The organism is Pseudomonas sp. H26/SER47-MNA-CIBAN-0231 (assembly GCF_040310465.1).
In the GTDB taxonomy this organism is placed as follows: domain Bacteria; phylum Pseudomonadota; class Gammaproteobacteria; order Pseudomonadales; family Pseudomonadaceae; genus Aquipseudomonas; species Aquipseudomonas atacamensis.
On record NZ_JBEOPW010000023.1, the window covers coordinates 1 to 56,764 of the forward strand.

50 protein-coding genes (1 of these 50 cut by a window edge) are annotated in these 56,764 nt (G+C 60.7%); 26 read left to right on the forward strand and 24 right to left on the reverse strand.

Annotated elements, in window-relative coordinates; translation table 11 throughout:
* Positions 1-166 precede the first annotated feature (166 nt).
* On the forward strand, positions 167-1,849 hold the full coding sequence (gene ctpM / locus AAEZ10_RS24890; RefSeq protein WP_016775408.1) for a methyl-accepting chemotaxis protein CtpM: 1,683 nt from the start codon (positions 167-169) through the stop codon (positions 1,847-1,849).
* Between the two features lie 201 nt (positions 1,850-2,050).
* On the opposite strand, the gene AAEZ10_RS24895 is transcribed toward ctpM, so the two are convergent.
* Complete coding sequence (locus tag AAEZ10_RS24895; RefSeq protein ID WP_258706965.1) at positions 2,051-2,986, reverse strand: LysR family transcriptional regulator; 936 nt, start codon at positions 2,984-2,986, stop codon at positions 2,051-2,053.
* 113 nt (positions 2,987-3,099) lie between these two features.
* On the opposite strand from AAEZ10_RS24895, the gene AAEZ10_RS24900 reads away from it, so the two are divergent.
* The 3 genes from AAEZ10_RS24900 (at position 3,100) to AAEZ10_RS24910 (ending at position 4,482) form a co-directional block, all read left to right on the forward strand.
* A complete protein-coding gene (locus AAEZ10_RS24900; protein ID WP_016775407.1) occupies positions 3,100-3,585 on the forward strand; it encodes a DMT family transporter in 486 nt (161 codons plus the stop codon).
* A gap of 3 nt (positions 3,586-3,588) precedes the next feature.
* The gene (locus AAEZ10_RS24905) at positions 3,589-4,041 is read left to right on the forward strand and encodes a DMT family transporter (RefSeq protein WP_350571413.1); all 453 of its coding nucleotides are present in this window, start codon (positions 3,589-3,591) and stop codon (positions 4,039-4,041) included.
* Between the two features lie 273 nt (positions 4,042-4,314).
* Positions 4,315-4,482: a metallothionein gene (locus tag AAEZ10_RS24910; RefSeq protein ID WP_016775405.1), complete on the forward strand. Its 168-nt coding sequence runs from the start codon at positions 4,315-4,317 to the stop codon at positions 4,480-4,482.
* Between the two features lie 22 nt (positions 4,483-4,504).
* Here AAEZ10_RS24910 and AAEZ10_RS24915 read toward each other — a convergent pair whose 3' ends face one another.
* Complete coding sequence (locus tag AAEZ10_RS24915; RefSeq protein WP_071172989.1) at positions 4,505-4,777, reverse strand: hypothetical protein; 273 nt, start codon at positions 4,775-4,777, stop codon at positions 4,505-4,507.
* A 49-nt stretch (positions 4,778-4,826) separates the two neighbouring features.
* Positions 4,827-5,054: a DUF6555 family protein gene (locus AAEZ10_RS24920; RefSeq protein ID WP_016775403.1), complete on the reverse strand. Its 228-nt coding sequence runs from the start codon at positions 5,052-5,054 to the stop codon at positions 4,827-4,829.
* A gap of 146 nt (positions 5,055-5,200) precedes the next feature.
* On the opposite strand from AAEZ10_RS24920, the gene AAEZ10_RS24925 reads away from it, so the two are divergent.
* The 11 genes from AAEZ10_RS24925 (at position 5,201) to mnmH (ending at position 20,073) form a co-directional block, all read left to right on the forward strand.
* Entirely contained in the window at positions 5,201-5,965 is a 765-nt protein-coding gene (locus AAEZ10_RS24925; protein WP_348969874.1) for an AraC family transcriptional regulator, read from the forward strand.
* A gap of 227 nt (positions 5,966-6,192) precedes the next feature.
* Positions 6,193-6,366, forward strand: a complete 174-nt coding sequence (locus AAEZ10_RS24930) for a DUF1427 family protein (RefSeq protein ID WP_081932387.1) — start codon at positions 6,193-6,195, stop codon at positions 6,364-6,366.
* A 30-nt stretch (positions 6,367-6,396) separates the two neighbouring features.
* Positions 6,397-7,353: a quinone oxidoreductase family protein gene (locus AAEZ10_RS24935; RefSeq protein WP_350571417.1), complete on the forward strand. Its 957-nt coding sequence runs from the start codon at positions 6,397-6,399 to the stop codon at positions 7,351-7,353.
* A 169-nt stretch (positions 7,354-7,522) separates the two neighbouring features.
* Positions 7,523-9,526, forward strand: coding sequence for a type VI secretion system tip protein TssI/VgrG (tssI, locus tag AAEZ10_RS24940; protein ID WP_350571419.1), 2,004 nt, complete (start codon positions 7,523-7,525; stop codon positions 9,524-9,526).
* On the forward strand, positions 9,523-10,389 hold the full coding sequence (locus AAEZ10_RS24945; protein ID WP_350571421.1) for a DUF4123 domain-containing protein: 867 nt from the start codon (positions 9,523-9,525) through the stop codon (positions 10,387-10,389). Before tssI ends, AAEZ10_RS24945 begins: the two co-directional genes overlap by 4 nt.
* Positions 10,386-13,970, forward strand: coding sequence for a toxin VasX (locus tag AAEZ10_RS24950; RefSeq protein ID WP_350571423.1), 3,585 nt, complete (start codon positions 10,386-10,388; stop codon positions 13,968-13,970). The genes AAEZ10_RS24945 and AAEZ10_RS24950 overlap by 4 nt, the downstream gene beginning before the upstream one ends.
* A complete protein-coding gene (locus AAEZ10_RS24955; RefSeq protein ID WP_073471379.1) occupies positions 13,960-15,075 on the forward strand; it encodes a hypothetical protein in 1,116 nt (371 codons plus the stop codon). The genes AAEZ10_RS24950 and AAEZ10_RS24955 overlap by 11 nt, the downstream gene beginning before the upstream one ends.
* A gap of 201 nt (positions 15,076-15,276) precedes the next feature.
* On the forward strand, positions 15,277-16,422 hold the full coding sequence (locus AAEZ10_RS24960) for a hypothetical protein (RefSeq protein WP_256674672.1): 1,146 nt from the start codon (positions 15,277-15,279) through the stop codon (positions 16,420-16,422).
* A 231-nt stretch (positions 16,423-16,653) separates the two neighbouring features.
* Entirely contained in the window at positions 16,654-17,763 is a 1,110-nt protein-coding gene (locus AAEZ10_RS24965) for a hypothetical protein (RefSeq protein WP_073471376.1), read from the forward strand.
* Positions 17,764-17,935: 172 nt separating this feature from the next.
* Positions 17,936-18,970, forward strand: coding sequence for a selenide, water dikinase SelD (gene selD, locus AAEZ10_RS24970; protein WP_073471375.1), 1,035 nt, complete (start codon positions 17,936-17,938; stop codon positions 18,968-18,970).
* Positions 18,970-20,073 (forward strand): tRNA 2-selenouridine(34) synthase MnmH, encoded by a 1,104-nt coding sequence (gene mnmH / locus AAEZ10_RS24975; protein WP_350571426.1) that lies wholly within the window; start codon positions 18,970-18,972, stop codon positions 20,071-20,073. Before selD ends, mnmH begins: the two co-directional genes overlap by 1 nt.
* A gap of 109 nt (positions 20,074-20,182) precedes the next feature.
* On the opposite strand, the gene AAEZ10_RS24980 is transcribed toward mnmH, so the two are convergent.
* Positions 20,183-20,857 (reverse strand): hypothetical protein, encoded by a 675-nt coding sequence (locus AAEZ10_RS24980; RefSeq protein ID WP_041477219.1) that lies wholly within the window; start codon positions 20,855-20,857, stop codon positions 20,183-20,185.
* Between the two features lie 281 nt (positions 20,858-21,138).
* On the opposite strand from AAEZ10_RS24980, the gene AAEZ10_RS24985 reads away from it, so the two are divergent.
* Entirely contained in the window at positions 21,139-21,837 is a 699-nt protein-coding gene (locus AAEZ10_RS24985) for a glutathione binding-like protein (RefSeq protein WP_125927235.1), read from the forward strand.
* A 255-nt stretch (positions 21,838-22,092) separates the two neighbouring features.
* Positions 22,093-23,067, forward strand: coding sequence for a porphobilinogen synthase (gene hemB, locus AAEZ10_RS24990; protein ID WP_016775388.1), 975 nt, complete (start codon positions 22,093-22,095; stop codon positions 23,065-23,067).
* 121 nt (positions 23,068-23,188) lie between these two features.
* Here hemB and AAEZ10_RS24995 read toward each other — a convergent pair whose 3' ends face one another.
* Positions 23,189-25,393, reverse strand: a complete 2,205-nt coding sequence (locus AAEZ10_RS24995) for a TonB-dependent receptor (RefSeq protein ID WP_350571429.1) — start codon at positions 25,391-25,393, stop codon at positions 23,189-23,191.
* Positions 25,394-25,675: 282 nt separating this feature from the next.
* Here AAEZ10_RS24995 and AAEZ10_RS25000 point away from each other — a divergent pair, with 282 nt between their 5' ends.
* Complete coding sequence (locus AAEZ10_RS25000) at positions 25,676-26,758, forward strand: DUF1615 domain-containing protein (RefSeq protein ID WP_130929624.1); 1,083 nt, start codon at positions 25,676-25,678, stop codon at positions 26,756-26,758.
* 70 nt (positions 26,759-26,828) lie between these two features.
* Here the strand turns inward: AAEZ10_RS25000 and AAEZ10_RS25005 are convergent, their stop codons facing one another.
* The 12 genes from AAEZ10_RS25005 to AAEZ10_RS25060 all read right to left on the reverse strand — a co-directional run bounded on the left by AAEZ10_RS25005 (position 26,829) and on the right by AAEZ10_RS25060 (position 40,204).
* Positions 26,829-27,269 (reverse strand): phage infection protein, encoded by a 441-nt coding sequence (locus AAEZ10_RS25005; protein WP_339101341.1) that lies wholly within the window; start codon positions 27,267-27,269, stop codon positions 26,829-26,831.
* A gap of 132 nt (positions 27,270-27,401) precedes the next feature.
* Positions 27,402-28,094, reverse strand: a complete 693-nt coding sequence (locus tag AAEZ10_RS25010; protein ID WP_150741205.1) for an anti-sigma factor — start codon at positions 28,092-28,094, stop codon at positions 27,402-27,404.
* Positions 28,091-28,618: a sigma-70 family RNA polymerase sigma factor gene (locus AAEZ10_RS25015; RefSeq protein WP_350571432.1), complete on the reverse strand. Its 528-nt coding sequence runs from the start codon at positions 28,616-28,618 to the stop codon at positions 28,091-28,093. Before AAEZ10_RS25015 ends, AAEZ10_RS25010 begins: the two co-directional genes overlap by 4 nt.
* Positions 28,619-28,779: 161 nt before the next feature.
* Entirely contained in the window at positions 28,780-29,301 is a 522-nt protein-coding gene (locus AAEZ10_RS25020; RefSeq protein WP_071172974.1) for a DUF3455 domain-containing protein, read from the reverse strand.
* Between the two features lie 183 nt (positions 29,302-29,484).
* Complete coding sequence (locus tag AAEZ10_RS25025; protein ID WP_241089651.1) at positions 29,485-31,119, reverse strand: ABC transporter ATP-binding protein; 1,635 nt, start codon at positions 31,117-31,119, stop codon at positions 29,485-29,487.
* A gap of 1 nt (position 31,120) precedes the next feature.
* Positions 31,121-32,143, reverse strand: a complete 1,023-nt coding sequence (locus AAEZ10_RS25030) for an ABC transporter permease (RefSeq protein WP_122703664.1) — start codon at positions 32,141-32,143, stop codon at positions 31,121-31,123.
* A complete protein-coding gene (locus AAEZ10_RS25035) occupies positions 32,143-33,207 on the reverse strand; it encodes a microcin C ABC transporter permease YejB (protein ID WP_217852010.1) in 1,065 nt (354 codons plus the stop codon). The genes AAEZ10_RS25030 and AAEZ10_RS25035 overlap by 1 nt, the downstream gene beginning before the upstream one ends.
* A 1-nt stretch (position 33,208) precedes the next feature.
* Positions 33,209-35,074 carry an extracellular solute-binding protein gene (locus AAEZ10_RS25040; RefSeq protein ID WP_350571435.1) on the reverse strand — a complete coding sequence of 622 codons (1,866 nt, stop codon included), beginning with the start codon at positions 35,072-35,074 and terminating at the stop codon, positions 33,209-33,211.
* Between the two features lie 228 nt (positions 35,075-35,302).
* Positions 35,303-38,014, reverse strand: a complete 2,712-nt coding sequence (locus AAEZ10_RS25045; protein ID WP_350571437.1) for a TonB-dependent receptor — start codon at positions 38,012-38,014, stop codon at positions 35,303-35,305.
* A gap of 211 nt (positions 38,015-38,225) precedes the next feature.
* The gene (locus tag AAEZ10_RS25050; protein ID WP_016775377.1) at positions 38,226-38,627 is read right to left on the reverse strand and encodes an ExbD/TolR family protein; all 402 of its coding nucleotides are present in this window, start codon (positions 38,625-38,627) and stop codon (positions 38,226-38,228) included.
* Complete coding sequence (locus tag AAEZ10_RS25055; RefSeq protein ID WP_122703670.1) at positions 38,627-39,334, reverse strand: MotA/TolQ/ExbB proton channel family protein; 708 nt, start codon at positions 39,332-39,334, stop codon at positions 38,627-38,629. Before AAEZ10_RS25055 ends, AAEZ10_RS25050 begins: the two co-directional genes overlap by 1 nt.
* Before the next feature lie 45 nt (positions 39,335-39,379).
* Positions 39,380-40,204, reverse strand: a complete 825-nt coding sequence (locus AAEZ10_RS25060; protein WP_350571439.1) for an energy transducer TonB — start codon at positions 40,202-40,204, stop codon at positions 39,380-39,382.
* Between the two features lie 1,072 nt (positions 40,205-41,276).
* Between AAEZ10_RS25060 and AAEZ10_RS25065 the strand changes: the two genes are divergently transcribed.
* Entirely contained in the window at positions 41,277-41,900 is a 624-nt protein-coding gene (locus tag AAEZ10_RS25065; RefSeq protein ID WP_122703677.1) for a glutathione S-transferase N-terminal domain-containing protein, read from the forward strand.
* Between the two features lie 178 nt (positions 41,901-42,078).
* On the opposite strand, the gene AAEZ10_RS25070 is transcribed toward AAEZ10_RS25065, so the two are convergent.
* A complete protein-coding gene (locus tag AAEZ10_RS25070) occupies positions 42,079-42,519 on the reverse strand; it encodes a CBS domain-containing protein (RefSeq protein WP_071172968.1) in 441 nt (146 codons plus the stop codon).
* On the opposite strand from AAEZ10_RS25070, the gene AAEZ10_RS25075 reads away from it, so the two are divergent.
* Both AAEZ10_RS25075 and AAEZ10_RS25080 read left to right on the forward strand, forming a co-directional pair.
* The gene (locus tag AAEZ10_RS25075; RefSeq protein ID WP_143170064.1) at positions 42,518-42,739 is read left to right on the forward strand and encodes a hypothetical protein; all 222 of its coding nucleotides are present in this window, start codon (positions 42,518-42,520) and stop codon (positions 42,737-42,739) included. The genes AAEZ10_RS25070 and AAEZ10_RS25075 overlap by 2 nt on opposite strands.
* A gap of 175 nt (positions 42,740-42,914) precedes the next feature.
* The gene (locus AAEZ10_RS25080) at positions 42,915-45,275 is read left to right on the forward strand and encodes a DNA polymerase II (RefSeq protein ID WP_350571442.1); all 2,361 of its coding nucleotides are present in this window, start codon (positions 42,915-42,917) and stop codon (positions 45,273-45,275) included.
* Here AAEZ10_RS25080 and AAEZ10_RS25085 read toward each other — a convergent pair.
* From AAEZ10_RS25085 to AAEZ10_RS25095, 3 genes are all read right to left on the reverse strand, one after another.
* Positions 45,240-45,710 carry a DUF1810 domain-containing protein gene (locus tag AAEZ10_RS25085; RefSeq protein ID WP_350571444.1) on the reverse strand — a complete coding sequence of 157 codons (471 nt, stop codon included), beginning with the start codon at positions 45,708-45,710 and terminating at the stop codon, positions 45,240-45,242. The two genes, AAEZ10_RS25080 and AAEZ10_RS25085, sit on opposite strands and share 36 nt — an antisense overlap.
* Positions 45,711-45,734: 24 nt before the next feature.
* A complete protein-coding gene (locus AAEZ10_RS25090) occupies positions 45,735-46,556 on the reverse strand; it encodes an aldo/keto reductase (protein WP_350571446.1) in 822 nt (273 codons plus the stop codon).
* 281 nt (positions 46,557-46,837) lie between these two features.
* Complete coding sequence (locus tag AAEZ10_RS25095; protein ID WP_073471356.1) at positions 46,838-47,986, reverse strand: aldose epimerase family protein; 1,149 nt, start codon at positions 47,984-47,986, stop codon at positions 46,838-46,840.
* Positions 47,987-48,231: 245 nt separating this feature from the next.
* On the opposite strand from AAEZ10_RS25095, the gene AAEZ10_RS25100 reads away from it, so the two are divergent.
* From AAEZ10_RS25100 to AAEZ10_RS25110, 3 genes are all read left to right on the forward strand, one after another.
* Positions 48,232-48,981 carry a hypothetical protein gene (locus AAEZ10_RS25100; RefSeq protein WP_056788708.1) on the forward strand — a complete coding sequence of 250 codons (750 nt, stop codon included), beginning with the start codon at positions 48,232-48,234 and terminating at the stop codon, positions 48,979-48,981.
* A 150-nt stretch (positions 48,982-49,131) separates the two neighbouring features.
* The gene (locus AAEZ10_RS25105) at positions 49,132-49,917 is read left to right on the forward strand and encodes a sulfite exporter TauE/SafE family protein (RefSeq protein ID WP_350571449.1); all 786 of its coding nucleotides are present in this window, start codon (positions 49,132-49,134) and stop codon (positions 49,915-49,917) included.
* Between the two features lie 186 nt (positions 49,918-50,103).
* Positions 50,104-50,667, forward strand: coding sequence for a DUF4174 domain-containing protein (locus AAEZ10_RS25110; RefSeq protein ID WP_016775365.1), 564 nt, complete (start codon positions 50,104-50,106; stop codon positions 50,665-50,667).
* Positions 50,668-50,957: 290 nt separating this feature from the next.
* Here the strand turns inward: AAEZ10_RS25110 and ampC are convergent, their stop codons facing one another.
* Positions 50,958-52,124: a class C beta-lactamase gene (ampC, locus tag AAEZ10_RS25115; RefSeq protein WP_350571451.1), complete on the reverse strand. Its 1,167-nt coding sequence runs from the start codon at positions 52,122-52,124 to the stop codon at positions 50,958-50,960.
* Positions 52,125-52,283: 159 nt separating this feature from the next.
* Between ampC and AAEZ10_RS25120 the strand changes: the two genes are divergently transcribed.
* Positions 52,284-53,156: a LysR family transcriptional regulator gene (locus AAEZ10_RS25120; RefSeq protein ID WP_071172962.1), complete on the forward strand. Its 873-nt coding sequence runs from the start codon at positions 52,284-52,286 to the stop codon at positions 53,154-53,156.
* Between the two features lie 151 nt (positions 53,157-53,307).
* Here the strand turns inward: AAEZ10_RS25120 and gudD are convergent, their stop codons facing one another.
* Both gudD and AAEZ10_RS25130 read right to left on the reverse strand, forming a co-directional pair.
* Positions 53,308-54,651 (reverse strand): glucarate dehydratase, encoded by a 1,344-nt coding sequence (gene gudD / locus AAEZ10_RS25125; protein ID WP_024013479.1) that lies wholly within the window; start codon positions 54,649-54,651, stop codon positions 53,308-53,310.
* A 25-nt stretch (positions 54,652-54,676) separates the two neighbouring features.
* Entirely contained in the window at positions 54,677-56,023 is a 1,347-nt protein-coding gene (locus AAEZ10_RS25130; RefSeq protein WP_024013478.1) for an MFS transporter, read from the reverse strand.
* Between the two features lie 355 nt (positions 56,024-56,378).
* Here AAEZ10_RS25130 and AAEZ10_RS25135 point away from each other — a divergent pair, with 355 nt between their 5' ends.
* Positions 56,379-56,764 carry the 5' portion of a FadR/GntR family transcriptional regulator gene (locus AAEZ10_RS25135; RefSeq protein WP_056788733.1) on the forward strand. The gene runs 328 nt beyond the window's last position, so only the first 386 of its 714 coding nucleotides appear in the window; it begins with the start codon at positions 56,379-56,381; its stop codon lies beyond the right edge, outside the window.

Below are 56,764 nucleotides of genomic sequence, written 5' to 3' on the forward strand. Positions count from 1 at the left end.
TCTATTGAAAAACCAGAGCGAATACTCACCCAAAGGCGTTTAGGGGCTAGGCATGAACCATAGAATCTCCCACAGGGGCCTGGGTATTTCCCGGACTCAACTTTTGCTCCGGCGTGCCGTTAAAGCCTTTAACCACGCCAACAAAATCAAAAGAGTGAGTCCCCCGATGCGCCTGAGTCTCAAGGCTAAAGTCCTGTCCCTTGCCGTTCTGCCGGTGCTGCTCTTTGCGCTGGTCATCAGCGTGACCACGCTGTTCATCCTCCAGGAACAGGCGCGCAAGGAGGTCGAACAGACCCGCGAGCGGCTGCTCAGCGACGCCAAGGCCACCCTGCAAAGTTACGTCGCCGTGGCCATGACCACGATCAAACCGCTGTACGACGCCGCCGCACCGGGCGACGACGCGGCGCGGGCGCAGGCGATCAAATTGCTCTCGGGCATCCGCTACGGCAAGGACGGCTACTTCTTCGGCTACGACTCCGAGACCGTGCGCCTGTTCAAGGCCAACGACCCCGACGGCGTGGGCAAAAGCTTCAAGGACAACCGCGATCCGAACGGCGTCTACGTCAACCTCGGCCTGGTCAAAGTGGCCAAGGACGGCACTCACTATCTGCAATACAGCTCGCCGCTGCCGGGCAACGCCAAGGTGCTGGTGCCGAAACTCGGCTACACCGAATACCTGCCGAAGTGGGACATGGCGGTCGGTACTTCGGTGAACCTCGACGGCATCGAAGCACAAGTGGCGCAGGTCGAGGCGCAAGTGCAGGAGCGCGTGCAAGGCGTGGTGCTGAGCATTGTCGGCGTCGCGGTGCTGGTGCTGCTGGTGATCGCGGCAGCGGGCATGCTGCTGGCCAACACCATTCTGCGTCCGCTGACCCTGATGAAAGCCAACCTCGACGACATCGCGGCAGGCGAGGGCGACCTGACCCGGCGCCTGAACATTACCAGCCAGGACGAACTTGGCGAACTGGCCGGCTCGTTCAACCGTTTCGTCGACAAGATCCACGGCCTGGTGCGGCAGATCACCGAGATGACCACGCAACTGACCGGGCTGGTCACCCAGGTCTCGGAACAGGCGCAGCGTTCCGATCAGGCTATGGAGCGTCAGCGCCACGAAACCGATCAGGTCGCCACGGCGATCAACGAAATGTCCGCCGCCGCCCAGGAAGTGGCGAAGAGCGCGCAAAACGCCGCCGTCGCCGCTCAGCAGACCGACGAAGAAGGCCAGAGCGCCAAGCGTGTGGTGGCGGGCAGCATCAAACAGATTCATGCGCTGGTCGACGACATCCGCAACAGCGGCGTGTCGCTGGACAGCTTGCAGCAGGACGTCAGTTCGATTGTCGGCGTGCTTGGGGTGATCCGTTCGATTGCCGAGCAGACCAACTTGCTGGCGCTCAATGCCGCGATCGAAGCGGCGCGCGCCGGTGAGGCCGGGCGTGGCTTTGCGGTGGTTGCGGACGAAGTACGCGCACTGGCCAGCCGCACGCAGATCAGCACCCAGGAAATCCAGGGCATGATCGACCGCTTGCAAGCGGGCACGCAGCAGGCGGTCGAAGCGATGCGGCGTTCCAGCGAGGCCGGCGACGGTACTTCGCAGCAAGCCAATCAGGCCGGTGCATCGCTGGATGCCATGGCGCAGTTGATCGCCACGATCAACTCGATGAACGCGCAGATCGCCAGCGCAGCGGAAGAGCAGACGGCCGTGGCCGAAGAGATCAACCGCAGCGTGCATCAGATTGCCGTGGCGGTGGACAGCGTCGCCGATGAAACGCAACTGGGCGCGCAAACGTCGCGCAGTCTGGCGGAGCTCGGGCAGCGGTTGGGCAAGCTGGTGGGGCAGTTCCGTATCTGATGGCCTGAAAAGCCCCTCACCCTAGCCCTCTCCCAGAGGGAGAGGGAACCGATTGGGGAATATTGGGGGATTACGCCGACCTGAAAGTCCTGCTTTGAATCCATAGTCGACGCGGTTTTTCAGGTCGATGCAGTAGGTGGGACACCTCGGTCGGTTCCCTCTCCCTCAGGGAGAGGGCTAGGGTGAGGGGGCTCTTGATCTTCAGGCTCTGTCCCAATAGGGAATCTCGCCAAAGCACTCGACAAAAAAATCAATTACCGTCCTCACCTTCACCGACAGCCGTCGGCTCCCCGGCCACAGCACGGCGATCTGCTGCGGTTCCAGGCTGTTCGACACCTGATATTCCCCCAGCACCGGCACCAGTGTGCCCTCGCGCACCGCTTCGCCAATCAGCCACGACGGAAACATCACCAGCCCGAGGCCTTGCTGAGCGGCCTGGGTCAGGGTGTCGGCGTGGTTGCCGGTGATCGGGCCTCTGACCGTGTACGGCGTCCAGTCCTCGCCATCACGGCGGAAAAACCAACGCTGCTGACCGGCCGCGCCTTTATAGGCCAGGCACTGATGCTGCGCGAGTTCGTCCGGGTGCTGCGGCGTGCCGTGGCGTTTGAGGTAGGCCGGGCTGGCGGCGACCTGAAAACGGTGCGGCGCCACAATGCGTGCCTGCATGCTCGAATCGTGCAGCGCGCCGATGCGAAACAGCAGGTCGGCGCCTTCCTGTAGCGGGTCGACGTAATGGTCGGTTTGCTGGATATCCAGTTGCAGCTTCGGATAGCGCGCGCAGAGCTCGCCCAGCCAGGGCGTCAGATGGCGCTGGCCGAACACCACTGGCGCGTTGATGCGCACCAGTCCCGTGGGTTCGCTTTGCTGTTCCTGCAACGCCTGCTCGGCTTCTTCCAATTGCACCAGCAGCAACCGCGCATGGTGACCGAGCGTGCGCCCGGCTTCGGTCGGCGTGACGGCGCGGGTGTGGCGGTAGAGCAATTGCTGGTTCAGCGCCTGTTCCATCAACTGGATCTGCCGCGAAATCGAGGAGGGCGCGACCCCTTCGCGGCGGGCGACTTCGGAAAAACTGCCGTGGTCGAGGACCGCCACAAACAGCCTTAACGCTTTGAATCCGAGTTCGTTGAGCCCGTGCATGCCATGTCTCGCTGTGCGTGATGCGCAAAAGTGTTGTCCGGATGCTCCCATTTATCGCACAGCTGCGCCAGCCGATAATCCGCGCCATTGTTTTTGAGCGTGGAAGGTTATGTATGCAGACGTTGGATGAAGGGGTGGTTGCTGCACCGGTGAAAAGATCGGTGTTGCGTCTGCTGTTGCTGCCGCTGGTGATTCTCGCTGGCATGGGCTTGTCGGTAGAAGCCGGATTGCTCGGGCCGCTGGGTGAGCAGGTCGGGCATCTGTGGGCGACGTTAAGCATCTTCGGCGTGGGTTCGGCGATCCTGTTTTTGCTCCTGCTGTTTGCCGGTCCGCAAAAAGGTCCGGCGCTGACCGAGTTGCCGCGCTGGCAGTTGATCGGCGGTTTTCTCGGGCCGATCTACGTGGTCGTGCTGACGCTGGCGACGCCGCATATCGGTATTGCCATGACGATGATTGCGATTTTGTCCGGTCAGGTCGGCAAGAGTGTGCTGATCGACCATTTCGGCTGGTTCGGTGCTACGCGCAAGAAGGTCAACGGCGAGCGCTGGCTGGCGTTGGGCTTGATTGTGGTGGCTTTGGTTCTGATTGCGCGGGGGTGAGTGATGGGTCTGGTGATTTTGTTGGCGGCGGTGGTGTTGGCCGGTGCGGTGTTGAGTGTGCAGGCTGCGATCAATGGGCGTCTGGGTGAAACGGTGGGGGTGCTGCGTAGCAGTCTGCTGACCTTTGCGGTGGGCGCGGTGGTGACCGGGTTGTTGATTCTGTTTTTCGAGCCGGCGCAGGCGGTGAGTCTGCTTGAGGTGCCGAAATGGCAGTTGACCGGGGCGCTGTTCGGCGTGGTGTACATGATGGTGATGGTGGGTGCGGTGCCGGTGGTCGGGACGGCTGTGGCGACCGTGGCGGTGATTGTCGGGCAGTTGGGGATGGGGATGTTGATCGACAATTTTGGCTGGTTGGGGAATCCGGCGATCGGCTTGTCTCCGAGCCGGATGCTGGCCATGGTGTGTCTGGCGGTGGCTTTGGTGTTTATGTATCGGAGTTCGCGGCAGGCGCAGTGATTTTATTTGTTTGACTGTGTACATATCCGGTGCTGCGGGTGTTGCCCTCCGCTCAGCCTGCCGACGGGCTCTGAGAACAAGATCAAAAGCTACTTGAGCTAACGCTCATTGCTTTGTGCGGTGAACCCCTGTGGGAGCGAGCCTGCTCGCGAAAGCCATCTCTGCGTCGCCCAATCTCTCAACAGTTGGTCAGCCTGCAGCACCACCTTCTACACTGTCCCTTACGGCTTACCACTCAAGCCTCAGACAACCACTACGCAAGGAGTCTGTCCCATGTCCGATAAAAAATGCGACTGCCCGGGCTGCAACTGCACGATCAAAGAAGGCGAACATTCCTACGCTGTGCACGGCAAACACTATTGCTGCGAGGCTTGCGCTCATCACCACAAACACGGTGAAGAGTGTGCGATGAAGGGTTGCGGTTGCGCTCATCCGAAATAAGCGCGGCAAAAAAAAGTGGAGCCTAATCAGGCTCCACTTCCATTTTCAGACTGTCGTCTTCCTGTCGCTCAAAGTGCCTCACCGTGCCTTGCAGTGTTCGCCCTTCGACCTTGACCACCACAACCTTGGCTTGGTGGAGGTCTTCCGGTACCGGTGCCTGGACGCACAGGGTGAAGCGGTAAGGGTCGTCCGCAACCGTCTCCAGTGCGACTGCGCAATTCACCGTTTTGGTGATCTGGCCGAAGAAGGTGGTCAGGCCGTAGTCCAGTCGGGCCGGGTGATAAGTGTCGGTCATCGGTCGATTCCCCCTGTCGATTGCCAAGCCTGCGGTGAAGGCGGTGGGGTCAGTTGGTCTGGCGCCAGGTGACGTTTTCCAGACCGAATTTTTCTGCCATCGGTTTGCTGGTCTTTTGCACTTTCTCGCGGCCGAAGCGCGGGATGCGACCCACGCCCGCGTCGCAGCTTGCCCAATGCCAGGCTTCGGCGTTGTCCATTTTGTCCGAGCGGATAATGAACGACTTGGGGGTGCCATGCAGTGTGTAGTCGATGACGTAAAGTTTTGCGTTGTTCATAAAGCCCGAATTCCTCCCTGTGGTATTAAACGGATCGCGCTGTGCCGGGAAAATTCATTCGGATTGTCCGACGGTATCTATCGTTGGCGAGTGCGCGGCGTGCTGGTTACCATGGCGGCTTCGCCAACCCCCTGTGAACGCTCGCCATGGCCCTCGCCGCGCCCCCTGATCTGACCGACACCGATGTGCCCGTGCAACCGCTGGCGCGAACCTATCCGCGTGGTTTGTTCATTGAGCCGCACGAGCATGTCTGGGGGCAGTTGCTGTATGCGATGAGCGGGGTGATGTGGGTCGAAACCCCGCACGAAGCGCTGGTGGTGCCGCCGCAGCGGGCGGTGTGGTTGCCGCCGGGAGTGCCGCACGGGATTCGTGTGGTGTCGGATTTGCAGATGCGCAATATCTACTTGCGCCCGGCGCTGGCGGCGACCCTGGATGCGACGGTGCAGGTGATCGAAGTCGGTGGTCTGCTGCGCGAGTTGATCGTCGGACTGGTGGCGCAGGGCGATGACGGCGAGGCTGAGTATTACGAGGCGCTGGTCGGGCTGGCGTTGCTGGAGCTGCGCCGGGCCAGGCGTTCGCAGTTGAAGATTCCGCTGCCGGATGAGTCCGACCGGCGTCTGATGAATCTGTGTCAGGCCGTGATGGCCGCGCCATCGCTGGAGATCCCGTTCGAGCAGCATGCGGAAAACGCCGGGGCCAGCGTGCGTACGCTGGCGCGGTTGTTCAAGGACAGCCTCGGCATGGGCTTCGCCGAATGGCGGCGCCAGGTGCAGTTGGCGACGGCGGTGGCAGCGTTGATTCAGGGCGTGGCGGTGAGCGTCATTGCTCGCGAACTGGGTTATTCACCGAGCAGCTTCAGCGACATGTTTCGCCGGGAGCTGGGGGTGGCGCCTTCGCAATTTGCCGTGTAGGACAAATGTCTGATTTGTGAGATCCCTGTGGGAGCTGGCTTGCCAGCGATGGCGGCTTGGCATTCAACGGATATGTTGACTGACCCACCGCTATCGCTGGCAAGCCAGCTCCCACAAGGTTCTTTGTGAATTGGGGTTTTTGTCCGAAATTCAGAAGTCCTTGGCCGATACCGCTCCGCCCGTTTCCCTAGACTCTGCCAATCACTTTTCGCGGCGGAGTTCCCCCCATGAACTACCTCATTTCTCTAGCCATCGGCCTGGGCGTCGGCCTGCTCTACGGCGCGCTCGATTTCCGTTCTCCCGCACCACCGGCCATCGCGCTGGTCGGTCTGCTCGGCATGTTGGCCGGTGAGCAGTTGTGGCCGCTGGGCCGGCAACTGGTCGCTGGCTGGGTGTCCTGAATTTCCTTTTTCTTTTCGGTGGATGTGCCCATGAAAGCGTTGCAATTCGATCAGACCGGCGACCTGTCTTCCCTGCGTTTCGTCGACGTTCCGACCCCGGTGCCCGGCGCCGATGAAGTGCTGGTGCAGATCAAGGCTGCCGGCCTCAACCCCAGCGATGTGAAAAACGTCCTTGGGCGTTTTCCTTACACCACACTGCCACGGGTTCCGGGGCGGGATTTTGCCGGGGTGGTGGTCGAGGGGCCGCAAGCGTTGATCGGTCAGGAAGTCTGGGGTACCGGGCGCGAGCTGGGCTTCTTCGCCGACGGCGCACATGCGCAATTCGTCAAATTGCCGGCCCGTGGCGTGTCGCACAAACCGGCGCATTTGAGTTTCGCTCAGGCGGCCAGCCTTGGCGTGCCGTACACCACGGCGTGGGATGCGCTGGAACGCAGCCTGGTCAGCGCCGACACGCGCTTGCTGGTGATCGGCGGCGGGGCAGTGGCAACTGCGGCTTTGGCCCTGGCAAAAGTGCGCGGCGCGCAATTGCTGGCGGCGGCGCGCCGGCCCGAGCAGGTAGCCGATCTGCAGCAGCAGGGCTATCAGACGATTCAACTGAATAAGCCAGAAGACCTCGGTGCCCAGGTCAACGCGGTGTATCGCGGTGGCGCCGATGTGATCTTCGACACCACCGGTTTCTGGCTGCCCGCCTCGGTGGCGGCACTGGCGACCTTCGGCCGCATCGCCATCATCGCCGCGCCGGTCGACGGCCACGTGCAATTGCCGGCGCTGGCGCTGTATCGCAAGGGCGGCTCGGTGGTCGGGATCAACTCGTTGTTGTACGGCGTTGAGGCGTGCGCGGCGATGCTCGAGCAGTTCGGGCGGTTCTTCGATGAGGATCGCTTGCCGCTGCCGCAGGGCTTGGTGGAGGTGCCGCTGGCTGAAGGGCTGGCGCGCTATGACGAGGTCAATCAGGGCGGCGGCGACAAGATCATTTTGCTGCCCTGACAGGGGAAAGACATAGGATCCGGGATCATTTCCGTAGGATCCTGGCCGTTTCTCTGTGGGCCACGTCCTTTTCGCTCGCAGACCGGCAAAACAGGGAAAGGTCTGACTTCACCCATTGCAGTGCACCGTTGCACAGTCCCGTCTTTCACTCAGACACAGGGACAGGTGGATGCGCATCGCTGGCAGGCCCGTTGTTTTCACTCTCGAGATAGAAGGCGTTTCCCACGATCTTCAAGTGTTCGGTTTTCGCACCCGGGAAGTGCTCAACCAGACCTACGAACTGGATCTCGAGCTGGTCAGCGAGCGCCCCGATGTGGATCTGGAAGGCTTGCTGCATCGGCCGGCCTTTCTCTGTTTCGGTGCCGACGGTAGCGGCATGCACGGGCTGGTCTATCGGGTCGGCCAGGGTGATTGCGGTGTTCGGCTGAGCCGTTACCAGATCACCCTTGCGCCGCATCTTGCTTACCTCGCGCATCGGCGCAATCAGCGGATTTTCCAGAACCTGAGCGTGCCGCAGATCATCGCCAATGTCTTGGGCGATCACGGCATGCAGGCCGATGCCTGGCATTTTCAGCTCAGCGCCGAGTGCCCGGCGCGGGTGTATTGCGTGCAATACCAGGAAACCGATCTGCACTTCATCCAGCGGCTGTGCGAAGAGGAGGGCCTGCACTTTCACTTCCGCCACCGCCGTGAGGCGCACCTGTTGGTGTTCGGCGACGATCAAACGGCGTTCCTCAAACACGACGTGACGACGCGCTATGTGCAGGGCAACGGCCTGGTTGCCGATGCGCCGGTTATCGACCAGTTCACTGTGCGCCTGGAGCCACGCTCCAACCGCGTCGAGCGCCGCGACTATCACTTCGAAAAGCCTGCGGTGCAGTTGGACGCCAAGGCCAGTGCAGCGCGGGTTCCGCTGCTGGAAGATTACGAGTTTCCCGGGCAGTTCACCCATCGCGAGCGCGGCAAGCACCTTAGCCAGCGTGCGCTGGAGCGCCATGGTGCCGACTATCGTCTGGCTAACGGGCGCAGCAATCAGGCGCTGATGCGCGGCGGCAGTTTCATGACCATGGCGGATTACTCGCGCGCCGATTGCAACGATTTATGGTTGCTGACCGAGGTCGAGCACATCGGCAAGCAGCCGCAAGTGCTCGAAGAAGCGTTCACCGAGCAGGCTGACGCAGATGGTTTCAGTCAGGGCTATCGCAACCATTTCGTCGCAACTCCGTGGGACGTGTTGTTTCGCCCGCAGCTCAAGCATCTCAAACCGCGCGTCAGCGGCAGTCAGTTGGCGGTGGTGACCGGCCCGCCCGGCGAAGAAATCTACAGCGATGCCTACGGCCGCGTGAAAGTGCAAATGCTCTGGGATCGCGACGGCCAGCGCGATGAACAGTCAAGTTGCTGGCTGCGCGTGGCCACTGCCTGGGCACATGACCGCTACGGCAGCGTGCAGATTCCTCGCGTCGGTATGGAAGTGCTGGTGGGGTTCACCGATGGCGATCCGGACAAACCGTATGTGCAGGCCTGCCTGCCCAACGCCGAAACCCCGGTGCCACTGGACCTGCCGGCGCAACAGACGCGCAGTATCTGGCGCAGCCAGAGCAGCCCCGGCGGCGGTGGTTACAACGAACTGCGCATCGAGGACCGACAAGGCGCGGAAGAAATCTCCATCAGGGCGCAGCGCGACTTGGTGCAGCACGTGCTCAACGACTTGCGTGTGCAGATCGACAACCTGCATAGCCAAGTGATTGGCGGCGTCTCCAGCCTTGAGTTGCGCGACGAAGAACATCACCTGACCCACGGCAATCGCCTGACTGAACTCAAGCAGGACGATCATCTGTGGGTGCAGGGCGAGCAGCATGTGCGGGTCGCCAGCCAGCGCGTCAGTGCGGCGCAGCAGCTGCATTTCGGCGCGGGCGAGCAGGTGGTTTTCAACAGCGGCCTGCAGATCACTCTGGCTGCTGGTGGGCATTGGCTGACGGTCGGCGCGGCCGGCATTTTCAGCAGTGTGCCGGTGGTGCAGGGCGGGGCGCCAACGGTGTGTCTGCCAGCGGAACCCTTGCTGCCGGGCGCCGCGCCGTTGCTCAAGGCGACGTTCGATGCCGTGCAGCAACGGCATGCGCTGCTGACCACGCGGACCTCGCGTTGCCTGATCTGCGAGGCGGCCCAGGCATGAGCCTTTTGACGGATTGGCCTGAAGGTTTGCCGTGGGCTGAGCAGCAGGCGTTTGTGCTGCTCGACGGTGCGACGATCGCCGATTTACCGGCGCAACTGCGACGTCTCGACGCCGCCGCCAACGCTTTTGCGCTGTACGACCAGCCACCGTTTTCGGCCCTGCGTGACATCTCGCCGCTGCTGGTGGCGCTCGCTGACGCCGACGATCCGGTGGCGCGGTTTTATCGCCAGCATGCCCAACAGGAATGGGGCGTGCTGTTGTTCAGCGCCGCGCCGGCGCATGAAATCGTCGCGCACTTGCGCCAGTTGCTGATCGTCGAGTTGCCGGTCGGCTCGCCGGTGTTGTTGCGGCTGGCGGATGCCGCCGTGGCGCAGGCGCTGTTTGCCAGTGGCGATGCGAGTCTGTTCGGGCCTCTGGGGTGCGTGGTCACGGCGGATGGCGCGCGGGGAGTCTGGCACTGTCAGCGACCTCGGCAAGGGCAGGGTGGGGCGCTGGTGGCGCCGTATCGGTTGAGTGCCGAGCAGGATGCCGCGCTGGATCGGGTGGATCGGCGGCGGGTGTTGCTCGACATCGATACCCACCTGCTCAAGCACTTTCCTGACTTTCATGTCGGGGACACGGCAGTTGAACGTTGGCAATTGCTGGAACGCATCCACGCCCATGCCAGCGAGCTTGCCTTGAGCAGCCCGTCCGAGATTCTGCTGTACGCCAACGTGGTGGCATGGCTGGACGATGCAGCGTGCAGTCGGCATCCGCAGATCCATCAGCTGATGCACACACCTTCGCTGCAATCCCCCGGCGAGCGCGTTGCGATTGCCGCTGCAATAGCCTTTCGATGGGCCTCTGAGAGACATCAATCATGAACCACCCCGCCAACCTCGATGCGTTAGCCGCCTCGAAAGCGCCCATTGGTGCGCCAGCCGCCTGCCCCTTGCGCAACACCCACGTGCAACTATTGCCCCTCGCGTACGGCCTTGTCGAAAAACCCTTCGACCCCAGCACCGAAATCACGCTGCCGTACACCCCGACCACGCGCCCCATGGGCATCCGCCGCCTGCGCGACGGTTGGCTGTACATCGTCGACAGTCTCAACGGTGAGCTGTACGAATATCGCGTGCTCGACGGCGTCATCAGCGCATTGCTGCATCGCGGCAAAAGCGTCAGCGAGGAGCAGCGCAGCGCCATCGAAGAACGTCCGGCTTTGATCTTCTCGCGTAAAAGCACCCTCTACGTGACCTTCGCCGACGTGCAGTTGAGCGCGGCGAAGTGCCGACAGGTGCTGGACAGCGCGGAGGAGCGCGAGCACTTCATGCAGGCGGTCGATCTCGGCCCGGTGCATTGTCTGATCGGCGGCGAGCATCTGCTCACCGTGGCCCAGGCCAAACAGTGGCTGGCGGAAGTGGCCTGCACAGCGAAACCGCTGGCCGAGGCGGACGCCACGCGGATGCCGGCGGTGCAGGTCAGCGACGCGCCGGAGCACGAGCGTGAGCCCTATCTGTGGGAAAACCCGCGACGTTTTCGCGAGGCGCATATCGGCGAATTTCTCGGGCGGGTGCGCGGACCATATCAGGACGACACGCTGTTTCTGCTGGTCAACGACGACCTCGGGGTGATGCGCGATCTGGCTGATTATCAGGACCTGGTGGTCGGCTGGATCGAGCAGTGGAGCAACACCGACAACAACGAGCGCGACTATCTGCTGGCCAGTTACATCGAGTCGCTGAGCCAGCTCGGATCTCAGGACTTCGACACTTCGGCCAAGGCCAGCGACGATCCGCGCGCCCAGGCATTGTTTGCTGAACTGGAGCAATTGCCCGAACCGGATCGGGAAAATACCCGGCAGGCGCTGCTCGACTATTTGAACAAGGGTGGTGAGGTTGTCCCGACCGATACTCAGGCTCGACCTGAACTGCAACAACAGCGCGAAAAGGCTTTGGACGAGTCACTGGCGCTGAATCGCTTCGACGGCGTTGCCCCGGATTTCACCGCGCACGCTCGCGTCACCGCCGAGGCGGATCGACGCTTTTACACCCGTGAATATTTTCTCGAAGTCGCCCCCGCCGACTTCGTCGAGCGTCACCTGAGCACACTGGTCGACCTCGGCAAGGATCAGAGCCGGCGCATGAAAGACGTGCTCGACGGCCCGCTGCTCAGCGGCAAACGCGGCATCAACGACCTGATCGACCGCCCGGCCATGGACGAGGTGCTGAACAGTCATCGCGACAATCTCGGACGCTGGAATCGCCTGCTCGAACGCATCACCGCCGATCGCGCGCAACTACTGTGCGCCGGGCGTTTCCATCGCTCGGCGTGGTATTTCGACGGGCAAGTGCAGATCGATCAGGCGCTCGCCAGCGAATACGCCTGTCTCAAGGACATCGGCCGCAGCGACGCGGCCAATGAGCAAATGCTCGGTTACCTCGAGCAACACCCGCAACTGACCCGCCCGCTGTTCTACACCTTGCCGCTGCGCTTGCAGACCGAACAGGCCGGGCAATATTCAACGCTGTTCAACGCCGGCATGGCGATGTTCAACAACCTGCCGGACTGGCTGGCCAAATTGCAGAGCATCGAGCAGCCGCAGCTGCCAGCACTGGACGACCTGCCCGCACACAGTCGCGTCTTGGCGGACGCGGTGCAAGACACCTACAGCCCGGCGCTGAACCTCGGCCTGAGCCGGGCGCTGGAAGGCTTTGATCTTGCCGGCGAGAAAATCCCCGACCTCGACGAACTGTTCCAGCGCCTGCCCAAAGCCCTGCGCCTGCGCGTCTTCGACGCCGCGCGAACCAGCGGCGTGACCTTCACTGTGTCCACTCCGGCGGAACAAGCGGCGCTGCAAGCCACGATCAAGGAAGTGCTGCGCGAACGCGACTACCTGAAAACCCTCAACCGCGAACGCAACCAGCTCACCCACAATAAAAACCGCCAAGGCCACAAAACCGCCCGGGCGATGGAATTGCAGGAAGAAATCGTCCGCGTGCGCACGCAACTGGCCTTGTTCGAAGGCCGCCTTGCGGCAGCGCTAAGCCCGATTGACGAACTGCCGGATCGCTCGGCACGGCTGTATGGCGCCACCCCGGCGAAAGCGGGCGTGACGGTGGTGTTTCCGCCGGCGCAGCACGGGGAATTGCGAGGGTTGCTGGAGAATATTCGCGCGGGGGTGGCGGGGGTTTCGAAGGCGAGTCTGGTGCGGACGGAGGGGATGGGGTTGTTGGTGGTGATGGTGCAGGTGGTGAATTTGGTGGGGGCTTATCGAGAGGTGATGAAGCAGACGAGGGACAGGAAGAAGCGGGCGGAGTTTTCCGCGGCCCTTGCCGCGACAGGCGCGGCGGGTTTTACCGCTGCGCAGGGGCTTGCTGATACAGCTTTGAAGGCTCGCAGCACGAGTCTAGTTGGGAGTTTGCAGCTTGAAGCGTTGCAACAGGTTCGTGTGCAAATGGGTAAGTTGCATGTTGGTTTGGGCTTTTTTACTTATTTTTTTGGTTTAAGAACTTCTATTACCAGCCTCGGAAACCAGGATCGAAAATGGCAAGACGCGATCCGCAGTGGCACTCCATCTGAGCAAAGGGCGGCTGCGCTGGCAACGTTGGGCGCTGCAGGTATGGTTGCAGCTAACGGATATGGAGCGAGTAACACTGTCTACGCTTCTTTCAAAGTGTTCACTGCACCTAATAGCTCGGCACGCACGGCCGCTTGGGCTGCAGCTGGTACACGTCTTTCTTTAGTGTTCTTTCGCTTCAATTTGGCCGGTGCGTTGTTCACCGTGCTGGAGTTCGTCGGTACTTGGCTGTTCAATCGTTACAACCTTTCTGCCCATGAGAAGTGGCTGAAAATTACGCCTTGGAGCCGTGATGATGAGATGCGCGGAGACCACTCTCTGGATGACTATCAAAATTATCTGGCGTTTTTGATACACGCTCCTTACGCCCAATCAGGACCTGATCCCAGTGACTCCTGGCTGAAGACTTTATTATTTGGCGCCAAACCCAGTGATATCCATTTGGTTCTGCCGAGGCTGGCACTAAATGATCTTCTGCCACCGTTAAACGGTAAACCGAGTCAACGCTTGGGAATCGGTGGCCATAGACTTGTTGCACCGCTGCATGGTCGCGGTGTGCCGCAAGTACGCAAGGAAGTCATTAGTGAGGAGATATTGAGCAGTCTGCGAATCGTGAAGTCATCGACAGATGGTTTGGTGCTTTGTCTTCAGTACCCCATCCGTCACGATTCTGACTATACGCCTGCAAAGGAAACGCTCGAACTTGCCATATGTATCCAGACCGTCAATGGCAAAGGTGGGGCGGAGTCAAGAACGCGCGTGATTCATATTGACCCTCTGGATAGCGGTCATTTTGCTGTAGTAACTCCTGGCTCGGTTAAAGACAATCCTCCGGTTTTGCTGGTAGAAACTCAATACCTCGAATGGGCTGACCATGCTGAATAATCGCAGTAATCCTCTTTCCAGTTCGGAATATGAGGGGGTTAAAAAAGCGGGCGATATTGAGCCGTTTCCTAGCGGGAAGATTACCTATCTCGCACCGTTGCCATTACCTACATCAATGCCGCCTTACGGACCTCATATCGGAGCGTTCAATGACGGATACATGGATTTTGGTCTCGGCTCACTGGAGGTATTCCCATGGCAGCTAATTTTCGGCGGAACGACCGCAGGCACTTTTATGGTGCTCGTTTTATTTCCTTTGTTCACGGGCTTGCTAGGAATTCTTTTTGGCTATGGGAACGAGGCAATTTGGGAATCAATGGTAGGTGTATTCGAAGTGGCATTGGAAAATGAGTTAATTTGCGGCCCCTTGACCCTGTTCATCGGCCTCGGCGTCTGGCACCACGTCCACAAAAAGCGCCTCTCCCTCATCCCAACCCGCTTCAACCGCCAACGCCGCGAAGTCTGCTTCATGCCCGAAGGCGCCATCGAGCCAGTCTTCGTCCCATGGGAATCGCTGTCCGCCTGGATCATCGAAGCCAAGGGCGCCACCCAGTTCGGGATCCATCGCCAATACGGCATGGGCATCGGTTTCTACCAAGGTGAAACCCTCATAAGCCAGGAATTCCAATGCGCCGGCCTGGAGCTCGCGATCAGCCATTGGGAGGCGATTCGCGGTTACATGGAGTACGAAGTCAACGACCTCAAATCAATTCAGGATTTGCAGGATCTGCAAGGCCCGGACGACCCGCCCTACGAAGGCCTGCACACTTTCCGTAACGCCCGCGCGCGGATGCACCAGCAGATTCGTGAAGGCCGCCGCTCGCGGCTGTCGGGGTTCTTTTGGTACCTGTATCACGTCATGACTTTATGGACGATTCCAAACCGTTTGGTCGAATGGGAAGTGCGCCGACTCGAAAGAATCGGCAAGCAGGCGCTGCCGGAAGTCATGCGCGCCTGGTCCGAGCCGCTGCCGAAAGAGCAATGGGCCAAGCCCAGTGAAGAGTTGTTGCGACTGGGTGAACAAGTGCGGCGGATGCACAAGCGCCAGCCGCATCGGCCGATTACACAGATTTTTGCTGAGGTTTGCAGGCGGGCTGAGTGCTGATGTTGAGCAGTTTTGTGACCAGAGGGAGGGAGGTTTTTTGCCTGTTTGAGCGCCTTCGCGAGCAGGCTCGCTCCCACAGGGGACCGCGCTGGATGCGGATGTTTCGGTTGATCTTGGCCGAGGTGGGAGACCCTCGGGGTGGCGGCCATTTCTCAGTTGTTGCTACCGGGTCGGTCAAGCAAAACCCGATGGTTCTGCTGGTTGAAACTCAATACCTCGGAAGGGCTGACCATGCTGAATAATCACAATGAGCCTCTTGTTGATGCGCAATGTGAGGTGATCAGAAAAGCGGGCGATGTAGAGCCGTTTCCAAGCGGAAAGATCACCTATCTCGCACCGTTGCCACTGCCCACACCGATGCCCCCTTATGGTCCACATATCGGTGAGCTCAATGATGTTTACATGGACTTCGGATTAGGCCAGCCGCAAGTTTTTATGTGGCAAATGACGTTGGGGGGGCCGGTCAGTTTAGCGGTTATGGTCATTTTCATATTCCCCTTGATTACGGGAATGCTGGGTGTCGTATTCGGCTATGGTCCAACACTCATTTGGGAATCAATAGTGGGTATATTCCAAGCAGGATATGAAAGCGCTTTACTGACCGAGCCTTTGATTCTACTGATCGGCCTGGGCGTCTGGCATCACTTCCACAAAAAACGCCTCTCCCTCATTCCAACCCGCTTTAACCGCCAACGCCGCGAAGTGTGCTTCATGCCCGAAGGCGCCATCGAGCCGGTCTTTGTCCCGTGGGAATCGCTGTCCGCGTGGATCATCGAAGCCAAAGGCACCACCCAATTCGGCATCCATCGTCAATATGGCATGGGCATCGGTTTTCATCACGGCGATACCCTCACCAGCCTTGAATTCCAATGCGCCGGCCTGGAGCTCGCGATCAGCCATTGGGAGGCGATTCGCGGTTACATGGAGTACGAAGTCAACGACCTCAAATCGATTCAGGACCTGCAAGACCTGCAAGGCCCGGACGACCCGCCCCACGAAGGCCTGCACACTTTCCGCAATGCCCGCGCGCGGATGCATCAGCAGATCCGTGAAGGCCACCGCTCGCGGCTGTCGGGGTTCTTTTGGTACCTGTATCACGTCATGACTTTATGGACGATTCCCAACCGTTTGGTCGAATGGGAAGTGCGCCGTCTGGAAAGAATCGGCAAGCAGGCGCTGCCGGAAGTCATGCGTGCCTGGTCCGAGCCGCTGCCGAAAGAGCAATGGGCCAAGCCCAGTGAAGAGTTGTTGCGACTGAGTGAACAAGTGCGGCGGATGCACAAGCGCCAGCCGCATCGGCCGATTACGCAGATTTTCGCTGAGGTTTGCAGGCGAGCTGAGTGCTGATGTTGAGCAGTTTTGTGGCCAGAGGGTGGGAGGTTTTTTGCCTGTTTGAGCGCCTTCGCGAGCAGGCTCGCTCCCACAGAGGACCGCGTTGGATGCGGATGTTTCGGTTGATGTTGGCCAAAGTGGGAGACCCTCGGGGTGGTGGCCATTTTTCAGTTGTTGCTGCCGGGTCGGTCAAGGAAAACCCTCCGGTACTGCTGGTAGAAACTCAATACCTCGAATGGGCTGACCATGCTGAATAATCACAATGAGCCTCTTGTTGATGCGCAATTTGAGGTGATTAGAAGAGCGGGTGATGTAGAGCCGTTCCCAAGCGGAAAAACTACCTATCTCGCACCGTTGCCACTGCCCACACCGATGCCCCCTTATGGCCCACATATCGGTGAGCTCAATGATGTTTACATGGACTTCGGATTAGGCCAGCCGCAAGTTTTCATGTGGCAAATGACGTTGGGAGGACCATTTGCTACGTCGTTCTCGGTGCTTTTTTTATTCCCAGTTATTACTGGGTTTTTGGGGATTATTTTCGGCTTTGGTCAAGAAGCCATTTGGGCGTCAATGCTTGCCATCTTCGAAGAGGCTTGCGAGAACACTGTATTTACCGGGCCTTTTACGCTGTTCATCGGCCTAGGCGTCTGGCACCACGTCCACAAAAAACGCCTCTCCCTCATCCCAACCCGCTTCAACCGCCAACGCCGCGAAGTCTGCTTCATGCCCCGGGGCGCGACCGAATCGGTATTTGTCCCGTGGGAGTCGCTCAGCGCCTGGATCATCGAAGCCCAAGGCGCCACCCAGTTTGGCATCCACCGCCAATACGGCATGGGCATCGGTTTTCACCACGGCGAAACCCTCACCAGCCTCGAATTCCAATGCGCCGGCCTGGAGCTCGCGATCAGTCATTGGGAAGCGATTCGCGGTTACATGGAGTACGAAGTCAACGACCTCAAATCGATTCAGGATTTGCAAGACCTTCAAGGCCCAGACGACCCACCCCACGAAGGCCTGCACACTTTTCGTAACGCCCGCGCGCGGATGCATCAGCAGATCCGTGACGGCCGCCGCTCGCGGTTGTCGGGATTTTTTTGGTACCTGTATCACGTCATGACTTTATGGACGATTCCCAATCGTCTGGTCGAATGGGAAGTGCGCCGTCTGGAAAGAATCGGCAAGCAGGCGCTGCCGGAAGTCATGCGTGCCTGGTCCGAGCCGCTGCCGAAAGAGCAATGGGCCAAGCCCAGTGAAGAGTTGTTGCGACTGAGTGAACAAGTGCGGCGGATGCACAAGCGCCAGCCGCATCGGCCGATTACGCAGATTTTCGCTGAGGTTTGCAGGCGGGGCTGACTGGGCGGTGCAGGCAGGTTCGATAGCTTTCGCGAGCGGGCTAGCTCCCACAGGAGACCACCGTACAAATGTGGGAGCGAGCCTGCTCGCGAAGGGGCCGCTCGGTCAGCACAAAAATCTGCGCTCTCGCGCTCTGCTAGAATCCGCCCCATTCATTGCCAGAGACTCTCCCATGAGCGAGCCGATTCGTCTGACCCAATACAGCCATGGCGCCGGTTGTGGCTGCAAGATTTCCCCACAGGTGCTGGAAGTGATCCTCGCCGGCAGCGGCGCACAGAACCTTGATCCAAAACTCTGGGTCGGCAACGCATCGCGCGATGACGCGGCGGTGTATGCGATCGATGCCGAGCGCGGTGTGGTGTCGACCACCGATTTCTTCATGCCGATTGTCGATGACCCGTTCGATTTCGGCCGCATCGCCGCAACCAACGCGATCAGCGACATCTACGCGATGGGTGGCGATCCGTTGATGGCGATCGCGATTCTCGGTTGGCCGGTGAATGTGCTGGCGCCGGAAGTGGCGCGGGAAGTGATTCGTGGCGGTCGCTCGGTGTGCGACGCGGCGGGCATTCCGCTGGCGGGCGGGCATTCGATCGATGCGCCGGAGCCGATCTTCGGCCTCGCCGTCACCGGGCTTGTGGAAAAGCGCCACATGAAGCGCAACGACACCGCTACCGCCGGTTGCCTGTTGTACCTGACCAAACCGTTGGGCATCGGCATCCTCACCACCGCCGAAAAGAAGGGCAAGTTGCGCGCCGCCGACGTCGGTGTCGCCCGCGACTGGATGTGCACCCTGAACAAGCCTGGCAGCCGCTTCGGCAAACTCGCCGGCGTTACGGCGATGACCGACGTCACCGGTTTCGGCCTGCTCGGGCACTTGGTGGAAATGGCCGACGGCAGCCAGTTGACCGCGCGCATCGCCTATGACCGCGTGCCGCGTCTGGACAGCGTCGAGTACTACCTCGATCAGGGCTGCGTGCCGGGCGGTACGCTGCGCAACTTCGACAGCTATTCGAGCAAGGTTGGCCGCGTGCAGGAGTTGCACAAACGCGTGCTGTGCGATCCGCAGACCAGCGGCGGTCTGCTGATTGCGGTCACGCCTGAAGGTAATGCCGAGTTCCTCGGCGTCGCCGCCGAACTGGGCCTGAGCCTTGCGCCGATCGGCGAACTGGTTGAGCGACAGACGAACGCGGTCGAGGTGATTTGATGCTCCGCGACTGCACCGACTACCGCGACATTTTCCTCAACGACCGGCCAATGATGGATGTCCGCGCGCCGGTCGAGTTTCACAAAGGCGCGTTCCCCGGCGTGGTCAATCTGCCGCTGATGAATGATCTGGAGCGGCAGAAGATCGGCACCTGCTACAAGCAGCATGGCCAGCAGGCGGCAATCGAGCTGGGCCATCAAATAGTGTCCGGCGCAGTCAAAGCCGAGCGCATCCAGGCCTGGGCCGACTTCGCCCGGGCTCATCCCGATGGTTATCTGTACTGTTTTCGCGGTGGTTTGCGCTCGCAGATCACCCAGCAGTGGCTGCGCGACGAGGCGGGCATCGACTATCCGCGCGTCGGCGGCGGCTACAAGGCAATGCGCAGTTTTTTGATCGACACCCTTGAGCAAGCCATCGCGCAGTGTGATTTTGTTTTGCTCGGCGGCATGACCGGCACCGGCAAGACCGAAGTGCTGGTGCAGTTGCGCAACGGTGTGGATCTGGAAGGCCACGCCAACCATCGCGGCTCCAGTTTCGGCAAACGTGCCACCGGGCAGCCGTCGAATATCGATTTCGAGAATCGCCTGGCCATCGACTTCATGAAGAAGCGCGATGCCGGGATCGAGCAGTTTGTGCTCGAAGACGAGAGCCGTGTGGTCGGCAGTTGCGCCTTGCCGTTGCCGCTGTATCAGGGCATGCAGCAGTACCCGATGGTATGGCTGGAAGATCGTTTCGAGCACCGTGTCGAGCGGATCCTGCGTGATTACGTCATTGATCTGTCGGCGGAGTTTGCCTCCCTCCACGGCGACACCGGGTTTGCGCTGTTTTCCGAACGTCTGCTGGAGAGTCTCAACAACGTACAGAAACGCCTCGGCGGTGAGCGCCATTCGCGGATGCTGGCATTGATGGAACAGGCGCTGGCCGAGCAGGGCCGCAGCGGTGCTGTGGACCTGCATCGCGGCTGGATCGAGGGTTTGCTGCGTGAGTATTACGACCCGATGTATGTCTTCCAGCGCGAGAAGAAGGGCGGGCGGATCGAGTTTGCCGGAGAGCGGGGGGCGGTGATCGAGTATGTGCGTGCGAGGGTGAATCAGAAGGCTTGAGGCGCAAGCCACTGGCCTCTTCGCGAGCAGGCTCGCTCCCACAGTTGAAATGCGGTTCCCTGTGGGAGCGAGCCTGCTCGCGAAGACGTAAGGTCAGGCGCTGCAAAACTCAGGTCGGGCAAGTGTCCTTGCCGTTATCCAGCCCCTGCTTGTAGATATGGCTCTGCAAACTGGCCTTGCCGTTGTGCCACTTCAGGGTCAGTACATACAGCGAGTCGAAGTCATCGCCGGCCCAGTCATCGGTGATCTTCTGCCGCTCGCCTACAGCGTTGCCAGCGACCTTGTTGATCAGATCCGGCAGATAACCGTGGGACCAGGCGGTGTAGATCGTCGAGTTGTGGTACTTCTCGTCCAGCAGCTCGCGGGCCAGATCGCTGGTGTCGTTGGCGGAGAACTCGATGTTCACCGGCAGGCCGAGCTTGATCGCGGCCGGGCTGATGGTCATCAGCGGACGAATGTAGCTGTAGGAATTGTCCAGTTCGCCTTCCTCGACGTTGCGCGTCGGGTTGGCGGCGAACACGTAGTCGGCCTTGCCGAATTTTTCCGGCAGCAGCGTCGACAGGTCGATGGCGCGGTTCAGGCCCTGGCAGTTGAGCTGGCCGAGGCCGCCTTCGGGCTTTTCCGCGTGGCGCAGGAACACCAGCGTCTGCGTGCCGTCCGCCGGTTGTGCGCGGCTTTCGCTGGATTCGAGGGACAGAAACAGCGCGCTGACTGCCAGCAGGGAGGGCAGGGCCACGTACGCGCGATGTTTGAAACGTTTGGCGAAACTCATCAGATTCGTCATCAATTTGAAGGTTCTTCAGCAAATCGGTTAAGGCTGACAAACCTTGGCACCGCGGGCTCCCAGCACCGGGTGTTTCCCTGTCATGAACAGCTTCCTCTGCGAGAAAGGCATAACTCAGAGTCCTGTAACGCCGTTTGGTTCGTTCCAGGCCAGTGCGCAGCACTCTAGCGGCAACCTTTGCGGGCATGCAGGCAGGTTAGCGACAGGATGTTACGGTTCGTGTAGGCGCAGCGGCAGGCCTACTTTATGATCGGTTTTCAATTTGTGACTGGATGCTTCCAATGACCGATCTGTCTGCATTCCCGATTACTCAGAAATGGCCGGCGCAGTACCCGGACTGGATTCAGCTCTACTCCCTGCCGACCCCCAACGGCGTCAAAGTGTCGATCATGCTCGAAGAGATCGGCCTGCCCTATGAGCCGCACCGCGTCGGTTTCGACACCAACGACCAGACCTCGGCGGAATTTCTCTCGCTGAACCCGAACAACAAGATCCCGGCGATCCTCGACCCGCATGGCCCGGAAGATAAACCGCTGCCGCTGTTCGAATCCGGCGCGATCCTGATTTATCTGGCCGACAAGAGCGGCCAGTTGCTCGCTCAGGAAGGCGCGCTGCGCTACGAGACCATCCAATGGCTGATGTGGCAGATGGGCGGCATCGGCCCGATGTTCGGCCAGCTCGGTTTCTTCAACAAATTTGCCGGCAAGGATTACGAGGACAAGCGCCCGCGTGATCGTTATGTCGAAGAGAGCAAACGCCTGCTGAACGTGCTCAACACCCGCCTCGAGGGTCGCGACTGGATCATGGGCGAGCGTTACACCATCGCCGATATCGCCACGTTCCCGTGGGTGCGCAATCTGCTTGGCTTCTATGAGGCCGGGGATCTGGTCGGGATTCAAAGTTTCCCCAATGTCACACGGGTGCTGGAGCGGTTTCTGGCTCGCCCGGCGGTTATTCGTGGCCTGACCATCCCGTCCTGACTTTCAGTTGTACACATGCCCCCTGTGGGAGCTGGCTTGCCAGCGATGAAGCCAGCACAGTCAACATCATTGGTGACTGACCTGCCGCCATCGCTGGCAAGCCAGCTCCCACAGGAATTTGAAATGTACATGCAAGATTATTACAAGCCCGGTAACGCTCTCTTGATTGATCCAGGTTTGTCCCGCACCCGCCGCAAGGCATAAGCTTCGCCCCCTACGACTTTCGTCTCATCCGCTGTTTTCAGGAAAGGCCCCATGTCCAGTCAGTTCCCCGAAGCACGTCCCCGCCGTCTGCGCCGCAATGCGAGCCTGCGCAGTCTGTTCCAGGAAACCGAGTTCAGCCTGAACGATCTGGTCCTGCCGATCTTCGTCGAGGAAGACATCGACGACTTCGTGCCGATCACCAGCATGCCCGGCGTGCAGCGCATTCCCGAGCGCAAACTGGCCAGCGAAATCGAGCGCTATGCCCGTGCCGGCATCAAGTCGGTGATGACTTTTGGCGTGTCCCATCATCTCGATGCCAACGGCAGCGACACCTGGCGCGAAGACGGTCTGGTGTCGCGCATGTCGCGCATTGCCAAGGACGCCGTGCCGGAAATGATCGTGATGTCCGACACCTGCTTCTGCGAATACACCGATCACGGCCATTGCGGCGTGATGCACAACCACGAAGTCGACAACGACCAGACTCTGATCAACCTTGGCAAACAAGCCGTAGCGGCCGCCCGCGCCGGGGCTGACGTGATCGCACCGTCGGCAGCAATGGACGGCCAGGTGCGCGCGATTCGCCAGGCGCTCGACGCTGCCGGCTTCACGCAGATTCCGATCATGGCCTACTCGACCAAATTCGCTTCGGCACTCTACGGCCCGTTCCGCGAGGCCGGCGGCAGCGCGCTCAAGGGCGATCGCAAAAGCTATCAGATGAACCCGATGAACCGCCGCGAAGCCCTGCGCGAATCGCTGCTCGATGAGCAGGAAGGTGCCGATGCGCTGATGGTCAAACCGGCCGGCGCCTACCTCGACATCATCCGCGACATCCGCCAGGCCTCGAACCTGCCACTGGCGGCGTATCAGGTCAGCGGCGAATACGCGATGATCAAGTTCGGCGCCCAGGCCGGCGCGATCGATGAAGATCGCGTGGTCCGCGAAAGCCTTGGCGCAATCAAGCGTGCGGGGGCGGATCTGATCTTCACTTACTTTGCGATGGATCTGGCACTCGCCGGGATCTAAGCCGCACGTCGTACCCTGTGGGAGCGAGCCTGCTCGCGAAGAAGCCGGATCAAGCACCACAAAAACCAGAAAGGCCCCGCAACCGTGAAGCTGCGGGGCCTTTTTTACGACGCGATGACGCTTAGAAGTCGATCGTCCCCGACAACTTCGCCACTCGCGGTTCGCCCTGGGTCAGGTAGCCGCCCTGAGCCGATTCCCAGTACTTCTTGTTCGCCACGTTCTCGACGCCGAACCGCACGGTCACGTCCTTCTCCGACACCTTGAACGCATAACGCGCGCCGGCATCGAAGCGGTTCCACGTCGGCAGGCTGAGGTTGTTCGCTGCGTCGGCGTATTGCCCGCCGGTGCGCAGCATCCGCGCGTTCAGCGCAACGCCTTGCAGGCCTGGCACGTCCCAATCCACGCCAGCGTTGAACTGGAAGGTCGGTACGCCGATGGCGTGGTTACCGTCGTTGGCGCCGTTGAGGGTTTTTTTCAGTTCGGTATCCATCAGGGTCAGGCCGCTGATCAGACGCAGGCCGTCGATCGGCTCGCCGAACACGTTCATCTCCACGCCTTTGTTGATCTGCTCGCCTTCGCGCACGTAGGTGCAAGTGGTAGCGCTGTTGATTTCGCAGTAGCCGTCGCTCGGCTGTTCGATGCGATAAACGCCCAGGCTCGCGCCGTAGGTGCTGATGTCGACCTTAACGCCCAGCTCGGTCTGCTTGGAGCGCTTCGGTGCGTAAACCTCGTTGCCGTTGGTGACGCGGAAACCGCCGGAGCTGGTCGGCGAGGTCGGTCCCTGGGCCAGGCCTTCGATATGGTTGGCGTAGAACGACACATGCTCCCACGGCTTGAACACGATGCCGTACACCGGCGTGGTGATCGATTCGTCGTAGCTCGACGAGCGCGGGCCGCTGCCGTAGCTGGCGTAGCTGTAACCCTGCACCACCAGTTGCTGACGACGCAGACCGGCGGTGACCAGCAGGCGATCGTCGAAGAACCCGAGGGTGTCGGAAATCGCTACGCTGCGGTTGAAGGTCTTGCCGACGATGCCCGGATCGTTGAGATCGCCACCGGCGAAGTTGCCGACCGGCGCTGGGGTAGTGATCGGATGGTAGATGTTGTTCGAGTAGCGGGTCAGGTCGAAGTCATAAGCACTGCGCTGCTCGGCCCAGATCCCGGTCAGGCCGAAATTCAGCTTGTGGCTGACCGGGCCGGTGTTGAATTTGCCGTTGAGGCCGGCCATGACGCTGGTGTTGTCCTCATCGTGCGGGACGAACGAGCCGGTGGTGAACGAGGCGCCGCTGTTGCCGACCAGCGTGGTCGAGTTGTACCGGCCAACTTCACGGGTGTGCTTGGCGCCACCGGCGGCGTAAGCGGTCCAGTTGTCGTTGAGGTCGTACTCGGCGCGGAGCATGCCGAAGGTGTCTTCGATGTCGGTGTAACCCCACTTCGGCGCGTAGTTGGTGTCCGCCGATGGCGCGTCCGGGATGTGCGTGGTGGTGCCGAGGTTGACCGAGCTGCGGCCGCCGTTGACGCGTTCCTTCTGATAGGCAAAGTCGCCGGACACCCGCAGCGCATCGCCGCGATAATCCAGGCCGATGGCGAACAGTTTCGAGCGCTGGTTCTCGTGATCGATGCCGGTGTCGCCTTCGCGCTGCGACAGGTTGACCCGCGCGCCGAAGCGGTTGTCTTCACCGAAACGCTGGCCGATATCGAAGTGATGACCGATGCGGCCTTCGCTGTTGATGTCGGTGGTGTAACGACGCAGCGGCACGTCGCCGGCGCGCTTGGGTTGCAGGTTGACGCCGCCGCCGATGCCGGAACCGGTCGGGGTCACGCCGTTGATGAAAGCGTTGGGGCCTTTGAACACTTCCACGCGCTCCAGCGCATCGGTGGAAATGATCTGCCGGGGCAATACGCCGTACAGGCCGTTATAGGAAATATCATCGCCATTGAGCGGCAGGCCGCGAATCATGAAGACCTGCGCCTGGTTGGAGAAGCCCGAGGCCTGGCGCACCGAGGAATCGTTGAGCAGCACATCGGCGACGTTTTCCGCCTGCTGATCCTGGATCAGCTGCTCGGTGTAGGACGCCGCGCTGAACGGCACGTCCATCATGTCCTGATTGCCGAGCACGCCCAACTGGCCGCCGCGCGCAACCTGACCGCCAGCGTAGACCGGGGGCAGGGCGTTGGGCGCAGGCGCCTGGGCATTGACGTTGACGTCGTCGAGCATCAGCGCTTTGCTGTTTTGTTCAGCAGCGTGAGCGGTGACGGTCAGGGAGCACAGCAGGGCAAGCAAAGTCGGGCGAAATGGAGCGCCGAGTCGAGCTGAAGCGGGCATGTCGGATACCTGGAGGCGAACGGCCAATGAAAAAATAAGGGCGGCGCGGAACTCCTTGCGCTAATGCGACTCCAGGCGCGAATGATAGGGTTTCGCAGTAACGTTTTGCAATCAGTTTGTCATCAGCGTGTAGGAGCTGCCGAAGGCTGCGATCTTTTGATCTTGATCTTGATCTTGATCTTGATCTGATCTGCAAAAAGCAAGATCAAAAGATCGCAGCCTGCGGCAGCTCCTACGGGGGTTGTGTATGGTGTTGTGGCTAATTTGATTGGATGGAGCAACATGCGATTACTCATTACTCTCGGCGCCGTGCTGCTGCTCGCCGGTTGCGCCAGCCAGCGCAGCAACGAACCGGCGCCGCGTCCGCCGGCCGAAGTGAAGGCTGAAATTGTTCGGCTGTTGCCGGCGAAAACTGCCGACCGTCAGGGCTGGGCCACGGACATCTACGCCGCGTTCGCCGCACAGGGCATCAACACCACCACGCAGAATCTGTGTTCGGTACTGGCCGTGGCCGAGCAGGAATCGACGTTCCAGGCCGACCCGACAGTGCCCGGCCTGGGCAAGATCGCCCGCGACGAAATCGACCGCCGCGCCGCCAAGGTGCACATCCCCAGCCTGCTGGTCAGCGGCGCTCTGCAAGTGCGCTCGCCCAACGGCAAGAGCTACAGCGAACGTCTGAATGCGGCGCGCAGTGAGAAAGAGCTGAGCGCGATTTTCGATGACTTCATCGGCATGGTGCCGATGGGCCGCACGCTGTTCGGCGGCTTCAACCCGGTGCACACCGGCGGGCCGATGCAGGTCAGCATCGAATTCGCCGAGGAGCACGCCAAGGATTACCCGTACCCGGTGGACGGCACGATTCGTCGTGAAGTGTTCAGCCGGCGCGGCGGCATGTATTTCGGCATCGCCCATTTGCTCGGCTATCCGGTGAATTACCGCGAGCCGCTGTATCGCTTCGCCGATTTCAACGCCGGCTGGTACGCCAGTCGCAATGCCGCGTTTCAGAATGCGGTCAGCCGCGCGTCCGGCATCCCCCTGACCCTGGACGGCGACTTGATTCGCTACGACTCGATCATGCCCGGCAGTACCGAACTGGCGGTGCGCACCCTCGGCAAGTCGCTGGGCATGCGCAACCCGACGATTCGCGATCAACTGGAGAAAGGCAAAACCCTGGAATTCGAAGAGACCAAACTCTATCAGCGCGTGTTCGAACTGGCGGAGCGGGCCGAAGGCAAGGCGTTACCGCGCGCGGTATTGCCGGGGATTGTGCTGCAGAGTCCGAAGATCACCCGCAAACTCACCACAGCCTGGTTCGCCAAGCGCGTGGACGAGCGTTACAAGCGCTGCATGGCCAAGGCCGGATAAAACACGCAGACATAAAAAACCCGGCTGCGGGAGCCGGGTTTCTCTGCGGTGTTGCGCTTGCAGTCATGCATCAGGCAACACGGCGTTCGATCAGACGATCCGAACCACCTTCAGCAACACGGCGTTCGATCAGACGATCCGAACCACCTTCAGCAACACGGCGTTCGATCAGACGATCCGAGCCACCTTCAGCAACACGGCGTTCAATCAGACGATCCGAACCACCTTCGGCAACACGGCGTTCGAGCAGACGATCCGAGCCACCTTCAGCAACACGGCGTTCGATCAGACGATCCGAGCCACCTTCAGCAACACGGCGTTCGATCAGACGATCCGAACCACCTTCGGCAACGCGGCGTTCGATCAGACGATCGGAACCACCTTCGGCCAGACGGCTTTCGATCAGCTTGTCCGAACCGCCTTCGGCGATCATGGTGTGCGCCGGGGTGGCGGCGAAAGCGTTAACTGCGAAAACCGAGAAAGCGATGCTGAGAAGAGTCTGGCGTTTCATGATGGTGTGCTCCGGGGTGTTGTTGGTTGGTATGGAGCTGATGTTACGCCCGGAATTTTTTATGAGAACTTCATTGCCGTGATGGTGAACATCGACGTCGATGATGGTTGCGGACAACCGCGTAGCAGAGCCTCAGAGCACCTTCACCGCACGCCCGATCGCCTGAATCGGCCCGGTCGGTTTGCCGATCGGTGAGCCGTTGGCGCCTTCCAGCGTCAGCTCAAACAGCTGGTTCGGCTGCAACGGCGGCAGTTTGTCCAGCGGCACCGACAACGCCTGCCCCGGCTTGACCAAGCCCAATGACACCGGCCCCGACCAGCCGTCAGCCTTGGTCCAGAACTCCAGCGCCTTGTCCGCCGGCACCTCGACCACTCCTAACGGGATCAACTGGATCTCCCGCGCATTGCTCGCCTGAATCACCCAGCCCGGCGCTTTGTCCTGCGGCGCCACCAGTACCACCAGATAACTCGGTTTCGGCGCAGTCTGGGTCAGTAGCATCGCGCCCAGAATCAGCGTCGCAGCCAGGCCCGCCGCACTCAAACCGCGCCACAGCGGCAGCAGATTCCACCACGAGGTCAGCGGCTTCTTCACCGTAAGCCGTTCGAGACTGCGCTCGATGCGTGGCCACAGCTGCGCCGAGGGTTGCTGAGGTTCGGCCAGATCGGTCAGCTCCAGCAGACGTCGCTCCCATGCGTCGACTGCCGCCCGCAATTCGGGATCGTTCGGCAGGCGCCGTTGCACCTCGATGCGCTGCTCGAACGACAAGGTGCCGAGCACGTATTCGCCGGCCAGTTCATCCCGTTCCTGCGCTGATTCGCCGGTCATCCCATGCACTCCCGCAAAGCATTGAGGCTGCGCTTGATCCACGCTTTGACCGTGCCCAGCGGCGTGCCGAGGCGCGCGGAAATCTGCGCGTGGCTGTAACCGTCGACGTAGGCATGGAGGATGCAGCTGCGGCGCTGCGGTTCCAGTTGTTCGAGGCAGCGATGAATGCGCGCCGAGTGAACATCGACCGCCTCATCAGGCGCCGCTGCCTCATGTTCTTCGCTGAACGGCGTTTCCCGACTTTGCTTGCGCAGCTGATTCAAGGCCAGATGCCGGGTCACGCTGAACATCCAGCCCCGCGCCGAACCCCGCGCCGGATCGAACCCGGCGGCGCCGTTCCAGATCTTGATAAATGCCTCATGCACAATGTCCTCCGCCAGCGCCGTATCGCGCACCAGCCGCTTGGCCACGCCGAGCAGGCGCGGGCCTTCCTGCACATACAAATCGCGCAAAGCCGCGCGCTCGCCCCGGGCACAGGCGGCGAGGCGGGCTTCGTAATCGAAAACGGATTCGGCTAAAGGCATGGGGTGCAATCTAGCTCACATTTCCCAAACATCCAGAGGCATGGTTCCCTGTGGGAGCGAGCTTGCTCGCGAATGCGGTGGGTCAGAAAGTAATAAGGCGACTGACACTCCGTCTTCGCGAGCAGGCTCGCTCCCACAGGATTGTGCACTGCTTCCGAATATCAGTTCGCCGCCCAGAAAATATAATCCGCCTGGTACTTCACCACTTCCTGCTTGCCCTTGTTCGCCATGGTGCACTCACTGCCCGGCGCGACGCCGCCCTTGAGCGCGACACGCTGGATATAGCTGACCCCGCTCATCGCGCCTTTGCCCTCAGCCGGATTGGCCTTGACCAGTTGATAGGGCAGGTTGCCCGGGCTCGACGGTGCCACGGCCAGTTGTGTGCCGGTGACTTTCGAACCGTCCTTGGCTTGCCACGTCGCTGGCGGGCCGAAATAGGTGCCGACCTGTTTGCCGCTGCGATCATTGAGCACCGCTTTCGGGCCGACAAAGGTCCATTCGGTCTGCCCGGCCATATTGGGTTTGTCGCGGCATTCGTAGGTGATCTCGCCAACCCCGGTGGTCTCCAGGGCAATCTTGTGCCCGTCCGGCACCTTGATCGCGTCGGGATAACTGCTCTGGGCGAAGGTGGTCGCGGTGAAAGCGAGCAAACCGGTGAAGCCAATCAGCTGGGTGATGTTCATCCGATGATTCTCCGAAAAGGTAGTGCGCTGACAGCACCAGAGTGGGCTGTTACAGGGACTACCCGTGGCGGAGGCGATTGGATGCAGTGCCGGAAAAATAAATTTCAAACACCACCGATCAAACCTGTGGGAGCGAGCCTGCTCCGGGCGGCGTTCCGACGAAAGCGTCGGGTCAGTCAGCACTTATGTGACTGACGCACCGCATTCGCGAGCAGGCTCGCTCCCACAAGGCTCTCTGTAAGGCTTGAGGCCCGAGGCTTTCAGTAACTCTTGGGTGTACGGATGTTTCGGCGCAGCGAAGATCTCCCGCGACGAGCCTTGTTCAACCACCTTGCCGTCCTTGATCACCATCAAGTCATGCGCCAGCGCATGCACCACTGCCAGATCATGGCTGATGAACAGATAGGTCAGCCCATGCCTGATCTGCAACTGGCGCAACAATTCCACCACTTGCTTCTGCACCGTGCGATCCAGCGCCGACGTCGGTTCATCGAGCAGTATCAGCGCCGGTTCCAGCACCAGTGCGCGGGCGATGGAGATGCGCTGGCGCTGGCCGCCGGAAAACTCGTGGGGGTAACGATGGCGGCTTTGCGGATCGAGGCCGACTTCCTCCAGCACGCGAATCACCGCTGCCTCGCGCTCGGCCTCGCTGCCGATGCCATGGGTCAGCAAGCCTTCGGCAATGATCTGCTGCACCGACATGCGCGGGCTGAGGCTGCCGAACGGGTCCTGAAACACCACCTGAATCTGCCGGCGCAGCGGGCGCATCAGGCGCTGATTGAGCAGGCTCAACTGCTTGTTGCCAAAACGGATATTGCCCTCTGATTCGACCAGTCGCAGGATCGCCTGACCCAGCGTCGACTTGCCCGAACCCGACTCGCCGACGATGCCCAACGTCTTGCCGCGTTGCAGGGTGAAACTGACCCCGTCCACCGCTTTGATGTAATCCTGCTGGCGGCTGAAGAGTTTTTTCGGCAGGGGAAACCACACCTTCAAATCATCGACTTCCAGCAGGTTGTGCTCGTACTCACTGGGCACTGGCGCGCCGCTCGGTTCAGCCTCGATCAATAAGCGGCTGTAAGGATGTTGCGGCGCCTGGAACAGCGTCTCGCAATCGGCCTGTTCAACGATCTCGCCTTGACGCATTACGCACACACGCTGAGCGATCCGGCGCACCAGATTGAGGTCATGGCTGATCAGCAACAGCGACATGCCGAGGCGCTGCTGCAACTCGATCAGCAGCTCAAGAATCTTCTGCTGTACGGTTACGTCCAGCGCCGTGGTCGGCTCATCGGCAATCAACAGTTCCGGCTCGTTGGCCAGCGCCATGGCGATCATCACCCGTTGCCGCTGCCCGCCAGAGAGTTGATGCGGATAGGCTTTGAGTCGCTGCAACGGCTGGCGAATACCGACCAGCTCCAGCAACTCCAGGGTCCGCGCGCGAGCGGCGCGGCCCTTGAGGCCCTTGTGGATTTCCAGCACTTCGCTGATCTGTTTTTCCACCGTGTGCAACGGGTTCAGCGAGGTCATTGGCTCCTGGAAAATCATCGCAATGCGATTGCCGCGCAGACCACGCATCTGCTGTTCGCTGGCGTGCAGCAAATCCACGCCGTTGTAGCGAATCGCGCCGCTGCTGGTGACGCTCTGGCCCGGCAGCAGACGCAGAATCGAATGCGCCGTCACCGACTTGCCCGAGCCGGACTCGCCGACCAGCGCCAGACACTCGCCACGGCGTATATCGAGGTTCACACCGTGCACCACTTCTTGCCCTGCGAAGGCGACGCGCAGGTCGCGGATCTCGATTAAATGGTCTTGCATGTCAGCTCCTCGGATCAAAGGCATCTCGGCACGCTTCACCGATGAAAACCAATAAAGACAGGATCAACGCCAAGGCAAAAAACGCCGTCAGCCCCAGCCACGGTGCCTGCAGATTGCGTTTGGCCTGGCCAATCAACTCGCCCAGCGACGCGGTGCCGGCGGGCATGCCGAAGCCAAGAAAATCCAGCGCAGTCAGCGTCGCAATCGCACCAGTCAGAATGAATGGCAGATAGGTGAGGGTGGAGGTCATGGCGTTGGGCAGAATGTGCCGGCGCATCAGTTCGCTGTCGGTCAGGCCCAGCGCGCGCGCGGCTTTCACGTATTCGAGATTGCGTCCACGGAGGAACTCGGCGCGCACCACGTCGACCAGCGCCAACCAGGAAAACAGCGCCATGATCCCCAGCAGCCACCAGAAACTCGGCGAGACGAAGCCGGACAGGATGATCAGCAGGTACAGCACCGGCAGCCCCGACCAGATTTCCAGGACGCGCTGCCCGAGCAAGTCGACCCAGCCGCCGTAGTAACCCTGCAAGGCCCCGGCGAGAATGCCGATCAACGCGCTGATCGCGGTGAGGATCAGCGCAAACAGAATCGAAATCCGTGTGCCGAAAATCACCCGCGCCAAAACATCGCGAGCCTGATCATCGGTGCCCAGCCAATTGCTCGATGACGGCGGGCTGGGCGCCGGTTCGGTGAGGTCGTAGTTGACCGTGTCGTAGCTGAACGGGATCGGCGGAAACAGCATCCAGCCGCCCTGATCCTCGACCAGCTTGTGTACGTAGTTGCTGGCGTAATCCGGCTGAAACGGTAGCTCGCCGCCGAAATCGGTTTCCAGGTAATCGCTGAGGATCGGAAAGTAAAAGGCGTCGTGGTAGCGGATCACCAGCGGCTTGTCATTGGCGATCAACTCGCCACCGAGGCAGATCAGGCACAGGCCGATAAACAGCCACAGTGACCAGCGCCCACGGCGGTTGGCCTTGAATTGCGCGACGCGGCGCTGGCCCAGAGGCGACAGTGTGAACATCAGGCAGTCCTCGCCGAGAAATCGATGCGCGGGTCGAGCAGGGTGTAGCAGAGGTCGCCAATCAGCTTGATCAGCAGGCCGAACAGGGTGAACAGAAACAGCGCGCCAAACACCACCGGATAGTCGCGCGACACTGCCGCTTCGTAGCTCATGCGCCCGAGGCCGTCGAGATTGAAAATGGTTTCAATCAGCAGGGAGCCAGCGAAAAACACTTCGATCAGCGCCGACGGCACGCCGGCGACCACCAGCAGCATGGCGTTGCGAAACACGTGGCCGTAAAGCACGCGCCGCTCGGTCAGGCCCTTGGCTCGTGCGGTGATCACGTACTGCCGGCTGATCTCGTTGAGAAAGCTGTTCTTGGTCAGGATCGTCAGCGTGGCAAAGCCGCCGATCACCAGCGCCGTGACTGGCAGTACGAGGTGCCAGAGGTAGTCGCCGACCTTGCCCAATGTGCTGAGGCTGTCGAAGTTGTCCGACACCAGCCCCTGCACCGGAAACCAGTTGACGTAGCTGCCCCCGGCGAACACCACGATCAACAGAATGGCGAAGAGAAACGCCGGCATCGCGTAGCCAACGATGATCGCCGTGCTGCTCCAGACATCGAAGGCGCTGCCGTTCCTGATTGCCTTGCGAATGCCCAGCGGGATTGAAATCAGGTAGGTGATCAGCGTCGCCCACAAGCCCAGCGACAACGACACCGGCAGCTTCTGCACGATCAGGTCGGTGACCTTGGCGCCGCGAAAGAAGCTGTTGCCCAGATCCAGTTGTGCGTAGTTTTTCAGCAGCAGCCACAGGCGTTGGTGCAGCGGTTTGTCGAAGCCGTAATGGTGTTTGATTTCCTCGATCAGCGCCGGGTCCAGCCCACGGCTGCTGCGCCCGGCACCGCCGACCGCCGCGACTTCGCCGCCACCGCCCATGCTGTGCCCGCCAAAGCCTTGCAGGCGAGCGATGGCTTGTTCCACCGGGCCACCGGGTGCGGCCTGCACGATAAGAAAATTCACCACCAGAATGCACAACAGCGTGGGGATGATCAGCAGCAATCGGCGACTCAGATAACGCAGCATGTCACTGGCCTCCCGCAAGCTGAGCGCTCATTTGCTGAGTCGTCAGCGGCCTGGCCGAGACTTCCCACCAGGTGTTGAGACCTTCGTCATACGAAGGTTGCACGGCGGGTATGCCGAAGCGGTTCTGATACACCGTCGGCGTGCCTTTGGAGTAGTAGTTGGGAATCATGTAGTAACCCCATTGCAGCACCCGGTCGAGGGCGCGGGCGTAATGCACCATGGCTTCGCGGCTGTTGGCCTGGACCAGCCCGTCGAGCAGTTGATCGACCGCCGGATCGGCCAGCACCATCGCGTTCGAGCTGCCGACTTGCGTGGCACTTTGCGAGCCGTACAGGCTGTACAATTCGCGGCCTGGTGACACGATCGGATCGCCACTGCGCGGGAAAGCGCAGACGATCATGTCGTAATCGCGGGCGTTGAGACGGTTGATGTATTGCGCTGAATCGATGCGGCGCAGATTGAGCGTGATGCCGATCTGCGCGAGGGTGCGTTTGAACGGCAGCAGCATGCGATCGAAGCCGCCCTGGCCATCGAGAAAGGTGAATTCCAGCGGCTCGCCGGCGGCGTTGACCAGACGATTGTTTTTCGCCGTCCAACCGGCTTCGGCGAGCAGCTTCAGCGCTTGCAATTGCTTGTCGCGGATGTAGCCGCTGCCATCGGTTTTCGGCGCTTCATAGACCGTGGTGAACACCTCGTCAGGGACCTTGCCGCGCAACGGTTCGAGGATCTTCAATTCCTCGGCATCGGGCAGGGCGCTGGCGGCCATTTCACTCTTGGGCCAGAAGCTGTTCTGACGCACGTAGAAGCCGCGCATCATCTGTTTGTTGGTCCACTCGAAATCCCAGAGCAGGCTGATCGCCTGACGCACGCGGCGATCCTTGAAGAACGGGTTCTGCAGGTTGAACACGAAGCCCTGAGCGGCGGTGGGTTTGTCCGGCGCGAGGATCGACTGCTGCAAACGACCGTCGCGCAATGCCGGGCTGTCATAGCCGACCACATAACCGGACGAGGAGAACTCGCGGTTGTAGTCGAACGCGCCGGCCTGCAACAGCTGGCGGGCGACGTCGGTGTCGCCGTAGAAATTCACCGTCAGGCTGTCGAAGTTGTACATGCCGCGACTGACCGGCAGGTCCTTGCCCCACCAGTCCGGGTCACGCTGGAAACTGATGCTGCGCCCGGCGTCGACCTTGCTCACCCGGTACGGCCCGCTGCCCAGCGGTGGCTCGAAGCCGCCGCCGTTGGCGAAGTCGCGGGTTTTCCACCAGTGCTCGGGCAGCACGCGCAGCGTCGCCAGATCCAGTGCAAGGGTGCGATTGAGGTTGTTCTTGAAGGTGAAACGGACCTGGCGTGGACCTTCGACCAGCACGTCTTGCACGTCGGCATATTGCTGGCGATAACTCAGGCTGCCCTTGGTCATCAGCAGGTTGAAGGTGTAGCGCACGTCTTCGGCGGTGATGGGCTTGCCGTCGGCAAAGCGTGCCTTGGGGTTGAGGGTGAAGCGCACCCACAGACCTTCGGGATCGCGCTCGATCTGCTGCGCAACCAGAGCGTAAACCGTGTAGGGCTCATCCAGCGAACGGAACGCCAGCGGCGCGTATACCCAGTCATTGACCTGCACCACCGAAATGCCCTGATCGGCATACGGCGTGATGTAGTTGTACTGACCGATCTCCATCGACGCACGGCTGAGCGAACCGCCCTTGGGCGCGTCGGGGTTAACAAAATCGAAATGCTTGAAGCCGGCCGGATACTTCGGCGCCTCGCCGTACACCGTCAGCGCGTGACTGCCGCTGGCCAGTGCCGAAGTGCCAGTGCACAGCAGCGCACTGCCGAGCAGCAGGCCAGCCATGTTGCGCAAAAAACTCATGAAGTCACCCTTGAAATCCCTGAAGGAACCCGGACCGCCGGTGGGAGCGAGCCCTTGTGGCGAGGGGATTTATCCCCGATCAGCTGCGCAGCAGTCGCAAGATCAACGCATGCGGTACTTCTGATGCTCCGCGTTGGCAGGTCTTGGGGGCGCTTCGCACCCCATCGGGGATAAATCCCCTCACCACAAAGGCTCGCTCCCACAGGGGGACATGTGTTCTGTTTCCGGTTAGAAGTGGTAAGTCATGCGCGCAAACAATGTCCGGCCCAGCGGGTCGGTGTAGCGCGGGTCATAGCCGCTCTGGAAGTTGTAAGCCTGGTTGGAGAACGGCGGGTTGCGGTCGAACACGTTCTTCATCCCGGCATCGACGTCGAGCACCTTGTTGAAGGTGTAACCGGCCGACAGATCCCACACCGAATACGACGCCACCCGCGCGTGCGTCTCGCGGTCGTAATCGTTGTAACCGGTGGTGAAGCGGTTGGTCAGCGCTGCTCGCGCCGCGCCCAGGCTCCAGCTGCCGGTGAGGTTGTGCTTCCAGCGCGCGATCACGCCGTCACCCTGAAAGTCGCCGACCTTGTCGGTGAACGGGCCTTTGATGGTGCTCTGGAAGTCGTACTCGTCGACATAGGTGCCTTGCAGGCCGAGACCAAACTGACCGTACGGCGTGTTCGGGAAGCGATAGTCGAGCGACACGTCGACACCGTTGGTCTCGACGATGCCGAGGTTGGCGTTGCCGGTGACGATGTAGTTGAGCGTGCCGTCGGCGTTGCGCACGAAGCGGTCCGGGTAGGATCCGGCCTGATCGAACACGGTGGATTCCGGGAACGGCTGGATCTGGTTGGAGATGTGAATCCACCAGAAATCCAGACCCACCGACAGATTGCTGATCGGCTGGTAGACGAAGCCCAACGTCACGTTGCGCGCCTTCTCCGGTGCCAGATCCTCGTTGCCGCCAATCTGGTTGAGGAATTGCTGACCGCAATCACGCCCGCCGTTACCGCCCGGTTGCACCACGCCGCCGGTACACAGCACGGGATCGTTGTAGAAACCCTGGGTGAAGGTGATGCTGCGCGGCGAATACAGTTCATACAGCGACGGCGCGCGGAAACCTTCGCTGTAGGCGCCGCGCACTACCAGCTCTTTCAACGGCTGATAACGGAACGAGTATTTCGGGTTGGTGGTGCTGCCGAAGTCGCTGTATTTGTCGTGGCGCACAGCGGCGGACAATTCAAGGCTGTCGAGCACCGGCACGTTGAGTTCGGCATAGGCGGCCTTGACGCTGCGGTCGCCCTCGACGCTGCCGGCCGGGTCGATACCGAGGCTCTGGATGTCGCCGGCAAACTCTTCGAAGTCCTGATGAAATTTCTCCTTGCGGTACTCGCCGCCCAGCGCCAGACCGGACGGACCTGCGCCGAACCAGTCGCCGATTTCACGGCTGACGCGGCCATCGAAACCGGCAACGCGGCCCACGGCGGTGGAGTAAGCGCCGTGGTACGCGGCGGCATCGATGTACTGCTGGCCGGCAGCGGTCTGCGGGCCGAACGGGTTGAGCAAACCGCTGGCCAGCCCGTCAATCATCGCCTGATCGCTGACATAGCCACTGGTGACGCTGGAGACGATTTTGCTCTGGTTGTACGAGGCGCCGACGTTGTAATCCCAGCCGCCAACCAGACCATCGAAGCTCAGCAGAAAGCGCTGGCTGGTGTTCTGGTCTTTCGATTCACGCGGGCCGGCAGCGGTTTCACGCCAGTTGACATCGACCGGCTGCGTCGGGTCGAGGGCGAAATCGGTCGGCGCCGGGGTGATGCCGTTGCCGGGGTAGTAGGGCGACGATGAATCCAGGCTCAGACCAGTCAGTGGCGCCGGGCCGACGGCGACGGCGTTGTTGTTGCGCGACCAGAAATATTCAAGGTTGGCATTGTGATCATCGCCGAGCTTGGCAGTGGTCTTGCCGAAGAACGAGGTCTTCTCGGTTTGCGGCACCAGGTCGATGAATTCACGGGTGCTGAAGCGGCACAAGCCGTCGCGGGCGATCAGGTTGGGGCCGTTGCAGTTGCTGTTGGCCAACGGGTTGGTGGCGTTGCCGTTCTGGCTGTAGTTGCCGGGGAACGCGGTGCCGGAGGTCTGATCGAGACCGCGACCGGGCGCGTAGTCGGTGGCGAAGGAGCGGTCGTTGGCGTCGAGGTTCTGCTGCTTGTTGTAGTTGAACACGCCGAGGACGTTGAAGCGGTCTTCTTCCAGATCGCCGTAGCCCCAACTGGCGCTCATGTCCTTGGTCGCGCCGCCACCGCTGTGGGTCGGCGTTTCGCCTCCGAGGGTCAACGCGCCGTCGGTAAGGGATTTCTTGGTGATGAAGTTGATCACGCCGCCGATGGCGTCGGTGCCGTACAGGGCCGAGGCGCCGTCGCGCAGCACTTCCACGCGCTCGATGGCGGCGAACGGGATCATGTTCAGGTCCACCGCGCCGCCGGCCGAGTTGGTCCCCGACAGGGCATTGTTGGCCAGGCGTCGACCGTTGAGCAGCACCAGCGTCTTGTTCGCGCCGATGCCGCGCATGTCGGCAAACGACGCACCGCCAGTGGCCGCGCCGACGGAGCCGGCGCTGTTGTTGATCGACTGACTGCCAGTGATGCGCTGGACCAGTTCGGCAGTGGTGGTCACGCCCTGTTTGCGCAGCTCGTCAGCCTTGAGGATGGTGATCGGCACCGCCGTTTCCGCATCGACCCGGCGAATCGCCGAACCGGTCACTTCGACCCGTTGCAGTTGCGTGGTCGGCGCCGCCACGACAGCGGCTGCCGGCGTGGCGCTGCTGTCGTCCTCGGCCGCTTGCACGGTCCCGGCGCCCATCCCCATGGCCACCAGATACAGCGGAACGAAACGGTGGCGAGACATCGTTGCCACCAAAGGTTTGAGCGTGAAGCGTGGAGTGTTCATCAGCATGGTTGTTTCCGATTTTCAGACGTTATCGAATTGGCCTTGTGAGCCGCTCATTGCTCCGCTTCCGGTGATACCGCGCGCGGAAAACCACTTTCTTCAAGCAAGCCGATCCCCTCCGAAGACGCGTAGCGTTTTTTCGGTCGGCCGGGTGCGACGGGATTTCTTTTTTCAGCGGTGCCGGGCGGATGCTTTCAACAGCCGCCCGGCACCGTCGTCAGTGGGTGGTCATCACCGAAATCTTGCTGATGCCGGAGCGTTCGATCGATGCCATCGCCTTGGCCACCTGGCCGTAATTGACGGCGGCATCGGCCTGCAATTGCACACGGACTTCGGCGTCTTTGGCCTTGACCTCCTTGAGACTGGCCTCGAGGGATTCCGGGGCCAGCTCGGTCTTGGCCAGATAGAACTTGCCGTCCTGATCGACGCTGACCACCACCGGATCCTTCTTTTCGGCGGGGGCGACGGCGTCGGTTTTCGGCAGGTTGACCTTGATCGCGTTGGTCATCAGCGGCGCGGTGACAATGAACACCACCAGCAGCACGAGCATCACGTCGACCAGCGGCGTGACGTTCATTTCGCTGAGCACTTCATCGCTGTCTTGAGTGGAGAATGACATCAGCTGGCCTCCCGCACGGCGTTGGTGCTTTTGCTGGCAATGGCCTGGCGGCTGATGGAAAAGGCACTGCGCGAGGCGAGGGCGTCGAAGTCGTGGGCGAAGTCGTCCATGTCCGCCGAGGCGAGTTTCAGCCGGCGCAGGAAGAAGTTGTAGATCAGCACCGCCGGCACGGCGACGGCGATGCCCACGCCGGTGGCGATCAGCGCGTGGCCGATAGGCCCGGCGACCGCTTCAAGGCTGGCCGAGCCGGTTTCGCCGATGCTTTGCAGGGCTTCCATGATTCCCCACACGGTGCCGAACAGGCCAATGAACGGCGCGGTGCTGCCGATACTGGCGAGAATCGCCTGGCCGTTTTCCAGGGAGCGACGTTCTTTCTGGATCTGCTGGCGCAGGTTGCGTTCCAGGCGATCGGAACGGTTGATGGTGTGCGCCAGTTGTTGCGTGGTGCGCGGCGAATCTTCCACCAGCAGGGCTTCGAAACCGCTGCTGGCGATGCGCGCCAGCGAGCCCGGATACTGGCTGGCGTGTTCGGCGGCGGTGAGCAGGTCCGGCGCGCTCCAGAAGGCTTTGGTGAACTGTTTGTTCTGCGCTTTCTGGCGCAGGTACTGGGCCGACTTGACCAGCAGGATCGCCCAACTGACCACGGAAAACAGCACCAGGCCCCAGAGCACACCGGGGACAATCATCGAAGACAGTGAATCGTTCATGGCTACACCTCGCTTGCGTTAATCAGTAATGAGTCGGTTGCGCCGTCATTGCGGCAATTTGAAATCGATGGTCTGGGTGGCGAAGCCGTCGATCGGCGTGTCGCCGCGCTTGGCCGGAATGAACTTCCAGTTCTTCACCGCCGCGACGGCCGCCTCATCCAGTTGCGCCTTGCCGCTAGACTTGGTCACCGTCACGCTGCCGGCACGGCCGTTGGCCAGCACCTGAATGCGCAGCACCACGCTGCCTTCCCAATTGCGTCGCAGCGCCAGCGACGGGTATTCCGGCGGCGGGTTGCCAAGGCTGGCCAGGCCGGAAATCGCCGCCGATTCCTTGACCGGAGCGGGCGCAGCAGGGGGTGCCGGTGGTGCGCTCGGTGTCGTCGGCGCCGCAGGTGCGGAGGGTTGCGCCGGGGCGGGCGGCGCTTTCGGTGGCTCGACTTTTTTCGCCGGTTTTGGCTTCTCGACCGGTTTTGGTTTTTCGATTGGCTTGGGCTTCTCCACCGGTTTGGGCGGCGGCTTGACCGCGTCCTCGTCCTCCACCGGCTGCTCGGGTTCCGGCGGCGGTGGAGGCGGGGGCGGCGGTGGCGGTTCCGGTGTCGGTGGGGCCGGAGGCGTAGGGCTGGTCAGCTCGACGGTCATTTCCGGGATTTCCGGCGGCGTCGGCAGTGGCTCCGGACGCGCCTGATGGAAGAACCACCACGCGCCGCCGTGTATCAGCGCCGACACGGCGATCAGCAAGAGCATCTGTGGTTTGTTCAACCCGCCGGGTCGTGACGTATTGGCTGTAAACGCCGGCCTGCCCGTTGCCGGCGGGACCGGCGCTTGCTGCAACGGCCCCGGCAGGGTTTTGTGCTTTACCGCATCGTTCATTAAAGCTCCCTCGGGTCAGATGAAGGGCAATAAGGTGCCGTCCGAACATATGGCTGATGTTCGAGTGAGTGGGTGCAACTTTCTTCAAGGTGTAGGCGAGCCGATAGTTGGACTATCTGTTTAAGCGGCCTTGAACAAACTTAGTGGCTTAAGAGTATCTATATCGATTGCTCATTATCCATTCCGTGGCTTGTTGTTGTGTGGAGACGTGAGCTGTCTCAGGTTTGTTACAGTTTGCAACAGGTGTGCCAGATATTGCTGAGACGGGTTGAACGCATATCTTCGGTGTTACTGATGTCGCATTTATATAAGTTTCAAGTTCGCATACGGTTTATTCGGCGCGAAGCGGTCCCCAAGTCCTCGCAGAAGGGCTTTTTCCAGAGCGAGTCAGAGGGAACGCTGTATCACGCCAATCGGCGGGATAGAGCGGCTGCTCGGTGATCAGGCTCAGCACCTATCGGTGCGTAGCGAATCGATTTGGTGCAGGTCAGTCATTCAGCGGTTCACAGGACATGTTCCTTATTTTGATTCTGGAGTATTGGTTAACTGCATCACATTCGGGCGTGCGCTTTTGGTGCAACTTCAATGACGGAAAGTCATTGTTCGACAATCTTGTTGTTGTGCCTTTTATTAATTGCCGTATTTAAAAAATAAATAACACTCGGCGCCCGGCGATTGCTCGATCGCCAGGCACGCAGAGTGTGCATTGGGTTTCAGGTAATAAAGGAGAAACGCGCCAGGCTGAATAGGCTCGGCTGAACTTGGGGCTGGATTTGCGAGTGAGTGGGGTATGTCGTACGGCGGAGCATTTGAAGATTCACGGGTGAACTCCTTATTGCCAGCTCGGACAGGCGAACTTTTGGTTTGCTGTCGCACCTTACAAGAACGCGGATAGCGTTCGATGAATGCTCTTGGTGCGGGATGGGCACCGCCAGCGCTGATTGGCGAAGGTTGATTTCGCAAGTCGGCAGTGCATGGGAAAAACGTGCCAATCACGACACATTTGCAGAATTTTCTACGTCAGGCCAGCCAGCCATCTACCCTGTGCAAAGGCCTTATAGGGGGAACGGATATGTACCAGCTCTACGGGCACAAGAATTCCGGCGCGGCTGCCATCGAGGCGGCACTGGAGTTGTGCCAGATCGCCTATCGCTTCATTGATACCGAAGCCAGCGCCGAGGCCGACGAGGCGCTGGGCAAACTCAATCCGCTGAAACAGATACCGACCTTGCAACTGCCGGACGGCAGCGCCATGACTGAAAGCGCGGCGATCCTGATTCATCTGGGCCTGACGTTTCCCAAATCCGGCCTGCTGCCGAGCAAGGCTGCCGATCGTGATCAGGCGATTCGCGGTCTCGCCTACATCGTCAGCAATTGCTATGCGGCGGTCGGCATCATCGATTACCCCGAGCGCTGGCTGAGCACGCCCGACGAGAACGCACGGCAAAACCTGATCGCCGGCACGCGCCAGCGCCTGCATTTCAGTTGGGAAGTATTCGCCGATCAGTTTTCCGGAGAGCTGTACCTAGATGACGAAACGCCCGGCGCGCTGGATGTGCTGGCGGCCGTGGTGAGCCGCTGGGCCGGCAGCCGTGAACACCTGCGCCAGACCCGCCCGGGCTTTTATGCGTGGCTGCAAAGGATCGACCGACACCCGGTGCTGGCACCGGTGTTTGAGCGGCATTGGCCGGCCTGACAGGCGAGATCGTTCCCACGCTCTGCGTGGGAATGCCTCAACGGACGCTCCGCGTTCGGCTTTAGAGGGACGCGGAGCGTCCCGGGCTGCATTCCCACGCAGAGCGTGGGAACGATCATCTCTGACCTGGCGCATACGCGAGCAGGCTCGCTCCCACAAGGGGATCACGGCGGTGGGCTCAGTCGCCGCGAATGTACTGCTCCAGCTGTTTGATCAGCTCGGCCTGTTCGGCAATCGCTTCCTTCACCAGGTCGCCGATCGACAACAGGCCGATCAACTGGCCGTCCTCGACCACCGGCAAGTGGCGCAGGCGTTTGTCCGACATGATGCCCAGGCAGGTATCAACCTTTTGTTTGGTGTCCACGGTGATCACGTCCTTGACCATGATGTCGCGCACTGGCGTACCCACCGAAGAGCGCCCGTGCAGCACCAGTTTGCGTGCATAGTCACGCTCGCTGATGATGCCGACCACTTTGTCGTCTTCGACCACCAGCAAGGCGCCGACGTTTTTCTCGGCCATCTTCATCAGCGCTTCGAGCACCATGTGATCGGGTTTGATCTGGTGCACTTCCTGATTTTTCTGATCTTTGAGCTTGAGCAGTTGGGCGACGGTCTTCATGGCGGTTACTCAGGTGTTGTCGTTGTTCATCAAGCATCGTAGACGCAGCCGCGCAGAGCAAGGTGGCAAAGCGGCAGTTAGCGTGCAAAAAACGCCATTTGCCGGAAAAAACATCTTTGTATCGGTAAATGAAGCATCTGTGGCCAAGGGATTTATCTGTAACAAGGGGGGTTATCTGTGGCAGAGGATTTTCTGTGGCGATGGGATTTATCTGTGGTGATGGGATTTATCTGTAGTGATGGGATTTATCTGTGGCGAGGGGATTTATCCCCGCTGGCCTGCGCAGCAGGCCCTTTCATTAAAAGCGGGGCCGCTTCGCGGCCAGCGGGGATAAATCCCCTCGCCACAAATGCTGCGTAGAATGGCGCTCTGATTGAAACGTTGAGGTCGCAGTGGTGGATTTACAGCAGGGCTTCGTCCTGACCCGGCATTGGCGCGATACGCCGGCCGGCACCGAAGTCGAGTTCTGGCTGGCAACGGACGCCGGGCCGCGCCGCGTGCGTCTGGCGCATCAGCCATCGGTGGCGTTTATTCCCGCCGCCCAGCGGGAAGCGGCCGAACGGCTGTTGCACGATGAAAAGAATGTGGAGCTGCGACCGTTGGCGCTGCTGGATTTCCAGCATCGTCCGGTGCTCGGTCTGTATTGCCAGCAGCACGGCCAGTTGATGCGCCTCGAAACCGCGCTGAACCGCGCCGGCGTCGACGTCTTTGAAGCCGACGTGCGCCCGCCGGAACGCTATCTGATGGAGCGCTTCATCACCGCGCCGGTGCTGTTTGGCGGCACCCCGGATGCTGACGGCGTACTGATCAACGCCCAACTGAAACCCGACCCCGATTACCGGCCGAAACTGCGCTTGGTCTCACTCGACATCGAGACCACCGAAAACGGCGAGCTGTATTCCATCGCGCTGGAAGGCTGTGGCGAGCGCCAGGTGTACATGCTCGGCGCGCCGAATGGCGATGCCAGCATTGTCGATTTCGACCTCGAATACTGCGATTCGCGCACGCTCATTCTGAAGAAGCTCAACGACTGGTTCGCCCGCCACGACCCCGACGCGATCATTGGCTGGAACGTCGTGCAGTTCGATTTGCGCATCCTCCATGAACACGCACGGCGTCTTGGCGTACCGCTGAAGATCGGTCGTGGCGGCGAAGAAATGCAGTGGCGCGAGCACGGCAGCCGCAATCACTACTTCGCCTCGGCAGCGGGGCGGCTGATCATCGATGGCATCGAGTCGTTGCGTTCGGCGACCTGGAGTTTTCCCTCGTTCAGCCTGGAAAACGTCGCGCAGACGCTGCTCGGCGAAGGCAAGGCGATCAACAACCCGTACCAGCGCATGGACGAGATCAATCGCATGTTCGCCGAAGACAAACCGGCGCTGGCCAAATACAACCTCAAGGACTGCGAGCTGGTCACGCGGATCTTCGCCAAGACCGAACTGCTGACGTTTTTGCTTGAACGCGCCAGCGTCACCGGTTTGCCGGCCGACCGCAGCGGCGGTTCCGTCGCCGCGTTCACCCATTTGTACATGCCGTTGATGCACCGCCAGGGCTTCGTTGCACCCAATCTGGGCACCAATCCACCCCAGGCCAGCCCCGGCGGGTTTGTCATGGATTCACGCCCGGGGCTGTACGAGTCGGTGTTGGTCCTCGATTACAAAAGCCTTTACCCGTCGATTATCCGCACCTTTCTGATCGACCCGGTGGGGTTGATCGAGGGCCTGCAACACCCGGACGACGCTGACTCGGTAGCGGGTTTTCGTGGCGCACGCTTCTCGCGCACCCGTCATTGCCTGCCGTCCATCGTGGCGCGGGTGGCCGAAGGGCGCGAAACCGCCAAGCGCGAGCACAATGCGCCGCTGTCCCAGGCGTTAAAGATCATCATGAACGCCTTCTACGGCGTGCTCGGCTCCAGCGGTTGCCGTTTTTTCGATACCCGGCTGGCCTCGTCGATCACCTTGCGCGGCCACGAAATCATGTTGCGCACTCGCCAGTTGATCGAAGAACAGGGCCACGCCGTCATTTACGGCGACACCGATTCAACCTTCGTCTGGCTGCGCAGTCTGCACGGTCAGGAAGAAGCAGCGCAGATCGGCCACGCGCTGGTCAAACACGTCAACGATTGGTGGCGCACGCATGTGCGCGAAGAATACGGGCTGGAAAGCGCGCTGGAATTGCAGTTCGAGATTCACTACAAGCGCTTTCTGATGCCGACCATTCGCGGCGCCGAGGAGGGCAGCAAGAAGCGCTACGCCGGTCTGGTCACCCGCGCCGATGGCAGCGAGGAAATGGTCTACAAAGGCCTGGAAACCGTGCGCACCGACTGGTCGCTGCTGGCGCGGCAATTTCAGCAAGAGCTGTATGAGCGGATTTTTCAGCGCAAGCCGTATCAGGATTACGTGCGCGATTACGTGCGCAAGACCCTCGCCGGCGCGTTCGACGATCGGCTGATCTACCGCAAGCGTCTGCGCCGCACCCTCGACGACTACGAACGCAACGTACCGCCGCACGTCCGCGCGGCGCGGCTGGCCGATGACTACAACGCCGAGCAGGGGCGGCCCCGGCAGTATCAGAACGGCGGCTGGATCAGCTACGTCATCACCCTGGCCGGCCCGGAGCCGCTGGAGGTACGCCGCGCCGCCATCGACTACGACCACTACATCACTCGGCAGCTGCAACCGGTGGCGGATGCGATTCTGCCGTTTGTCGACGACGACTTCTCAACCCTGATCGGTGGGCAACTGGGCCTGTTTTGAATCGAGCAATTGCAGCGTCCATTCATCGAGAATGCCGTGGAAGTAACGCTCCAGCGCCTGGTTGAACAGACTGTCCTCGGCGCTGAACTGGGCGAACAGGGTCATCGAAGAATGAAATTTGAGGTCATCGGGATGGCCGAAAATTTCTGCAATCGAGCGCTGTGGCACATTCAGCACCAGTTGCGTGCAGGTGCGCAGCCGCGCCCCGAGCAGTTCATGGGCCAGATACGCCTGGGCTTCCTCAACTGAACCAATGGCAAAGCGCCGGGCCATCTCGCTGCCGCCCAACCCGGCGAACTGCGGGAAGACGAACCACATCCAGTGGCTGCGCTTGCGGCCCGTTTCGAGTTCACGCTGGACCCGTTCGAACACCGGGTCCTGAGCCTGGACAAAACGTTGCAGGTTGTACGGGTCTTGCAGATCTGTGCTTCTCATGGCGAAGCCCTCGCAGTCGGCAGCTCAGACCATGGCCAGTCGCTGCTTGCGTTGTGGCGCCGGAAACACCTTGTCCAGCGCCGCCAGATCCCCGGCGTCCAGTTGCAGCTGCGCCGCATCGGCATTGAGTTGCACATGCTCCGGGCGCACAGCCTTGGGAATCGCAATTACGCCGTCCTGACGCAGCAGCCACGCCAGCGAAATCTGCGCCGGGGTGGCGTTGTAACGACTGGCAATGTCTTGCAGAACCGGCTCGGCGAGCATCGCGCCGCCCTGGCCGATCGGACAGTACGCCATCAACGGCAGGCGCTGATGCTGGCACCACGGCAGCAGATCGAATTCGATGCCGCGCTCCTCGAGGTTGTACAACACCTGATTGGTGGCGCAGGCCGAGCTGGACAGTTCTTCGAGGTCGTCGACATCGAAATTCGACACGCCCCAACGGCCGATCTTGCCGTCCTCGCGCAGACGCTCGAAGGCTTCGACGGTTTCCTCTAGCGGATATTGGCCGCGCCAATGCAGCAGATACAGATCGATGTAGTCGGTACCGAGCCGACGCAAACTGCGCTCGCAGGCTTGCGGGATGCCCTCGCGGCTGGCGTTGTGCGGGTAGACCTTGCTGACCAGAAAGACTTGATCGCGCAGACCGGCGATGGCTTCGCCGACCACTGTTTCGGCACCGCCCTCGGCGTACATCTCAGCGGTATCGATCAGGCTCATGCCCAGCTCGATGCCGCTGCGCAGCGCCGCCACTTCACGGCTGTGCGCCGAACGATCCTCGCCCATGCGCCAGGTGCCCTGGCCAATCACGGGAACCTGCACGCCGGCCAACTCAAGGGTACGCATTCAAACCTCCTGCCTGAAAGAATGGGTGTCTTTAGTGGGCAGCAGGATAGAGCAAGGGTTCCCGTAAGGAAGGGGGAGTCAAGGATGAAACCGGATCAATTGTGGCGAGGGGAATGTGTGGTGAGGGGATTTGTGGCGAGGGGATTTATCCCCGCTGGGCTGCGAAGCAGCCCCAAAAACCTGCAATAGAACGCCTTCTGATACAACGCGTGTTGCAGGATCGGGGCTGCTTCGCATCCCAACGGGGATGAATCCCCTCGCCACAGGGGGGGCATGGCAGGTTACTTGGCGGAGAACTTGAGGATCACGCTGTGGGCATAGGTCTGCCCCGGATCAAGCCGCGTGCTCGGGAAGTCCGGCTGGTTCGGCGAATCCGGGTAGTGCTGGGTCTCGAGGGTGAACGCGCCCCAGTGTGGATAGACCTTGCCGCCCTTGCCCTTGACCGTGCCGTCGAGGAAGTTGCTGGTGTAGAACTGCACGCCCGGCTCGCTGGTGAACAGCTGCAGCACACGCCCGGATTGCGGGTCGCTGACTTCGGTGGCGAGCTTGCTGACATCGCCCTTGGTGTCCAGTGCCCAGTTGAAATCGAACCCGCCCTGTTTCGGCTCGGCGAATTTCAGCTGCGGATGATCAGCCTTGATGTGCGTGCCGATCGCCGTCGGTTTGCTGAAGTCCATCGGCGTGCCGGCGACAGGCGCCAGCTCCCCGGTCGGGATCAGTTTCGCGGTGACCGGCGTGTAACGGCTGGAGTTGATCATGGCGACTTGCTTGAGAATATCGCCATTGCCGGCGCCGGCCAGGTTGAAGTAACTGTGGTTGGTCAGGTTGAGCACGGTCGGTTTGTCGGTGCTGGCCTTGTAGTCGATGCGCAGTTCGTTGTTGTCGGTCAGGCGATAGGTGACTTCGGTGGTCAGATTGCCCGGGAAACCCATCTCGCCGTCGGCCGAGAGGTAGGTCAGGGTTACGCCAACCGAATCCTTGTCCTTGGTTTCCTTGGCCTTCCAGACTTTCTTGTCGAAACCTTCGGGGCCGCCGTGCAGGGCGTTGGATTTGTCGTTCTGCGGCACTTGATAGCGCTTGCCATCGAGTTCGAAAGCACCTTCGGCCAAACGGTTGCCGAAGCGGCCGATGGTCGCGCCGAAGTACGCGGTGCCTTTCTGATAGCCCTGCACATCGTCAAAACCCAAGACGACGTCGTCGAACTTGCCGTGTTTGTCGGCGACTTTCAGCGCTTGCAGGGTCGCGCCGTAGGTAATCACGGTGGCTTGCATGCCGTGGCTGTTGCGCAGGATGTACTGTTCGACAGGCGTGCCGTCATTGGTTTTGCCGAAAGCTTTGTGTTCAGCAGTCAGGCCCGCCGCGTTGGCGGAAAGGGTAGCGATCATCAGGGACAGTCCGAGGCCGGAGAGCAGGTGACGGGATTGAAGCATGGTTGACCTTCCTTTTTGTTGTTGTTTTGAGAAAACGCAATTAGTCAGGCTATTGAATATTTCGCAGAAGATTTATAGCGGATTTACCGTTCTTGGCAAATATAAAGTCCGACTAATTGATGGGTCGCCTATCGCCGAAGGTCGGCTAACCGCCCGGGCACTGCACTTTTTCGCAATCGGCGGCTCTATGCATGGCCAGGATGCGGTGACTCCCGCCGCACAGGAATGTGCCTGTCCGAGATTTCATGCCGAGTGTTTTTGCCCTGATCACCGTCGCTCACCGCCGCCCGTGTCTGCTGCTGGCCTGCCTGTTGTCGCTGTTGCTCAGCGGCTGCAGCCACCAGAACGGCAATGGATTTTTCAATCAGATACGAGAAGGGCAGCCGCAGGAATTTCTGCAGACCAGCGTCGACCGTATGGCCACCCTGGCGATGCGCGACAACCTCGACAGTCTCTATCGATTGATGGGCAAGCTTTACCTGCGCAACCCGGAAGAACTGCGCAAATCCGGTTTCCTCACCGTCAACGCCGCCGTGAAACAGGTGCGCCTCGCTGTCGAGCAACAGCAGCCGTTGCCCGTGCTGGGCGGGCGTAAGGACCTGGCGGCGCTGAGCTATGCGATGAGCCCGGAATTCCTCGGCGACCGCGTCGGCGCCTTCATCTATGCAATCGGCAGCATGCTGGTTACCGCCCACGGCAATCGCACCGAGTTCTACATGACCGACGCGATCAACCCGACGTTCGTGCACAACGCGGCGCGCAACATCGAAAAAGCCATGTGGATTTTGTCGCAACGGCAGAACAAGGAAGGCCAGCCGTTGCTGTTCTCCAACGAAATCTCGGAGGAGGGCAGCAATCTCAGCTTCGCCACCGAATTCAGCAAAATCGTCGCACGCCTGGATCTGCTCACGCAGATGCTCGATGAGCGCTACCGCAGGATCGGACTGAATTACGCGCAGAGTCTGCTTTTCTTGAATTTCCTGCCGGTGCAGTGAGCCCGGCAGGTTTTCTGTAGCGCAAGGGGCCACTGTGGGATCTGCGGTGAATTCGATATGGCATAACGATAGACCGCATCGATATATGTGGTTATAAGAAAAATCGCTATGCTGCGGGCCAGATTTTCCTGTCGTTTTCTGGACGTTTGAATGGAATTGGCAAATTTCGGCCTGGTGATTGCCGGGTTGGTGGTGGGGTTTATCGTAGGCATGACCGGTGTCGGCGGCGGTTCGTTGATGACGCCGATCCTGCTGTGGTTCGGCATCAACCCGGCGACGGCGGTGGGTACCGACCTGCTGTACGCCGCGATCACCAAATCCAGCGGCGTCCTCGTTCACAGGAAGAACCAGAACATCGACTGGGCGATCACCGGCTGGCTGACCCTTGGCAGTGTGCCGGCGGTGGCCATGACCCTGTGGTTCCTCAGCACCCTGCACACCGCGCCGGACGCGATGAACGCCATCATCAAACAGGCGCTCGGCTTCGTCCTCTTCGCCACCGCCCTGGCAATCTTCTTCAAGAAACGCTTGCTCGAATTCGCCCACAAACGCGCCGGCGGCAACTACAACCCGAGCGGTTCGCGTCTTAACTTGATGACGGTGATCACCGGTCTGATCCTCGGCACCATGGTCGCCCTGACCTCGATTGGCGCCGGCGCACTGGGCACCGTCGCCTTGTTTATCCTTTACCCACTGCTGCCAACCCGCCGCCTGGTCGGCACCGAAATCGCCCACGCCGTACCCCTGACCCTCGTCGCCGGCCTCGGCCACGCAAGCATGGGCAACATGGACTGGGGCGTGCTGGGCTTCCTGCTGATGGGCTCGCTGCCGGGCATCTGGCTCGGCAGCCACCTGACCGGACGCATCTCCGACGAAGTCCTGCGCCCGTGCCTGGCGACGATGCTGGTGTTGATTGGTTATAAGTTGGCGTTCTGAGTCAGCCTGGAGAAAACACTTCCAATGCAGCGGCCGTAGGGATGTGCCGATGATCGCTTGCGTCATGTTGCGCAAAGCGCTCCCTGACCTAAGCTTCTGACAGGGCAATGCCTTTTTGCCAGACACCGCCGGAACAATCGCCACGATGCGCAATCAGTAGTGCGTGGATATCAAAAGGAGATGCGCATGCTCATCAGGTCCCTGACCCTGACCCTCTTGCTGGCAATCGCCGGCCCCCTGTTCGCCGCCGACAGCGATTCACCCCTGGCCGGGGACGTGGGCCGCGCCCGCCCGCTGATCGTGATTGCGCAAAGCACCGTCGACCCGGTGTGGCTGAGCCTGAAGAAGTCGCTGGAAGACCCGGCCAACAAAAAGGGCGTCACCGACCGCAACATCAAGGTCTACACCATCCTCAGCATGTCCGGACAGCTCGACGGCAAGGACATGGGCCAGCAGGACACCATGGCCCTGCTGCGTTCGCTGAAGCTCGGTGCCGGCGCTTATCCAAAAGTGTTCCTGGTGGGCAAGGACGGCGAAACCAAGCTCTCCGCCTCGGGTGATGAAGCCAAGGCATTGAGCCTGGCGAAAATCTTCGAAACCATCGACGCCATGCCCATGGCCGAAAAAGAAGCCGCCGCTGCGGCCGCCGCCGCACAAACGCCTGCCGCCACCGAGCCGGAACCGGCCAAAGGCGCTAAGGGCAGCAAACCGGCGAAACCGAGCAAACCGCCGCAGATGCCGGATGATTGATTGCTCGTTGACTGAATGAAGCAAAATCCCTGTGGGGGCTGGCAAACCAGCTCCCACATTTTTTTGTGAAATGCACAGTTTAAATGTGGGAGCGAGCCTGCTCGCGAAAGCGGTTTTTCAGGCGCTGAAAGGTGGCTGATCGAGCGCATTCGCGAGCAGGCTCGCTCCCACAAGTCATCTTCTGATCGAAAGTTGTTGCAGCCTGCGACACCTCCAACGTTAACCGAGTGAAAACCCGATCCTGTAGAAGCTGCCGCAGGCTCGGGCCGCGATCGGACGATCTTTCACTACTAATCCGCCAACGCCGCGAAAACCGTATGCGCAATCTTCACCCGTTCGACGTTCGGGTAGTTCTTGTTGGCCAGAATCACGATGCCCATGTCCCGCGACGGCACGAACGCCACATACGCGCCAAAGCCCCGCGTAGATCCGCTTTTGTTGAACAGCACGTTGGCCGGTTCAGCTTGCGGTGGAGTCAGCCACTCGACTTTGTGCGGTTCCATGGCCATGGGGGTCGAGTTGCCGTTTTGCAATCTTTCCAGGCTGATCGGGTAGGTGTAGCGTTCCCAGCCCAGGCCCTGGGTCATGTCGCCGACGCGGTAATAACCGATGTGGGTGTTGGCGATGGCTTGGTGCAGATCAGGCGCAAGGCTGGCCGGTTTCAGCTGTGCCTGGACGTAACGCAGCAGGTCGGCGGCGCTGGTTTTGATGCCGTAGGCTTCGGCGTCGAGGGCGCCGGGGCTGACGCGTACCGGTTGGTCGGCGCTGTCGTAGCCTTGGGCATAAAGCTTCGACTGCGCTGACGGTACGCTGAGGAAGGTGTGCTGAAGGCCGAGTTTCGGCAGCAGGGTTTGCGTCATTGCCAAGTCGAACGGCTGGCCGAGGCTTTTCGCCGTCAGGTAGCCGAACAGGCCCAGGCTCGGGTTGGAATACAGGCGATGGCTGCCGGCGGGAAATTGCGGTTTCCACTGTTGGTAATAGCCGAGCATCTTGTCGGAAGAATCCGCCTCAGCGGGGAATTGCAACGGCAGTCCGCCTGCACTGTAGGTGCCCAGTTGCAGCACGCTGATGTTGTCGAAGGCGCTGCCCTTGAGCTCCGGCCAGAGTTGGCTGGCCTTGCTCGACAGGTCGAGTTTGCCTGTGGCCTGGGCGTAACCGGCGAGGGTGGCGGTGAAGGTTTTACTCACCGAGCCGACTTCGAAGAGGGTGTTTTCGCTGACCTTTTGCCCGGTGTCTTTAGCGGCAACCCCGTAGTTAAAGTAATGCGCCTGGCCATTCAGCGTGATCGCTACGGTCAGCCCCGGGATGTTGTTTTGCTGCATGACCGGGGTGACGGCTTGGCTGACCAGTGCCTGCAATTGCGCATCCGTCGGCGTTGCGGCATGACAGGCAACGCTGCCGACGAACAGTGCGAAAGCGCTGTAGGAAAAGACCTTGCTCGGTTTTAAGGAACACATGATTGAATCACTCTCCATGAGTGTCGATTGGTGTATCCCGCTACACTGCGGGTGATTTTTCATCGGACGGCCGATCAGCGCGGCCAATTTAGGCACTTCGCCGGCCATCGACAAACGATGAAAACTCGCATGAGCCATTAGAAAAATTTGGGGTAACGCATGATTCGACCGCAACTGCCGCTCAACGCTCTGCGCGCATTTGAAGCCTCGGCACGTCATTTGAGTTTTACCCGTGCTGCCGTCGAGTTGTGCGTGACACAAGCGGCGGTGAGCCATCAGGTCAAAAGCCTGGAAGCGCAACTCAACCTGACCCTGTTCAAACGCCTGCCCCGTGGGCTGATGCTGACCAGTGAAGGCGAAACCTTGCTGCCGGTACTCAGCACATCATTCGATCACATTGCGCAGATGCTCGAGCGTCTGGCCGGTGGGCAGTATCGCGACATGTTGACGGTCGGCGCAGTGGGCACGTTTGCCGTGGGCTGGCTGTTGCCGAGGCTGGCGGACTTTCGGGGGAAACATCCGCTTATAGATTTACGTCTGTCGACCAATAACAACCGGGTGGATGTGGCGGCGGAGGGACTGGATTACGCCATTCGTTTCGGTGCTGGCGCCTGGCATGGCATCGAGGCGACACGCTTGCTCGATGCGCCGTTGTCGGTATTGTGCGTGCCGGAGATTGCCCGGCAACTGCACACGCCGGCGGACCTGTTGCAGCAGACCTTGCTGCGTTCCTATCGCACCGATGAATGGCCGGAGTGGTTTCACGCAGCGGGCCTGGCGACGCAGGCCGCGCCACCGCAAAGCATCGTGTTCGATTCGTCGCTGGCAATGATGGAGGCCGCATTGCAGGGCGGCGGCGTGGCGTTGGCGCCGCCGCTGATGTTCGCCCGGCAGCTGGCGGCAGATGCGATTTGCCAGCCGTTTGCGATCGAGATCACCACCGGCAGTTACTGGCTGACGCGGTTGCAGTCGCGAGCGGAAACGGTGGCGATGAAAGCGTTCAAGGCGTGGTTGCTGCAAGTTTCTGCCTGATTCACCTCATTCCCTGTGGGAGCTGGCTTGCCAGCGATGGGGTCGCGATGGCCAACATTGGTGCTGGCTGACCCACCGCTATCGCTGGCAAGCCAGCTCCCACAGGTTTATCAGTTGAATTACAGGGCCGGTCTTTAATCCTCGATTTTTCTTACCGCACCAGACACGGCCGCTTGTTATCGAATTTCCACCCCGGAATCAGAAACTGCATCGCCACGCTGTCATCCCGCGCGCCGAGGCCCATGCCTTTGTAAAGTTCGTGGGCCTTGGCCACTTGATCCATGTCCAGCTCCACACCCAGTCCGGGTTTTTTCGGCACCTGCACGAGACCATCGACAATTTGCAGTGGTGCCTTGGTCAGACGCTGGCCGTCCTGCCAGATCCAGTGGGTGTCGATGGCGGTGATCTCGCCGGGTGCGGCGGCGGCGACGTGGGTGAACATGGCCAGGGAAATATCAAAGTGGTTGTTGGAATGCGAACCCCAGGTCAGGCCCCACTCGTGGCACATCTGCGCGACGCGTACCGAACCCTGCATGGTCCAGAAGTGCGGGTCGGCCAGCGGGATGTCCACTGACTGCAACTGAATCGCGTGGCCCATTTCGCGCCAGTCGGTGGCGATCATGTTGGTTGCGGTTTTCAGGCCGGTGGCGCGGCGGAATTCAGCCATGACTTCGCGCCCGGAATAACCGTTTTCCGCACCGCACGGGTCTTCGGCGTAGGCGAGTACGTGGTGCTGATCGCGGCACAGACGAATCGCCTCTTTCAGCGACCAGGCGCCGTTCGGGTCGAGGGTGATTCGCGCTTCAGGGAAGCGCTCGGCCAGTGCCGTGACCGCTTCGATTTCGGCATCGCCACTGAGCACGCCACCCTTGAGTTTGAAATCCTTGAAACCGTACTTGGCGTGCGCCGCCTCGGCCAGGCGCACGACTGCTTCGGCGGTCATGGCCTTCTCGTGGCGCACACGGAACCAGTCGTTGTCGGCGTCCGGTTCGCTGCGATAGGCCAGATCGGTTTCGTGTTGATCACCAACGTAAAACAGATAACCGAGCATCTTCACTTCGTCACGTTGCTGACCTTCACCGAGCAGCGCCGCCACCGGCACGTCGAGGTGCTGGCCGAGCAGGTCGAGGAGAGCGGCTTCCAGGCCGGTGACCGCGTGAATGGTGATGCGCAGGTCGAATGTTTGCAGGCCGCGGCCGCCGGCATCGCGGTCGGCGAAGGTCTGGCGCACCTGGTTGAGAATCTTCTGGTAGGTGCCGATGGGGCTGCCGACCACCAGATTGCGCGCGTCTTCCAAGGTCTGGCGAATACGCTCGCCACCGGGCACTTCGCCGACGCCGGTATGGCCGGCGTTGTCCTTGAGGATGACGATGTTGCGGGTGAAAAACGGCCCGTGGGCGCCGCTCAGGTTGAGCAGCATGCCGTCGTGACCGGCCACCGGAATGACCTGCATGTCGGTGATGATCGGAGCTTTGGCGGTGTCGTGAACAGTCATTATTGTTTTCCTTGTCGAGACGTAGTCAGGCGTGTTTCGGCGCGGCGTCGGCCACAGCCTTTTCAGCAGCGGGTTTGGGCGTGGTGCGCGCGGCGAAGACAATGATTGCGGCGATGATCGAGGTCGCGGCCAGACCATAGAGGCCGCCCTGAATCGAGCCGGTGTGTTGCTCCAGCAGGCCGAAGGTGGTCGGCGCGACGAAGCCGCCGAGGTTGCCCACCGAGTTGATCAGCGCGATTACTGCCGCCGCGATGCGTGCATCCAGATAAGCCTGAGGAATCGGCCAGAACAGCGACGAGGCGGATTTGAAACCCAGTGCCGCAAAGCAGATCGCGACGAAGGCGAAGATCGGCCCGCCAGTGGTGGACATGAACATCCCCGCTGCGGCGATCAACAGGGCAGTGGCGACCCAAGCTTGTTGATGTTTCCACTTCGCCGACAGCGAGGCGAAGGCGTACATGCCGACGATCGACAGCAACCATGGAATCGAGTTGAACAGGCCGACCTGCACGTCGCTGAGTTCGCCCATCTTCTTGATGATGCTCGGCAGCCAGAAAGTCGCCGCATAAATGGTCAACTGAATGAAGAAGTAGATCAGGCAGAACAGAATGATCTGTCGGTCCTTGAGCAGTTTGCCCAGCGAAGGCCGGATCGGCGTTGCGGCTTCACGGGCCTTTTGCTCGTCGTCGATGGCGCTGACCAGCGCATCCTGTTCGGCGCGGCTCAGCCATTTGGCGTCGTGGGGTTTGGCATCCAGCCAGAACCAGACAAACACGCACAGGCACACCGAGAACATCCCCTCGATGAAGTACATCCACTGCCAGCCGTGCATGCCCAGCCCATTGATCTGCAGGAGCAGGCCGGACAGCGGACCGGAGATCAGCGAGGCCACGGCCGAGCCGCTGAGGAAGATCGCGATCGCCTTGCCGCGCTCGACGCCGGGCAGCCAACGGGTGAAGTAATAAATCACCCCGGGAAAGAACCCGGCCTCGGCGACACCGAGCAGGAAACGCAGGATATAGAAGTGGGTTTCGTTCTGGATGAAGGCCATGCAGGCCGCGACTATGCCCCAGGTGAACATGATGCGGGTCAGCCAGATGCGTGCGCCGACTTTCTGCAAAAGCATGTTGGACGGCACTTCGAACAGCGCGTAACCGATAAAGAACAGCCCGGCGCCGAAGCCATAGGCGGCAGCACCGATGCCCAGATCGGTTTCCATGTGGGTGCGGACGAAGCCGATGTTCACCCGGTCAATGTAATTGACGATGAACATGATCACGAAGAGCGGCAGGACATGGCGTTTGACTTTGGAGATGGCAGAGGCGAGCGTCGGATCGACGCTGTCCTGCATCCCGGAGATGGAGGTTTTCACTGATGTTTCTCCCACTGATTATTTTTATGCGGGTAGGACTGGGTGCTGCGTTGTTGATAGACATCATACAACTGTGGTTTTTTGTCCTACAAGTGGGAAGCAGCGACTAAATTCTTCTGAATGCTCTCTTTCTTATGCGAAAAGTGGATTTTGTCCCGTTTCTATTGGCTTTAGCACCAATTGAGCAGGGCGTATCGTTGAATCGTGGCGACTGATGCGCGTTGGCAGGCTGCCAGGAAATACTGATTTATTGTGGTGTTGTCATACAAGTTGTTCCACCGCCAACTGCTAAAACCCATCTCGACCGTCATCGCGCAGTGCTACGATCGGCAAGCCCCGATCACCGGAACCGATCATGCAAGAAGACCTCGACGCGCCCGCGCGCAAACGCACGCACAATCTCGCTCATGACCTGGTGGAAAAGCTCACCCAGAGCATCCTGCTCGGACAACTGTCGCCCGGTGACAAACTGCCGTCGGAGAATTCCATCGTGCAGGAACACGGGGTCAGCCGCACGGTGGTGCGCGAGGCGATCTCCAAGTTGCAGGCCTCGGGGCTGGTGGAGACGCGCCATGGCATCGGCACTTTCGTCATCGAGCGTGCAGCGGAGCAGGGCCTGCGCCTGAACGTCGATACGGCGCTCGGCGTGCGCAGCATTCTCGAATTGCGCATGGGCCTGGAGACGCAAGCGGCGGCGCTGGCGGCGCAGCGGCGCAGTGAGCAGCAGGTGCAGCAGATGCG

What these genes read in the sequence shown, in the direction of transcription:
- ctpM (WP_016775408.1), top strand. Translation starts at nt 167, where the DNA reads ATGCGCCTGAGTCTCAAGGCTAAAGTCCTGTCCCTTGCCGTTCTGCCG.
- AAEZ10_RS24895 (WP_258706965.1), bottom strand. Translation starts at nt 2,986, where the DNA reads ATGCACGGGCTCAACGAACTCGGATTCAAAGCGTTAAGGCTGTTTGTG.
- AAEZ10_RS24900 (WP_016775407.1), top strand. Translation starts at nt 3,100, where the DNA reads ATGCAGACGTTGGATGAAGGGGTGGTTGCTGCACCGGTGAAAAGATCG.
- AAEZ10_RS24905 (WP_350571413.1), top strand. Translation starts at nt 3,589, where the DNA reads ATGGGTCTGGTGATTTTGTTGGCGGCGGTGGTGTTGGCCGGTGCGGTG.
- AAEZ10_RS24910 (WP_016775405.1), top strand. Translation starts at nt 4,315, where the DNA reads ATGTCCGATAAAAAATGCGACTGCCCGGGCTGCAACTGCACGATCAAA.
- AAEZ10_RS24915 (WP_071172989.1), bottom strand. Translation starts at nt 4,777, where the DNA reads ATGACCGACACTTATCACCCGGCCCGACTGGACTACGGCCTGACCACC.
- AAEZ10_RS24920 (WP_016775403.1), bottom strand. Translation starts at nt 5,054, where the DNA reads ATGAACAACGCAAAACTTTACGTCATCGACTACACACTGCATGGCACC.
- AAEZ10_RS24925 (WP_348969874.1), top strand. Translation starts at nt 5,201, where the DNA reads ATGGCCCTCGCCGCGCCCCCTGATCTGACCGACACCGATGTGCCCGTG.
- AAEZ10_RS24930 (WP_081932387.1), top strand. Translation starts at nt 6,193, where the DNA reads ATGAACTACCTCATTTCTCTAGCCATCGGCCTGGGCGTCGGCCTGCTC.
- AAEZ10_RS24935 (WP_350571417.1), top strand. Translation starts at nt 6,397, where the DNA reads ATGAAAGCGTTGCAATTCGATCAGACCGGCGACCTGTCTTCCCTGCGT.
- tssI (WP_350571419.1), top strand. Translation starts at nt 7,523, where the DNA reads ATGCGCATCGCTGGCAGGCCCGTTGTTTTCACTCTCGAGATAGAAGGC.
- AAEZ10_RS24945 (WP_350571421.1), top strand. Translation starts at nt 9,523, where the DNA reads ATGAGCCTTTTGACGGATTGGCCTGAAGGTTTGCCGTGGGCTGAGCAG.
- AAEZ10_RS24950 (WP_350571423.1), top strand. Translation starts at nt 10,386, where the DNA reads ATGAACCACCCCGCCAACCTCGATGCGTTAGCCGCCTCGAAAGCGCCC.
- AAEZ10_RS24955 (WP_073471379.1), top strand. Translation starts at nt 13,960, where the DNA reads ATGCTGAATAATCGCAGTAATCCTCTTTCCAGTTCGGAATATGAGGGG.
- AAEZ10_RS24965 (WP_073471376.1), top strand. Translation starts at nt 16,654, where the DNA reads ATGCTGAATAATCACAATGAGCCTCTTGTTGATGCGCAATTTGAGGTG.
- selD (WP_073471375.1), top strand. Translation starts at nt 17,936, where the DNA reads ATGAGCGAGCCGATTCGTCTGACCCAATACAGCCATGGCGCCGGTTGT.
- mnmH (WP_350571426.1), top strand. Translation starts at nt 18,970, where the DNA reads ATGCTCCGCGACTGCACCGACTACCGCGACATTTTCCTCAACGACCGG.
- AAEZ10_RS24980 (WP_041477219.1), bottom strand. Translation starts at nt 20,857, where the DNA reads ATGACGAATCTGATGAGTTTCGCCAAACGTTTCAAACATCGCGCGTAC.
- AAEZ10_RS24985 (WP_125927235.1), top strand. Translation starts at nt 21,139, where the DNA reads ATGACCGATCTGTCTGCATTCCCGATTACTCAGAAATGGCCGGCGCAG.
- hemB (WP_016775388.1), top strand. Translation starts at nt 22,093, where the DNA reads ATGTCCAGTCAGTTCCCCGAAGCACGTCCCCGCCGTCTGCGCCGCAAT.
- AAEZ10_RS24995 (WP_350571429.1), bottom strand. Translation starts at nt 25,393, where the DNA reads ATGCCCGCTTCAGCTCGACTCGGCGCTCCATTTCGCCCGACTTTGCTT.
- AAEZ10_RS25000 (WP_130929624.1), top strand. Translation starts at nt 25,676, where the DNA reads ATGCGATTACTCATTACTCTCGGCGCCGTGCTGCTGCTCGCCGGTTGC.
- AAEZ10_RS25005 (WP_339101341.1), bottom strand. Translation starts at nt 27,269, where the DNA reads ATGAAACGCCAGACTCTTCTCAGCATCGCTTTCTCGGTTTTCGCAGTT.
- AAEZ10_RS25010 (WP_150741205.1), bottom strand. Translation starts at nt 28,094, where the DNA reads ATGACCGGCGAATCAGCGCAGGAACGGGATGAACTGGCCGGCGAATAC.
- AAEZ10_RS25015 (WP_350571432.1), bottom strand. Translation starts at nt 28,618, where the DNA reads ATGCCTTTAGCCGAATCCGTTTTCGATTACGAAGCCCGCCTCGCCGCC.
- AAEZ10_RS25020 (WP_071172974.1), bottom strand. Translation starts at nt 29,301, where the DNA reads ATGAACATCACCCAGCTGATTGGCTTCACCGGTTTGCTCGCTTTCACC.
- AAEZ10_RS25025 (WP_241089651.1), bottom strand. Translation starts at nt 31,119, where the DNA reads ATGCAAGACCATTTAATCGAGATCCGCGACCTGCGCGTCGCCTTCGCA.
- AAEZ10_RS25030 (WP_122703664.1), bottom strand. Translation starts at nt 32,143, where the DNA reads ATGTTCACACTGTCGCCTCTGGGCCAGCGCCGCGTCGCGCAATTCAAG.
- AAEZ10_RS25035 (WP_217852010.1), bottom strand. Translation starts at nt 33,207, where the DNA reads ATGCTGCGTTATCTGAGTCGCCGATTGCTGCTGATCATCCCCACGCTG.
- AAEZ10_RS25040 (WP_350571435.1), bottom strand. Translation starts at nt 35,074, where the DNA reads ATGAGTTTTTTGCGCAACATGGCTGGCCTGCTGCTCGGCAGTGCGCTG.
- AAEZ10_RS25045 (WP_350571437.1), bottom strand. Translation starts at nt 38,014, where the DNA reads ATGCTGATGAACACTCCACGCTTCACGCTCAAACCTTTGGTGGCAACG.
- AAEZ10_RS25050 (WP_016775377.1), bottom strand. Translation starts at nt 38,627, where the DNA reads ATGTCATTCTCCACTCAAGACAGCGATGAAGTGCTCAGCGAAATGAAC.
- AAEZ10_RS25055 (WP_122703670.1), bottom strand. Translation starts at nt 39,334, where the DNA reads ATGAACGATTCACTGTCTTCGATGATTGTCCCCGGTGTGCTCTGGGGC.
- AAEZ10_RS25060 (WP_350571439.1), bottom strand. Translation starts at nt 40,204, where the DNA reads ATGAACGATGCGGTAAAGCACAAAACCCTGCCGGGGCCGTTGCAGCAA.
- AAEZ10_RS25065 (WP_122703677.1), top strand. Translation starts at nt 41,277, where the DNA reads ATGTACCAGCTCTACGGGCACAAGAATTCCGGCGCGGCTGCCATCGAG.
- AAEZ10_RS25075 (WP_143170064.1), top strand. Translation starts at nt 42,518, where the DNA reads ATGGCGGTTACTCAGGTGTTGTCGTTGTTCATCAAGCATCGTAGACGC.
- AAEZ10_RS25070 (WP_071172968.1), bottom strand. Translation starts at nt 42,519, where the DNA reads ATGAAGACCGTCGCCCAACTGCTCAAGCTCAAAGATCAGAAAAATCAG.
- AAEZ10_RS25085 (WP_350571444.1), bottom strand. Translation starts at nt 45,710, where the DNA reads ATGAGAAGCACAGATCTGCAAGACCCGTACAACCTGCAACGTTTTGTC.
- AAEZ10_RS25090 (WP_350571446.1), bottom strand. Translation starts at nt 46,556, where the DNA reads ATGCGTACCCTTGAGTTGGCCGGCGTGCAGGTTCCCGTGATTGGCCAG.
- AAEZ10_RS25095 (WP_073471356.1), bottom strand. Translation starts at nt 47,986, where the DNA reads ATGCTTCAATCCCGTCACCTGCTCTCCGGCCTCGGACTGTCCCTGATG.
- AAEZ10_RS25100 (WP_056788708.1), top strand. Translation starts at nt 48,232, where the DNA reads ATGCCGAGTGTTTTTGCCCTGATCACCGTCGCTCACCGCCGCCCGTGT.
- AAEZ10_RS25105 (WP_350571449.1), top strand. Translation starts at nt 49,132, where the DNA reads ATGGAATTGGCAAATTTCGGCCTGGTGATTGCCGGGTTGGTGGTGGGG.
- AAEZ10_RS25110 (WP_016775365.1), top strand. Translation starts at nt 50,104, where the DNA reads ATGCTCATCAGGTCCCTGACCCTGACCCTCTTGCTGGCAATCGCCGGC.
- ampC (WP_350571451.1), bottom strand. Translation starts at nt 52,124, where the DNA reads ATGTGTTCCTTAAAACCGAGCAAGGTCTTTTCCTACAGCGCTTTCGCA.
- AAEZ10_RS25120 (WP_071172962.1), top strand. Translation starts at nt 52,284, where the DNA reads ATGATTCGACCGCAACTGCCGCTCAACGCTCTGCGCGCATTTGAAGCC.
- gudD (WP_024013479.1), bottom strand. Translation starts at nt 54,651, where the DNA reads ATGACTGTTCACGACACCGCCAAAGCTCCGATCATCACCGACATGCAG.